We start from the raw sequence: 54,628 nt of genomic DNA, 5'->3' as shown, positions 1-54,628 counted from the left end.
GTGGGCGTCTCGTTCTGGATCAGAGTGATCTTGCCGAGGTCGCGGATGCGCGGGGATAGCAGCTTGCCCACCAGGTCGAACAGGGCAAAGTTGATCAGGGTGACGCCGTGGGTATCGGTCGCGTGTTCGAACAGGGGCAGATCGGTGGCGTTGCCTAGGAAGTCGTCCAGCACGAAGTGCGCCTCGCGGGCGCTCGGCACGATGATCTTGGTTCCGAAGGTGGAGTGCTGGTCGGACACGTGCGTGTAGGTGGACAGCACCTGGCCGCCGTGGATGGTCAGGTCCCGGGCGGTCGTGCTCTTGCCGCGGACCGGGAAACGCTGCCCGTCCGAGCTCGACATCGTGCCGCCGCGGAACACCTGTGACAGGTCCAGTCCGTGGTGATGGTTGACGATGCAGGTGTTGGCCTCGCGCAGCGTCTCCTCCCGCACATACCACTCCTGCGTCCAGCGCAGCACGTCGTAGGGGATGCCGCAGGCCTCCGCCATCCTGGACAACCCCAGATTCGTGGCGTTGGCAATGAGCACGCTGAGGATGTTGCGCTTGAGATCGACCGAGCGGGCCTGCTTGCGCCCGCCGGCGTGAGTGAAGCAGTCCAGGAAGTGCGTGCGCACGTCCAGCTCGATCAGCAGGGAGGCGATCGGCGCGAACGGCAGCATCCCGGCCAGCTCCGCCCTCAGCTCCTTGGCCTCGCCCGGCATGTCCTCGGCCGACAGCGGCGGGATGACGAGCTTGTCGTCGTCATCGAGCCGGACCGCGCCGGTGTCGTCCGGCAGCGCCTGGGCCAGCGTCTGGTCCAGCTGCACCAGCGCGGTGTGCAGCTCCTCCTTGCCCTGCTCGATCGCCTCGGCCGCATCAGCGGGCTTGCGCGCCCTGGAAGTCGATGGCCGCCAGCACCGACGGCGACAAGCTGATCGACTGGTGGCCGTCAACGTCGCACACGCTGAGCGGCAACCAGAGCGGGTGCGCGAGGAACTGCTCAAGCAGTGCCGGGCCGAGCGGATCGAGCCGCCCTCACCCGGCCAGGTCACCAGAATGGTCCGCTCGGCGCTGCACAACGCCGAACAGACCTGGTTCGCCCGGATCGCGGCACGACTGGACGCCGAGAAGACGGCCCGCCTCCTCGCCCTGGTCGCCTCCGAACAGGCCCAGGAGGCCGAGGAGCAAGAGCGCGAGGACGACCTGGACGAAGACCAAGGCTCGGTCTTGTCGCTGATCAAGGCGATCCCGGGCAACGTGAGCCTGGACTCCATGCTCACCGAGATCCGCAAGCTCAACGCCATCCGAGTCGTCGGCTTACCCGCCAGCCTGTTCGCCGACGTGGCACCGAAGGTGCTGGCCGGATGGCGGTTCCGGGCCGCGGTGGAATCGCCCTCGCACCTGCGCACGCGGGCCCGTACGATGCCGGAGGCCACCGTTACCCTGCTGGCGGCGCTGCTGGCCGAGCGGGAGCGCGAGGTCACCGACAACCTGGTCGACCTGCTGATCGCCACCGTGCACCGGGTAGGCGCCCGCGCCGAACGCAAGGTCACCGAGGAACTCGTCAACGCCTTCAAGCGGGTCTCAGGCAAGGAGAACCTCCTGTTCACCATCGCCGACGCCTCGTTGACCAGTCCGGACGGCACGGTGCGCGAGGTCGTCTTCCCCGCGGTGCGCGGCGGCGAACAGACGCTGCGCGAGCTGGTGCACGAGTTCAAGACCAAGGGCCCGGTCTACCGGCGCACCGTGCAGACCACATTGAAGGCCTCCTACACCAACCACTACCGGCGCGGCCTGATCGAGCTGCTGGAGGTCCTGGAGTTCCGCTCCAACAACACCGCCCACCAGCCCGTCATCGACGCGCTCAAGCTGGTCAAGCGCTACGCCAACGCCGGCAACACCACCTACTACCCGCTCGGCGAGACCACGCCCGAGCACAAGGGCACACTCAAGGACTGGGCCGACCTGGTCTACCGCACCGACACCCGCGGCCTACGCCGCGTGGCGCGCATGGTGTACGAGGTGGCCACCTTTCAGACCCTGCGGGAGCAACTGCGCTGCAAGGAGATCTGGGTCGTCGGCGCCGACCGGTGGCGCAACCCGGACGAGGACCTGCCCACCGACTTCGAGGCACGCTGCGCCGAGCACTACCGCGAGCTGCGCAAGCCCCTGGATGCGACAGAGTTCTGCGACACCCTTCGCGAGGAGATGACCACCGCCCTGACCGAGCTGAACGACGCGCTGCCCTCCCTAAAGTGGCTGGAGATCAGCGATCGCAAGGCTGGGGCGATCAAGCTGACGCCGATCGAGGCCGCCGACGAACCGCGGAACCTGCGCCGGATCAAGAACGAGGTGGCCCGCCAGTGGAGCGCGGTCCCGCTGATCGACATCCTCAAGGAGGCGATCCTGCGCACCGGCTGCCTGGCCAAGGTGACCGCAGCGACCGGCACCGGCCACATGAGCCCCGAGGTGCTCGCCGAACGGCTCATGCTGGTCATCTACGCCTACGGCACCAACTGCGGCATCCGACAGATGATCTCCGGCGTGCACGCCCACAGCGAGGAAGACCTGCGCTACGTCCGCCGCCGCTACCTGACCCCGGAGGTGGCCCGCACCATCGCGGTCGAGATCGCCAACGCCACCTTCGCCGCCCGCGACACCGGCCTGTGGGGGCAAGGCTCGACCGCGGTCGCCTCCGACTCCACCCACTTCCGCGCGTGGGACCAAAACCTGTTCACCGAGTGGCACTCCCGCTACGGCGGCCGCGGCATCTTGGTGTACTGGCACGTCGAACGCGGCTCGGTGGTTCGCGGATCCGGGCCAGCGCACCGACCTGCGCCGCCGCCTGGGATACCTCCCGCAGGCCCCAGGCTTCTACCCTCACTTCACGCTCTTCGAGCTGGTCGAGTACGTGGCGATCCTCAAGGAGCTGACGGATCGGCGCGAACGCCATCGGGAGGTGCGGCGGGTCCTCGCGGAGGTCGACCTGATCGACCGTGCCAGAACGAAGGTCCGCAAGCTGTCCGGTGGCATGAAGCAGCGTCTGGCCCTGGCCCAGGCGCTGCTCGGCGAGCCCGATCTGCTCATCCTGGACGAGCCCACGGTCGGCCTGGACCCCGAACAACGTATGCGGTTTCGGGCGCTGGTCTCCCGGCTCGGCGAGAGCTGTACCGTGCTGCTTTCCACCCACCAGACCGAGGACGTGGCCGCTCTGTGCGAGCGCGTGATCGTGATGAACGGCGGGCGCGCGGTGTTCCAGGGAACTCCGCGTGAGCTCGCCGCCGTCGCGTCCAGCCAAGTGTGGATCTCCGATGCGTCTCCCTCCGATTCCCGCTTGTTCTGGCGGACCGCGGATGGCCGCTACCGCACTCTGGGAGACCGTCCGCCGGGCGCGGCGCCTGCCACGCCGACGGTGGAGGACGGATACCTGCTGCTGCTTGGCGAGCCGGTCGGGGCGGAGGCATGATCTTTCGTTCATTGTTCCTGTTCGAGGCCCACAGGTTGCTGCGCAGCCCGATTCTGTGGGGTGCCGCCGTACTCTGCCTGGGGTTGCGGCTCATGGCGACCTGGCCGTGGCTGCCCGATATGAGTGTCGATCCGACGAGCACGTCGGGCGCGATGCTGCTTCTTGCGGTGGCGGTGATGACCACGACCAACCTCGCGACATCCCGGGACACCCGGAACGGCATCGCGGAGATGCTCGAAGCGCTTCCCGGCCGCGCTAAGGAGCGGACCAAGACCGCGACCTTGGCGGCCCTGGTCGTCGGTACCGGGATCGCGCTGCCCGTCATGCTCTGCTATCTGCTGGTGCGGCTGGCCATGGGCCCGGTCGCGGGCGTATTCGATCCCTTCGAAGCACTGGGTGGAGTGCTGGCCGTGCCCTTCGCTGCGGCCCTCGGCGCGATGCTCGGCAGGTGGACTCCCTGGTTGGTCGCCGTTCCCGTGACGGCCTTCCTGATCGGTGCTTTTACATGGCTGAACAGTCAGCAGAGCGGTTACGGGAGCTGGTTTCTGCCCGTGGTGCTCTTTCACGGACCCGACTGGCCGCAGCGCCCATCGGTGTTGCACGTCGTCTACCTCCTGGCCGCCATCGCGCTCTTCGCGGCCCTGGCCCTGCTCCGGCACGGGGCCAGGCCGGTGCGCCTGATCACAGTCCTCACCGCCGCGGCCGTGACGGTGCCGGCGGGGGCCACCGCGACCGCCGCCGCTCCAGGGGAGGAGATCAACCGCCGATTTATGCAGGGGACTCCAGCCGCGGTGCTCGGCGACATGGATCCCACGGTCCGGCAACGCTATTTCGGGCCAGACGCTCAGCGGTGCGAGAAGCACGATGCCATCACCTACTGCGCCTTCCACGACTACGCCACTTGGATCCCGTCGTGGGTGTCGGCCGTAAACCCCGTGGCCCAGGCGCTGCCCCCAGCGGAGCGTGACCGGCTACCAGTCGTCCGGCAAATGACCGACAGCTGGTTCAACGCGGACGGCGATGAGGAGCAGTCCATCCGCACATTCATGATGTGGGGACGAGCCGGAGCCGAAGACGACTATCGCGCCGTGCTCGCCTCCCAGATCATTCGCTCCGTGCTGGGACTGCGACCGCCGAGGACGGGCTGTGACATACGGGGTCAGAGCAGGGCACTCGTGGCGCTGTGGCTGCTCGGCCAGAGCATCGCGCCCGGTGCGCCCGAGGACCGGGAGATCCAGATAGCCTCCTCCAGCTTCATGCCAGAGCAGTCCCAGCTGGGCATGATCCGGTACGGCGCGGCCGAACTGGGATATGCCCGCAAGCTGCTCGCGATGCCGGATGCCCGGCAACGAATCTGGACACATTGGGACACCCTGCTCAAGTCCGAAACGACGGTCGAACAAGCGCTGCCCCTGCTCGGCCTGCGCCCGGAGTTCACCGCCGAGCCCGTGAAGGGGCAGCCATGCTCGTGATCCAGCTGATCAGGCCGATCGTGCGGGCGATCGACTGGATTCCCCTCGCGGTCACCGGAACGCTCGCCGTGGTCATGGCCTCAGTGATCGAGGCGGGTTCCACGTTAAGCGTCGGAACCGCTTTCACCCTGCTCAGGATGATGGGGGTGATGTTAGGCGCCGCCGCCGGATTCGCCGTGATCGACGAGATGACGGCAAGTACGGACGCGACCCCGGTGCCCCGCCAGTGGCTGCGCTGCGGCTTCGGGGGCCTTACCGCAGGACTGTTGTGGGGGATGGCGTGCGCCATCGCCGCAACCAGACTGCCCCAGGGTGGACAGCTCAGAGTGGCGGGGATGGCGGTGGAGGCTGCGGTGTGCATCGCGATCGGCCTACTGACGGCATCGATCGCCGGGCGCATGCACCAGGGCAAGGCGGCCGCCCTCGCGGGCATGGGCAGTCTGCTAGTGATCGTCTCGGTGAGCCTGGTTCTGCGCGGACCGTACTGGCCCTGGCTCTATCCGGACGAGGAGAACTGGGAGATCGTGCACTACGGGTGGTTGGCCGTGCTGCTGCCCGTGCTTGTCGCGCTGAACTGGGCGAGCCGGGATCTACGCTGAGGAGACGCGCATAGGGTACTTCAGCGGGCCTCGGGCGACTCGACCGCATTACCGGAGTCGCCCGGTCAGCTCCCTGCCGCATCTCTGCCACCCCATCCCGATGGCGTGCCGCGGCGAGGAACCGGGCTTGACCACAACGCCGATCCCAGCTCAGATGCGGTTTGGCGGCTCATCGCATGCTTCTTAACGGCACCCCAACAACCCCGCGGCCACACAAAGTGGCGACGATTACTCATCGTTACTTTGCGGCTGGTGACGCGGACCCGAGCGGGGGCCCACAGGGGCATCGACGGCACCGTACGGAAACTGAGCCCGCGACGACACGGCCTCGACCTCACCGTGCAGGCGAGCGAGATCCACGGCTTCCTCGGCCCCAACGGGGCAGGAAAAACAACCACATTACGGATCCTCCTCGGGCTGCTGCGCCCCGACTCCGGGCACGCCGAGCTCCTCGGCGGCCACCCCTGGCACGACGCGGTCGAGCTGCACCGCCGCCTGGCGTACGTGCCCGGCGACGTGGCACTGTGGCCGAACCTGTCCGGCGGGGAGATCATCGACCTGCTCGGCCGCCTGCGCGGCGGCCTCGGCCCGAGCCGCCGAGCCACTCTGCTGGAACGCTTCGACCTCGACCCCACCAAGCTTGCTGGGCATTGGTTCGCTACTCTGTGGTACCGTGTAGTGGTACTCGGTGCTACAGGGTACCAGGAGAACCGAAGAGGACCCACGATGGACGACCTGACGGAGATGCTGAAGGGCACGCTTGAGGGCTGCGTGCTTGAGATCATCGGCAGCGAGGAGACCTACGGGTACGCCATCACGCGCCGGCTGAACGAACTCGGCTTCGCCGATGTCGTCGAGGGGACGGTTTACACCATCCTGCTGCGGCTGGAGAGGAACGGGCTCGTCCAGGTGACGAAGCGACCGTCCGGGCTGGGCCCGCCGCGCAAGTTCTATGCGCTCAACGACGCGGGGCGCGAAGAACTCGCGAAGTTCTGGGCGAAATGGGAGTACGTCTCATCACGGATCGACAAGCTCAGGGAGGGCGGGAGATGAACTTCTGGGAGACCATGACAGGCAGCGATCTCACCAGGGAATGGAAGGCGTTCGAAGCTCGGGCCGGGGCATTGCCGGCCGACTACCGGGCGGCGTGGGAAGAGATCAAGGCCCACCTCTTCCCCTACGGGGACTTCACGGGTCGAAACCTGATGCCGATTCTCGACGGTGCTCTGGGGCTGCTCGAGGAGACAGCGTCCGATGGGCAGAGCATTCACGAGGTGCTGGGTGACGACATCGAGGGCTTCTGTGCGGCGCTGGCCGGCGGAGAAGGGGCTCGGTGCTATCGCGATCGGTGGCGCGAGCAGCTGAACAGGAACGTCGCAAGGAAATTGGGCCGGCTAGGAGGCTGACGTGGGCATCCAAGACATCATCGAGGGCAAGAAGCAGTGGCGGGCGCACATGGCGCGGGTCAAGGCGCTCCCGCCGGACTATCAGATCGTCTACAAGGAGATTCAGAGGTACCTCTTCAAGGTTGGACCGATCGACTTGCTTGACGGGCCCCTGCTCTCAGGGATCATCGATTTCTTCGAGGAGGGCGTCGCGGCCAACAGGGGAGTCCTGGAACTCATCGGCAACGATGTCGCTGCCTTCTGCGACGACCTGATCAAGGACTCGCGCACCTACGCGGACATCTATCAGGAGTCCATCAGCGGGAAACCCGGCACGGCCGAGAAGTAACACCCGTCGACCGGTGCTGGCGAAGTTCTTTGATGGGTGAGCCCATCACGTGGGACGAGCTCGCGCCGGTGCTGCGGGTCGGCGACCGCCGCGCCGCCCAGCGCCGCCACGCCCGCCTGCTGCAGGCCGCCCGCGACCGCCAGGCCCTCGACGCCGGCGAGGACCATTTGCGTGGCTTCTGCGAGTAGGCGCCGTCCACTTGGACGGGCCCCCGGGAGGGTGCTGGAACACCCCCTCCGAGGCCGCGCCCGCTACACCAGAGCGCGGCGAACGGAACCCGATCCACAGCCCCCAGCGTCATCTCCCGGTGCGGTACGCTCTCGCGGCCCACGGCCGGCGACGGCGTCCGCGAGGGCCGCAGCCAGGTCTCCGTTGTATGTAGTGTGCGGAAATGACAAGAAGCGAGCGACTCGCGGACCAGCTGGACCGGCACTGGCACAAGAACCTGCGGCCGCGGCTGCACGGTCTTGCCGATGAGGAGTACTTCTGGGAACCGGTGCGCGGCTGCTGGAGCATCCGCCCACGTGGCACGTCGGCCGCACCGATGTCGGCAGGTTCGGGGGAATGGACGATGGACTCCGCGTCCCCTGACCCGGTGCCGGCGCCGGTGGCCACGATTGCCTGGCGGCTGGCGCACATCATCGTCTCCTGCCTGGGCTATCGGGTCGGATGGCACTTCGGCGGCCAGGACGTCGACTCCCAGACATTCGCCTACGCGGGGACCGCTGACGAGGCGCTAAAACAGCTCGATGAGATGTATGGGAGATGGAACGCGGGGGTCCGCGAGCTCTCGGACGCTGACCTGGATAATCCGCCCACGGTGGGTCCCGAGCGGTTTCCCATGGAGGGCATCGTCCTGCACGTCAACAGGGAGCTGATCCATCACGGCGCCGAGATTTCCCTGCTGCGCGACCTCTACCGCTGGCAGGACGGAGCCGTACCGCGCCGAATATGACTTTCCGGTAACCGGCGATCGAGCTTCGGAAGCCTACGTGGACTCCGTGACGCTCCGTGGCTGCGAGCTTCAGTGAAGCTGCGCCCTCTTGAAGTAGCTGGTCAGGGTGGTGGCGTGAGGGTCGTTCGGGGTGGTCATGCTGGTGTTGGGCGGATGTCTCGGGTGTAGATCATCTGTCAGCGGGCTTCTTCGAGGTTCGTCAGGACGAACAGGCGCGCAGCAGGCCGGTCGCGCGGGCGGGATCGGTGCGGAGCTTGGTGAGGATCCGCCAGTTCTTGATTGGTTTTCGTCACACAATTCCAACAGCCGCCGGGGGCACCTTGGTTACGCCCTGCCGTCCGTGCGGCCGGTCACGGGCGGACGGTGAACTTCCCGTCGGGCCGTTTGTGCAGCCAGCCGCGGTCGGCCAGCTTCCCGCGTAGCGGCTCCAGCTTGCCCCGCACCCCGGTGCCCACGCCCAGCGCCTCGCCGATCTGCCGGGTAGCGACCGGACTGCCGGCCGCCCGCACGGCAGCCAGGATGCGCTGATACTCCGCCGGCAACGCGGACTCCAAAACTCCCGGCCCACGCTCCGGGACCACCCTCACTGCCCGACCCGCCACCTGAACCACCGGCGATCCGGCCTGGGCCCGCTCGTCGGCGAGCTGCTCACTCATCCGCTGCCACACCCGCTCGGCCACGGCAAGCTCATCCCGCTCGGCCCGCACCTCCGCCAGCTGCTTGACCAGCTGTTCTTTGAGTCCGTCCAGCTCCGCACGACGCGCGGCGATCCGTTCCTGTATCTCGGGGTCCATCATGCGCCGGAGCGTACGAGCGGCGCCGATCCCGACGGACGAGAACCCGCAGAACCAACCCTGCCAGGCGATCTACACCTCAGACTGCCGCCCAGCACCAGCACGAGCACCCCGAACGACCCTCACGCCACCACCCTGATCAGCTACTTCAAGATGGCGCAGCTTCCATGATCGGACGCCCTCTTCTGTCGATGGCAGGAAGTTGAGACATCGACGTTCGTGCCGGTCGGCCACGGTCGCATCTCCCAGGACCCGACGGCGCCAAGTCATCGTGGCCGTCGAGTGCCGAGGGGTTCGCCTCGGCTGGGTCAGATCCGCGCCTCAGCTCGTTTGGCACGTGCGGCCGGGACATCAGGGTAAAGAATTATTGACATCATGTCTGCGCTGCTTTACATTGGCAAATGTCAAAGTTTTTGTACATGGGAGTGGGACATGTCCTCCGAAGAGAAACGTTCGTGGATCTACGTCGTGTTCGGCGTCAGCGTCGCCGCCGTCTACTTCGTCACCGTCCTGTCGAAGGTGCCGGGCGCGGACGTCGCGCGGATCGCCTATGTGCGGCCGATGCTCATTGCCATCGGTGCCGGGATCGGCCTGGGCATCGTCGCCAGCATCGCAGCGGCCATCGCCTCGCCGAGGGAGGCCGGCCGGACCGACGAGCGCGACCGGCAGATCCACCGGCTGGGCGAGTACGTCGGGTTCTACGTCATGAGCATCGCCGCGATCGTCCCGCTCGCCCTGGCCATGGCGGAGGCCGCCCACTTCTGGATCGCCAACGCGCTGTACCTGGCGTTCGTCCTGGCCATGCTCGCCTCGTCGATCACGAAGATCGTCTTGTACCGCCGGGGCTTCTAGCCATGGTCAAACCCACGAAGGTCACGAACTCGATCCGAGCCCTGCGGTTCGCGAACGGCGAGATGACGCAGGCGGAGCTGGCCGACCGCGTCGGGGTAACCCGGCAGACCGTCATCGCCATCGAGCAGGGCCGCTACTCGCCGTCGCTGGAGATGGCCTTCCAGATAGCCCGCGTCTTCAACGTGACGCTCGACGACGTCTTCCAGTACCCCGACTCCGAGGACTAATCACCCACAACCGCACCCGGCGCGCGAGAGATCGCCTCGCGGGCCTGGCCCGTCACGCCCGAAATCAAGGAGCAAGCCGTGCACGCCCCTCAACGCCTCGCCCGTATCGCGGGACTGCTCTACCTCATCGTCGGCATCGGCGGCGCCTTCGCCGAGATCGTGCGCGTCACGGTGTACGAGGCCGGCGACGCCGCCACGACCGCGAAGAACGTCGCGACCCATGCCGGCCTCGTTCGGGCCAGCGTCGTGGCCGACCTCGTCACTACCGTGACCGGGTTGTTGACGGCCATGGCCCTGTACCTGCTGCTCAAACACGTGCACGCCAACGCCGCCCGGGCGATGGTGGCCTTCCTGGCGGTCGCTGCCGCCATGATGGCCCTCAACCTGGCTCACCAGTTCCAGGCGCTGCACGTGAGCGACGCCGCCTACACGAGCGCCTTCGGCGCGCAGGGATCCGACGCACTGGTGCTGCTCATGCTCGACCTGCACCACCACGGGTACCTGATGACGCAGATCTTCTTCGGCCTGTGGCTGCTGCCGATGGGATACCTCGTCTACCGGTCGGGCATGGTCCCGCGCGTGATCGGCGTACTGCTGATGGTTGGCTGCTTCGGCTACCTCGTCGACACGTTCGCCCGGTTGACCGCCCCCGACCTGGGCGCGGCGCTGAGCCCCTTTGTCGTCACCCCGGCCGCCATCGCGGAGGTATCGATGATCCTCTGGCTGCTCGTGAAGGGCGTCAAGGCCCCGCAGCGCGACCGTCCCGCCACCGTCGCTGCCGCGTAACCCTCACCGCGAAAGCGCCGCTGTGGCCGGGTGCGCCGCGCGGAGCCACACTCCGGTCGCGGCGAACAGCAGCGTGGTCATGACGGAGGCATGTCATGAGCGTCGCGGCGATCGGTCCCGCTCGGCCTGACCATGGCGGAGGCTGAGCAGTTCTGGATCGCCAACACGCTGTCCTGTCGTTCGTACCGGCCGCGTTCGTCTCGGCGGTCGTGAAGATCGTCGCCTACCGGCAGGGATTCTAGCGATGGCCAAGCCGACCAGGGTGACCAACTCGATCAGGGCGCTGCGGTTCCCCACGGCGAGATGACGCAGGCCGACCTGGCCGACCGCCTCGGCGTGACCCGCCAGACCGTCATCGCCACCGAACAGGGCCGCCACTCGCTGGAGGTGGCCTTCCAGATCGCCCGTGTCTTCAACGTGCCGCTCGACGACGTCTTCGGCTACCGCGACACCGACACACATCCCCAACCCGGCCCAGCGCGCGAGCCACCGCTTGGCGGGCCCGGACCGCCACACCCAAAACGACCCGCCACCCCACGAAACCGGCTCGTCCCCACCGCCGCCTGAGCCGGGCCCGGCCCCACCTCATCCGAGAGGACCACTCCCCATGACCAACCCGACGATCACTCCGGTCACCGTCCGGACGACCACCCGCACGAGCACCCCGACCAGGATCGAGACGACCATGACGAAGACGACGATGATCGCGATCACCCGCGACACCTACTGCGCACCGGCACAGCTCCAGCTGCGCGACATGGCCGTCCCGACCATCGGCGCCGACGACGTGCTCGTCCGCGTCGAGGCCGCCGGCGTCGACCAGGGTGTGTGGCACGTCATCACCGGCCTGCCCTACATGGTGCGCGCCGCCGGTTTCGGGCTACGCCGGCCCAAGAACCCCGTCCCGGGCATGGACGTTGCCGGCCGCGTCGCAGCCGTCGGCGCCAACGTCACTCGGTTCCGTCCCGGCGACGAGGTCTACGGCACCTGCGACGGTGCATACGCCGAGTACGCCCGCGCCCACCAGGACAAGCTCGCCCCCAAACCGGCCACCCTCACCTTTGCCCAGGCCGCCACCGTGCCCATCTCCGCCTGCGCCGCCCTCCAAGGACTGCGCGACGCCGGCCAGCTCACCGCCGGGCAGAGGGTCCTCGTCACCGGCGCCGGCGGCGGCGTGGGCAGCTTCGCCGTCCAGCTCGCCAAGGCCTACGACGCCCAAGTCACCGGCGTGTGCCGCACCGCGAAGACCGACCTGGTCCGCTCCCTCGGCGCCGACCACGTCATCGACCACACCCGCGAGGACTTCACCACCGGCACCGACCGGTACGACCTCATCCTCGACACGGCCGGCAACCGCCCCCTAACCCAGCTACGCCGCGCCCTCGCCCCCCGCGGCACGCTCGTCATCGTCGGCGGGCCCGGAGGCGGACGCGTGCTCCAGGGCGCCGACCGCCAAATCCGGGCGATGCTGCTGTCGCCCTTCGTCGGCCAGCGCCTGACCGGCCTCATGTCCACCGAGCCCGCCGCCGACCTGCATACCCTGGCCGACCTCATCGACTCCGGCGCCCTCACCCCGGTCCTCGACCGCACCTACCCCCTCGCCCAAACCCCCGACGCCATCGACTACCTCAAAACCGGCCAACCCGCCGGCAAAGTCGCCATCACCATCTGACCCCGGCCACCCACCCGCCCGGCCCCCGCGGCCCACCCACCGCGCGGGGCCGACCCACCACAACACCACAAACATCCGCTCGTGTTTACGAAACCGAGCTTGTCACCTGAAGTGGGTCTGTCCAGTGATCGGTGTATCTCGATCTTGACTTGATCTATCGGGTGGTCGGGGTCAGGCGGCCTTCGAAGGTGATGGCGAAGGCGTTCAGAGCGGCCTTCCAGCGGGTGATCCAGCGTTTGCGGCCCTTGCCGGTCGGGTCCAGGCTCATGATCGCCATGTAGACGCACTTGAGCGCGGCCTGCTCGTTCGGGAAGTGGCCGCGGGCCTTGACCGCCCTCCTGATACGGGCGTTGACCGACTCGATGGCGTTGGTCGAGCAGATCACCCGGCGGATCTCGGTGTCGAAGTTGAGGAAGGGCACGAACTCGGCCCAGGCGTCCTCCCACAACTTCACGATCGCCGGATACTTACCGCCCCAGACCTCGGCGAACTCATAGAACCGCTCGAGCGCCGCCGCCTCGGTCGGCGCGGTGTAGACCGGCTTGAGCGCCTTGGCGATGGCGTCCCAGTGCTGGCGGGCGGCATACCGGAACGAGGCACGCAGCAGGTGAACGACGCACGTTTGGACGACGGCCTGCGGCCAGACGGTCTCGATGGCCTGCGGCAGCCCCTTGAGCCCGTCGCAGACCACCATCAGCGCATCAGCGACGCCACGGTTCTTAATCTCGGTCAGCACGTGCAGCCAGAACTTGGCGCCCTCGCCGCCGTCGCCGGCCCACAAGCCGAGGATGTCGCGCTCGCCATCGACGGTGACCGCCATCGCCACGTAGACCGGCCGGTTGGCCACCTGGCCGTCCCGCAGCTTCACATGGATGGCATCGATGAAGATCACCGGGTAGACGGCGTCGAGCGGCCGGTTCTGCCACTCGGCCATGCCGTCCAGCACCTTGTCGGTGATGGTGGAGATGGTCTGCTTAGAGACTTCGGCGCCGTAGACCTCGGCCAGGTGCGCGGAGATCTCGCCGGTGGTCAGGCCCTTGGCGGCCAGCGAGATGACCATCTCATCGACGCCGGACAGGCGCCGCTGCCGCTTACGCACGATCTTCGGCTCGAAGCTGCCGTCCCGATCCCGCGGGACGGTGATCTCCACCGGGCCGACGTCGGTGATGACGGTCTTGGACCGGGTCCCGTTGCGCGAGTTGCCTGTCTCGCTGCCAGCGCGCTCGTGCTTGTCGTAGCCGAGATGGTCGGTGATCTCGCCTTCGAGAGCGGACTCCAGCACCAGCTTGGTCAGCCGGCCCAGCAGCCCGTTCTCACCGACCAGCTCCACCCCTTCGGCTCGCGCCTGGTCGACCAGCCTGGCCACCAGCTCCCGATCCGTCGAGCTCTCCGACTTCTTACGCGCCACCGCGGCGTCCTCCAGGTCGATCTCCGTCGATGCCTGGATCACAGTACTCATCAGGTGCGTTCTCCTTGATCAGGAGTTACACCGAAGACCGTACAGTCCCCCTGAAGTGTGTAAAGATCGTTTCTGGGTGATGGAGAACCCTCTTTACCTGATCCGTCCTGGATAGGCGAGGTCGAGTTCGTTGAGGGCTTCACGCCATCCCATGGTGCGCTGGCCTTCGATGAGGCGGGCGGGCTGGTCGGCGCGTTTGCCGGTCTTCTCCTTCCTGAGCGCGCGTTCGCGGGCGCGTTTGTCCTCGATGTTGATGATGGCCAGCCAGAGCAGTTTGATCACGGCGTCGTCGCCGGGGAAGTGCCCGCGGGCTTTGGTGACCTTGCGCAGCTGGTAGTTCAGGCTTTCGATGCCGTTGGTGGTGTAGAGCAGCTTGCGCACCGGGCCGGTGAAGGCGAAGAAGGGAGTGAAGCGGTCCCAGGCGCTCTCGAAAACGCGGACGGCTTGGGGGTATTTGCGGCCCCATTGGCCGTCGGCGAAGGCGGCCAGCGCGTCGAAGGCGGCTTCGGCGTTGGCCGCGGTGTAGATGGTGCGCAGTTCGGCGGCCACCGCGGCGGCATCCTTGCGGGCGACCGGGCGCAGTGCGTTGCGGATCAGATGGACGACGCAGGTCTGGACGGTGGTGTGCGGGAAGGCTTGGTGCACCGCGTCTTCGAAGCCGGCCAGGCCGTCGGTGCAGGCGATGAGGATGTCGCGCACGCCGTGGTTCTTCAGGTCGGTCATGACCGAGGCCCAAAACCGGGCGCCTTCGCCGGCGGTTGCGGCATCGAGCGGGGTCTTGGCCAGCCAGATGCCCAGCACGTGTTTTTCGCCGTCGGTGTCGATGCCGACCGCCAGATACGCGGGCTTGGCTTGCACGGTGTTGTTGTCGCGAACCTTGACCACGATCGCGTCCAGGAACACCACCGGGTAGACCGCCTCCAGCGGGCGTGACTGCCAGGCGCGGGCCTCGCTCAGCACCGCGTCGGTGATGTTGGAGATGGCCTCATGAGACAGTTCGGTGTCGTAGATCTGGCGCAGGTGGTGCTGGATGTCGCGCACGCTCATGCCGTGCGCGTACAGACTGATGATCATGTCGTCCAGGCCGCCGGAGACGCGCCCGGCCCGCTTGGGCACCAGCACCGGCTCGAAGCTGCCCTCCCGGTCCCGTGGCACGGCCAGCCGGACCGGCCCCACCCCGGTCTGCACGGTCTTGCCGATTTTGCCGTTGCGGGAGTTGCCCGAGCCATGGCCGGCCGGATCGTGCTTGCCATAGCCCAGATGCGCCGACAGTTCGGCCTCCAGCGCCCGCTCCAGCACCGCCTTGACCAGCTCGCCGAGCATCGAGCCCTGGCCGGTCAGCCGCAGCCCGCCCGCCCCGTCTCTCGAGCGCTCCAGCAGCAGGTCCAGCACCTCATCGCCGAGCAATTCCCGCAGCGGCACCTTCCCTTGGTGAAGGGGGGATTTTTCCCCGCCATGATGAGCAGCCCGTGCCAAGCCTCCCGCCCGTTCATGTTCCTGCGCGAAAGCAGTGGTCAGAGCCGATGTTCCTCGTGTGTTCGACATGATTGACGCTCCCCCGAAGCGTTAGATGATCTACCTTGATTCATCTACCCTTAGTGATCACTTCCACACTTAGAGTGATACCCCCACGAAACCGAGCGCTACAGAGCGTCACCGACATCGGCATTGATCGGCCCGTCCTGCCGATGAGCGCGCGACTGATCTTGTGGCGAGAGACCTGGGCAGCGACGTCTGGCGCCTTGTTGTTGTTATTCGGCCGTATAACAACAGTTAGGCGCCAGACGTTGGATCCCGCGGAGGACGCGGTCATGGTCGAGACCGCGGGGCAGGCCCAGGCGTGGAGGGCGGGGGCTGTGTCGCCGGTGACCCAATGGTCGGGCGGCAGGACCAGGCCGATCGGCGAGGGCCGTCGAGCGGTGCGGGATGCGGCGTATTGCTGCGCAGCGGCGCTGGCGTGGGCCACATCAGCGTGCACGTTGAGCGTCGAAGCGACCAGGGTGATGTGCAACAGGCGCAGGACGCGCGGTTGCACGGCGACCAGGTGCAGGTTCCGCCCGCCTCTTCCAGCCGGTCGCGGGTACGGATCAATTCCGCCACCCCGGATGCGCCCTGCAACCGCACGGGCCCGTTCGGAGTCCTGATCACGTGGCCGGGAAAGGATTGGACGGGGTGATGCTCGGGCTTGTAGCTTGCAGTTGACCGTGACACCGCCCGAGGAGGTGAGACCCATGAACGCTGTATCAATGTGGGTGCTCCTCCTTCCCATCACGGTCGGGCGATTGAGGTAGGTGTCGCCGGGAGCGCCTCGCCAACAAGGCACTCCCGAAGGGCAACACCTATGCACTCTCAGCAGGTCACCGCCGAGCCGCCGTCGAACGACAGGGTTGAGCGTGACTCCACGGTGGGCGACGTCCCCAGAGTTCTCTGGTCGCCGGCCTCCGGCGACGATCGCCCGCCCCTCATCTTCGATGTGATCATTGCCGGGTGCGGGCCGACCGGTGCGATGCTGGCCGCCGAACTGCGGCTGCACGATGTACGGGTACTCGTTCTGGAGAAGGAAACCGAGCCCGCGTCGGTCGTCCGCATAGTCGGTTTGCATATTCGCAGTCTCGAGCTGATGGCGATGCGCGGACTGCTGGATCGCATTCTCCAGCATGGAAGACAGCGTCCGGCCGGCGGTTTCTTCGCCGCCATCCCCAAACCCGCGCCCAAGGGCCTGGATTCCGCGTACGCCTACCTGCTGGGCATCCCGCAGCCGGTCATCGTTCATCTGCTCGAAGAACATGCGATCGAACTGGGTACGCAGGTCCGGCGCGGTTGCGCGGTCGCCGGTCTCGAGCAGGACGACGAGGGTGTGACCGTCGAGCTGGCCGACGGGCAACAGCTGCGTTCGCGCTACCTCGTCGGCTGTGACGGCGGGCGCAGTACGGTGCGCAAACTGCTCGGTGTCGGCTTCCCCGGCGAGCCCTCACGGACCGAGACGCTGATGGGCGAGATGGAAGTGGGCGTGCCGCAGGAGGAGATCGCCGCCAAGGTGACCGAAATCGGCGAGACCCATCAGCCATTCTGGCTCCGGCCCTTCGGCGAAGGGGTCTATAGCGTCGTAGTCCCCGCCGCGGGAGTCAGCGACCGCGCGGAACCGCCCACCCTCGAGGATTTCAAACAACAGTTGCGCACCATCGCCGGAACCGATTTCGGCGTGCACTCCCCGCGCTGGTTGTCCCGCTTCGGGGATGCCACCCGGCTTGCCGAACGTTATCGGGTCGGGCGGGTGCTGCTGGCCGGCGATGCGGCACACATCCATCCACCCACCGGCGGACAGGGCCTCAACCTGGGCGTTCAGGACGCATTCAACCTCGGCTGGAAACTGGCCGCACAGATCCGCGGCTGGGCGCCGGAAACACTGCTGGACACCTACCAGGCCGAACGTCATCCGGTCGCCGAGGACGTGCTGGACAACACCCGCGCCCAGATGGAACTGTCGTCCACCGAACCGGGCCCGCAGGCCGTGCGCAGGCTGCTCACCGAACTGATGGACTTCGACGAGGTGAACCGCTATCTGATCGAGAAGATCACCGCGATCGGCATCCGCTATGACTTCGGCGAAGGCCCCGACCTGCTCGGCCGCCGCCTGCGCGACATCGACGTGAAACAGGGCCACCTCTACGGTCTGCTGCATCGCGGCCGCGGCCTGCTGCTGGACCGCACCGAACGCCTGACCGCCGGCGGCTGGTCAGACCGGGTCGATTACCTCGCGGATCCCACTGCGGAACTGGATGTCCCGTGCGTCTTGCTACGCCCCGACGGCCACGTCGCCTGGATCGGCGACGATCAGCAGGACCTGGACGACCACCTCTCCCGCTGGTTCGGCAAGCCCGCCAACTGATTTCGCCTGAGCAACCGAAAGGCGCCCGTGAGAAGGATCGGAACGGCCAGTAGCGACTGACCATCGGAAGGCTGGAAGCAGCATCTGCCGTGGTGCTCTGGCGCCAGGGTCGGCCTGCTCGGAGCCGGAGACGTCGGTGCCTCCGCCCAGCTCAGGATCGACGCGCAGTCGCTGCTCATGGCGATCATCAACCACGAGTACCAGCACGACCGCTGGATCGGGAGGTTCGCACCCGCGACCTCGGCCACGCCCTGCCCGACGACCTCGTCTCCGATCGGATCATCACCATCGACGGATACCTGGTCGTATGCGGACGGAATCCCTGATCCCGTCTGTGCGCCGGTGACGATCATCCGGCTCACACCGCCTCCGCTCCGGCCAGACCACAGCCGCGACCTCGTCCGTTCCTGCCGCGGTAACGAGCTGCTCGCCCTAACCTCGCCGACGCCGTGCTCCGCGTCCTGCCTGACTCGGGCACCCACCGCCACACCGTCGACGTGGCCTACTGATCAGCGTGGGCGGCTGAGGGCGGCCTCGGCCAGATCCGTCCATTTCTCGGCCGAGGAGTGGGGCACGACCACCCAGTCCTTTATCGCCCTGCCCTGCCCCGAGGGGTCGAACAGGGACGCCCCGGCCAGCTGGAGCGCGGCTGTGTGTTCGGGGGTGTCCCTGACCAGCCGGAACACCATCGCGCCGTCGCGCTGCAGGCTCGCGAACACCTTCCCCGCCTGATCTTTGAGCGCGGGACTCCCCATCATCGTGGAGATCCGTACACCCAGGTCGGCCAGCTCGGCGCCGACCTGCTTGAAATCCTCTTCCGCGCTCATCGTCAGTCGGTCCCAAACTCCATGGCGGGGTGGTCGAGCAGCTCGTCGTGGTCGGGGCTCTTCCCGCGTGACGCGATCGCCTCGGCCCCGCCTTCCGGCAGAACGGCGATCAGGCTAGTCGTCCTGGCGGCACCGATCAAGGCCGGATGCGGGGTGCCGACCAGAGCGCCGGTCAGGATGGGCTTGGTTTGCCGCCGGACGCCCGGTCGGATAGGAAGCTTGCATGCTAAGAGGTAACAAGGTCGGGCTCAGGGCCCGGTACGAGGACGACATTCCGATCCTGCGGGCCGAGCTCTACGACGACGTGGTCAACTCCTCGCGGGCCGAAAGCCGGCCGTGGCGGCCGATCACACCCGGCTCGAAGGATCCGCGGCTCGTGGTGGACGACACGGAGCAAGGGCACGTGCCGTTCTCGGTCGTGGAGCTGGATGGCGGCACGCTGGTCGGCACCGCGACGCTGTGGGGGATCGACAACCATCACCGGTCCGCGCACATTGGGCTGGGGCTGCTGCCGTCGGCCCGCGGCAAGGGCTACGGCACCGACGTGGTCGCGGTGCTGTGCCACTACGGTTTCGTCGTGCGCGGCCTGCAGCGACTGCAGATCGAGACGCTGGCGGACAACGCCGCGATGTTGCGCTCCGCCGAGCGCAACGGCTTCGTCCGCGAGGGCGTGCTGCGCTCCTCGGCCTGGGTGATGGGCGAGTTCCTGGACGAGGTGCTGCTCGGGCTTCTCGTCCAGGAGTGGAAGCCTGCTTTGAAGGCCGACCTCTGATCTTCGTGTTGGGCTTGGTGGATATGCCGGCTGTGACTGGGTTTAGCTGGTCAGGTGGTGCGGCGCGGTTCGGTACCTGGAAGGTCGTCCGTGACCGGGCCTGGAGGGTTTGGGCACACGGGCAATCGGCGGCGTCTTGGTGCGCAGGTTCCGAAACCCCGCCGGACTCGGGCCGGGGTGAGTTCGGCCGCCTGCAGCGGCTTTTCCCAGGGGCGGCGTAGATCCTGGACCAGGCCGCGGGCGAGGCGGAGCCGGGTGTGGACGGCGAGGATGAGCAGGGTCCAGGTGGCGGCGGCGTGCGGGGCGCACAGGCCGGGGCTTGGTCCAGCCGAGGTGTGCTCCAGGTCGAATCTTCGCAGGAACGCCTGCCAGAGCCGGTCGACGTCGTGCTCGGTCGCGTCGGTGCCTGACCACGACAGCCACAGCGGCTTGGGGTCGCCGCCGGAGGGCAGGTGGTCGACCTGCAGCCGGATGGCCGTGCCCTCGATGAAGGGCAGGTCGCCGGGGAAGTCGTGCCAGGCGGCCCGGTGGGTCAGGATCGGGTGCAGCCGATCCCATGCCATCGCGGTCGCGCTGCCGTACCGGGTCGTGTCGGCGACCGTTGCGGTGTCGGGATCGCCCCAGGTAGTAGGGTCGCCGAACAAGAACTCGGCGCCATGCCTGGGCGGGCGACCCCCGTCGGGCGCGGAGCTGGTTGGCGGTGACGGCGGCGACGTTCGCGCCGGGCATCAGACGAACGGCGTCCAGCAGCGCGGTCCGCGAGGTACGGGCCCCCTCCAGCGCGGCGACGATGGAGAAAGGCCAGCCGGGGATCAGCTGATGCTTGGTCTTCGCGCTGCGACCGTAGGTGTGGCAGAAGGATCGGTCCGGGCTGGTGGCGGCGTCCGGCCGTAGCCAGGGACTGACGTCGGCGGCCAAGATTGGCGCTGCTGCCCTCGCGCTGGCCGCGGCCGCCGTCTTCGGCGCGCCGGCGTTTGTAGGCGCGCAGCGTGAGCCGGGCGGCCTCGGTGGCGGGCTGGCCCCTGGTGCCCGGAAGGAGCCACCTCACGGCCTCACGCTTTCGGGGAACCCGGTCCAGCGCAGGTCGGCCGGAAGGTGGCTCATGTCGTTGAACATCACGATCGCGGGCGGCAGGCCGGTGCGGTACTCGATGACCGTCAGCGCGGTGTTGGCGCTGTTCAGCCCGAGCCACCGGGACGGCGGCGCATCCAGCGCGTGCCGCATCAGCCACGCGATCGGGTAGGCGTGCGTCACCAGGACCTCGTGTGTGTCGGGACGGGTCCCTTCCGTGGTCGTGTCGGGGGCCTTCGCGAACCGGGCGACCAGAGCCTCGGCGAGCCTTTGGCCCGAGGCTGCCTCGGTGTCGTCGTAGCCGTCGAAGAAGCCGGCCCAGGACGGAGGTGTTTCGGCCGCGCTGGGGACGTAGGGCACGTGGTCGACGAGTTCGGCGGCCTCGGTCACGGGCACGTTCGGCAGATGCCGGGCGAGTTCGTGCGCGCTTGCCACGGCGCGCGGCAGCGGAGAGTGCCACACGGCGTCGACCGGTACGCCGGCGAGCCGTTCGCCCAGCAGGCCCGCCTGCCGGCGCCCGATGTCGGTGAGCTCCCCGAACGCGTCGGCCACGCCGTGGCGTGCCAGGTAGAGGTGTCGGGTTGCCATCAGCAGTTGGGGGGCGCGGTGCCCGTGCGGGACCGCTTCCCCCTCTCCTTTCGATCCGCAGGTGTGGGTTCGGCGGCGGGATGCTTGGGTGGGGCCGGCCGTTGGTCTGGCGGAGTCCGAGCAGACCGTGCGCGGCCGGGTGGCGCGATCGTCGTCGGCGAACGGGGCGGGGCGGGTGCCGTTGCGACTTGCCGACATTCTTGCTAGGTCGGCGGCGTGCGGCTTCTGGGAGTGACTCCCGGCCAGGGACGGAAGTGATCGGTCACGCGTTCGTCGCCGTGACGGTGCCGGTGGTGCCGTCGATGGTGATGAGGGTGTCGTCGTGGAGCCTGGTTGTCGCGTTCGGGATGCCGAGGACGGCGGGGATGGCGTGCTCGCGGGCGACGATCGCGGCGTGGGAGAGCACGCCTCCGGTTTCGGTGACGACGCCGGCGGCGATGCGCAGCAGCGGTGTCCAAGCGGGGTCGGTGAAGGGGCAGACGAGGATGTCGCCCGGGTGCACGCGCGCGAAGTCGCCCGGGCCCCGGACGATCCTCGCGGTGCCGGTCACGGTCCCGCGGCTGCCCGGTGTCCCGGTGAGTGTGGCCGGGGTGTGCGAGGCGCCGGAAGGCGATGGCGGCGGCGGGGGTGCGGCGGTCACCGGCCGTGCCTGCAGGACCCAGGTGCGGCCGTCAACGATCGCCCACTCGATGTCCTGCGGTCCGCCGAATACGGCGGCGATCTCCTTGCCCAGCTCGGCGAGCTGCGTGGCGGTCGCGTCGTCGATCGCCGGTCGGTCCCGGGCACGGGTGGGCACGTCGCTCATGACGAGCCGCTTGCCGCGCCGGTCAAGGCGGGTCCGTTTGTCCGCGACAGCGCGGGTGACCGCCCCGTCCGCGGCGACGCGGTAGGCGTCAGGAGTGACCGTGCCCCCGACGACGCTGGGTCCGAGGCCCCAGGACGCCTCGATCTCGGTCGCGTCTTTCGGGTCCGCGGGCGTGAACATGACCCCGGACACCTCGGCGTCCAGATGGCGTTGGACGATGACGGCCATCACAAGGTCGTCGGACGGCCGGTCGTCGCCGACGGCGGCACCCCGGTAGTGAACGGCACGTGGGGAGAACAGCGAGGCCCAGCAGGCACGTACGGCATCGGCGACCTCGCTGACCCCGTGCACGGCGAGAAAGCTCTCGTGCTGACCGGCCGCCGATGCCTGACCGGTGTCCTCGTTCGCCGCCGATGATCTCACCGCCACGGGCGGATCGCCGAGCTCGCCGAGTGCGCGTCCCAGCGCGTCGACCACGGTGGCGTGGACCGGGCGGGCCTCGATCGCCTGCCGCGCCGCGTCGAGATCGTCCGGCTCCCCGGCGAGCCGCCCGAGGTCCAGCTCGCGTACGGCGGCGAGGTAAGCGGCGAACGGGACGACGAAGCCATCAGGAACCGGCAGGCCCGCGCGCAGCAACGCGCCGAGCGCGGCGGCCTTGCCTCCGCAGGTGTCGGCGACAGCCTCCATGAGGGGTACGATCATCCGCCCTGCCTTTCAACAGATTGTTGACAACATTTTGTTGATTGTGCATCATGAGTCGCATGGCACGCAAGCAGGACATCACCGCTCACAGCGCGCACGCCGACCACGTCCAGGCCCAGCGTGAGCGGGACGCGCGTGAGCATCTTCTGGGCCTGGGCGCGGATGCGCTCGACGCCCGTCCGTGGCGACCCCCACCCGTCCCGCCGTCGGCGGTCGACCTTGTGCAGTTCGCCGTCTGGCGCAACGCCGACCTGGACCCGGAGGACATCCTGAGCGCGCTCGCCCTCCTGCCCGCCGCACGAGCCGAGGTCGAAGGACTCGAATCCGCTCTGCTGTTCATGGCCCGGAGCGCAGGTCTGACCTGGGCGCAGATGGCGCACGTGATGGGGTTCAACTCCCCGCAGGCGTGCCAGCAGCACTACACCCGCCTGACGGCACGACAGGACGCCGGCTCGTGACGCGCGACTCTCCGCCCGGCCTCCTGGTCCTGCACGCCGTTCGCATCACCGGGTTCGCGGACACCCCAGTGATCGCTCATCGGTACGGGCTCGACCCGGCCGAGACGAAAGAGCTGCTGCTCGACGCCGAGGCACGCGGCTGGGTCGAGCACACCGCCTTCGCCGGCACCGGAGGCTGGTCGCTGACCGAACGGGGCCGAGCCGAGAACGAGCGCCAGCTCGCGGCCGAGCTCGCACGCGTCGGCGGCGCCGACGAGGTCCACGACGTCTACCGCGAGTTCCTCCCGCTGAACGCCCTCCTGCTACGAGCCTGCACCGACTGGCAACTCCGGCCCACCGCCGGCGATCGGCTCGCCGTCAACGACCACTCCGATTACGCCTGGGACGCCCGAGTCCTCTTCGAGCTCGCCGGCATCGACCGCGCACTCACGCCACTCGCGGACCGGCTCAGGAGCGTCCTCACACGGTTCCGCGGATACGACACACGATTCACCACAGCCCTGGCGCGCGCCCGAGCCGGGGAGAGCACCTGGGTCGACCGCACCGACGTCGACTCCTGCCATCGTGTCTGGTTCGAGCTTCACGAAGACCTCATCGCCACGCTCGGCCTCGACCGGCACGCGGAAGCCTGACCCCACGCTCCGCCGCCTCCGCATCCACGATGGCCCTCCGTTCACCGAACACCGCCACCGGCCCCTCGGCGTGTGTCCGGGCCCGGCCGTGCACGAAGGTGCGGAACGGGCGCGTCAGCTGCCGCCCTGCTGGCCGTCTCGGTCGTCAGTCCACCACCGGCCAGGTCACCGCCAGCGGGTCCTCCAGGAACAGACCCTTGTACCGGACGGTGTCCGTTCGTTCCCAACCCCGAGACCCGCGCGTAGGCGACGGTGCCGCTCAATGGGTCCTCGTGGTGCCGTGGGGCAGGGGGCAGGGCGCCTGGAGGTATACGTCGGGAGGTTGTCCGGCGGGGTCTGGCCGACGACCTCTACGTTCTCGGACGCCGTGGCATCCAGCACTGACATCCTCCAGAAACCTCGCACCTCAGACCGGGGTCACCGATCTTCTTGATCGAGGTTGCCGTGGGCTTCCGCCGAAAGGTCCTGCCAGTCGGCCCAGGTCTTGAGCCGGTCGGCGTAAACCTGCTGGATCATCGGGTAGAAGCCCTGGCCGAAGAGCACCCGCAGGGGTGGGTTGTCGGAGTCGACGAGCTTGAGGAGTGCCTGGGCCGCGGCGGCCGGGTCGCCGGCGGGCTGCTTTCCGGCGACCGCGCCGAGGCGGCGGCGGAGGCCGTCGTAGGCCGGGTCGGTCTGGGCCATGTGGCCGTTGGCGAGCGGATCCGGGTTCTTGCCGGACCTGGTGGCGAAGCCGCCGGGCTCGATGATGGTCACCTTGACGCCGAAGTCGGCGACCTCGCCGGCGAGAGCTTCATTCAAGCCCTCGAGGGCCCACTTGGAGGCGTGGTATGCGCCGCCGAGCGGCATGGCGATGACCCCGGCCGCCGAGGACAGCTGGATGATGTGCCCCGAGCGCTGCTCACGCAGGTAGGGCAGCGCGGCCTGGATGACCCATACCGCACCGAACAGGTTGGTCTCCAGCTGGTCGCGCAGTTCCCGCTCGGTCAGCTCCTCGACCGCGCCGATCTGGGCGTAGCCGGCGTTGTTCACGATGACGTCGAGATGGCCGAAGTGCTCCTTGGCCCGCTTCACGCCCTCGAAGACGGCGGCCTTGTCGGCCACGTCCAGCTCAAGCGGGAGCACCGCGTCGCCATAGGTGGAAACCAGCTCATCAAGGCTTCCGGTGTTCCGGGCGGTCGCGGCCACCTTGTCACCGCGCGACAGGGCGGCCTCGACGAAGTTGCGGCCCAAGCCGCGCGACGAACCGGTGACGAACCAGACCTTGCTCATGATGTCTTCCCGTTCTTTCTGCGGTGGCGGATTTCCATGGTGGACACCACTGGTGGAGGCGTGTGCCTCGCCGATCGTTCGCGCGGCGTCCTGACGGCATGGAGACGCCGGCGACCCAACCCCTGTGACGGCGCGGCTGTGTGACATACACCACCGGCCGCGGGGTGTCACAAAGCGGTGGAGACTGGCGTCTTGTGCGTGTAGCACAGTCGAGAGCGAACAGGCGGGAGCCAGGCATGAGCGAGCGCAGCGAGCGGACAACGGACGCAGCGGAGCCGCCTGCTCGTGGCGCCCGCATGGACTCCGCCACCGAGGCGTTCGTCGCCCACCGCAACCTGCTGTTCACCGTCGCCTACGAGATGCTCGGCTCGGCCGCCGACGCCGAAGACGTCCTGCAGGAGACCTGGTTGCGGTGGGCGGGCGTCGACCTCGACACCGTGCTCGACCAGCGTGCCTACCTGGTCCGGATCACCACCCGCCAGGCGCTGGACCGGCTGCGCATGCTCGGCCGGCGCAAGGAGTCCTACGTCGGTCCCTGGCTGCCCGAGCCGCTGCTCACCGCGCCCGACGTGGCCGAGGACGTCGAGCTCGCCGAGAGTGTGTCGATGGCGTTGATGCTGGTCCTGGAGACGCTGTCGCCGACCGAGCGCGCCGTCTTCGTGCTGCGCGAGGTCTTCGATGTCGGCTACGACGAGATCGCGGCTGCCGTCGCCAAGAGCCCCGCGGCCGTCCGCCAGATCGCGCACCGCGCCCGCCGGCACGTCGATGCCCGCCGCCCTCGCGAGGTGGTCTCCCCGAGCCAGGCCCGGGCGGCTCTGGAGTCGTTCCAGCGCGCGCTCGAAACGAGGGACCTGCAGGGCCTGCTTGACGTGCTCGCCCCTGAGGTCGTCCTGGTGAGCGACGGCGGCGGCATCAAGCAGGCCGCGCCGCGGCCGATCATCGGTGCCGGCAAGGTGGTCCGCTTCATCGTCGGCGGCCTCGGCAAGGCCCAAGTCACGCTCACCAGCGAGCCCACCGTGGTCAACGGCAACCCGGCACTCCTCCTCCGCGTGGACGGCGAGCTCGACGGCGTCATTGCGATCCGTGTCGAGGACGCCCGCATCTCCGGCCTCTACTACGTCCGCAACCCTGAAAAGCTGACCCGCATCGAATCCGAGACCCCGCTCACCCTGCGATGAACACCGGTGGCGGAACAGCCGCGGCTGACCAGGCACCCCGTCTGGCATCACCCCCGGACGAGCCCCGGCAAGGGGCTCTGGAGCCCGCGGCCGGCGTAAGGGCTTCTCACGCTCCCGAGGTCGCCGACAAGCGGAAACAAACTCAGCCCGATCTCTTGCTGGGAGGTCATTCATGACGAGGAGTGTTGCCGACGAACTCGCCGTCCTGGAGCTGCCGGTCAAGCGGGGCACCAGGACCTTGACCCTTGTTCGGGGTACTGGCGTTACCTTCTTTGCTCCCGCCACCTTGCATACCCTGGGGTAATGGGCCAGATCGACCACCGTGCCGAGGTCCGCGAGTTCCTCAGCTCGCGGCGGGCGCGCATCACCCCCGAGCAGGCGGGACTACCCGCCTACGGAGGCAACCGCCGCGTCAAAGGACTGCGGCGGGAGGAGGTCGCGATGCTCGCCGGTGTCTCCATCGACTATTACGTCCGCATGGAGCGGGGGAACCTCGCCGGTGCCTCCGACAGCGTGCTGGACGCCCTGGCCGGGGCCCTGCGGTTGGACGAGGCCGAGCGGGAGCACCTGTTCTCGCTGGCCCGGGCCGTCAGCCCGGGTCCTCGCCGCCGCCGTACGCCGCCGGCCACTGTGCGGCCCGCGATCCAGCAGGTGCTCGACGCCATCACCGACGCACCGGCCTGGGTGCGCAACGGCCGCCACGACATCGTCGCCATGAACCGCCTCGCCCGCGCGCTCTACGCTCCCGTCCTGGCCGATCCTCGCCGCCCGGCGAACACCACCCGGTTCGTCTACCTCGACCCGGCCGCGCGGGAGTTCTTCGTCGACTGGGACCGGGTCGCCAATGACGCCGCCGCCATGCTGCGACTGGAGGCGGGTCGCGACCCGCACGACCGGGCGCTGATCGAGCTGGTCGGTGAGCTTTCGACGCAGAGCGAGGTCTTCCGGCAGCGCTGGGCCTCCCATGACGTGCAGTTTCACCGCAGCGGTCAGAAACGGCTGCGCCACCCGGTCGTCGGCCAGCTCGACCTGAACTTCGAATCGATGGAGCTGCCGTCTGAGCCCGGCCTGACCCTCATCGTCTACACCGCCACCCCCGGCAGCCCTGCCGCCGACGGACTCAAGATGCTCGCCAGCTGGGCGGCCACCCAGGACCTCGCCGAGGCGCAGCAGGCGTCCCCAGACCAGACGTGATCCGCGGGCCGGTGAACCCCGCTGGGGGGTTCTGCCATTACCTGTAACAGCAGGCCCTGCCGCGCGTCCGAGCATGCGCGTTGAATAGGGGTTGACCAGGGAGAACCTCGACCCCCACGGCGGCCGGAACGTCCGCCGCCAAGCCGTTGCGGCGGCAGGGCGGATCCACCCGTAACGGACCCTCACCAGGCGTGCCGGTCAACCGGCCGCGGGTGGGTCCGGCGATCGAATACGAGATGCGGAAACTCTGATGCGAGCCACTTTCATGTATGGCGCCGGTGACGTGCGCGTGGAGAACGCGCCCGACCCGGCCATCCAGCAGCCCACCGACGCGATCGTGCGCATTGTGCGCTCGTGCATCTGCGGCAGCGACCTGCACCCGTACCACTCCCTGCCTGCTTCGGAGCGGGGAACCCCGATGGGGCACGAGTTCCTCGGCGTGATCGAGGACCTCGGCTCGCAGGTGTCCGGGCTCAGGCGCGGCGATGTGGTGGTGGCGCCGTTCGCCTACTCCGACAACACCTGCGCTTTCTGCCGCGAGGGCCTGCACACCTCGTGCCTCAGCGGCGGCTTCTGGGCATCCGGCGGGGTGGGCGGCGGTCAGGCCGAGGCGATCCGCGTCCCGCAGGCGCAGGGCACGCTGGTCAAGCTGCCCGTCGGCGAGGACAGCGAGCTGCTGTCGTCGCTGCTGACCCTGGCGGATGTGTACGGCACCGGCTACCACGCCGCCAAGCAGGCCCACGTCAATCCAGGCACCACGGTGGCGGTGATCGGCGACGGCGCGGTCGGGCTGATGGCGGTGCTGTCGGCCAAGCGGCTCGGCGCCGAGCAGATCATCCTGATGGGCCGCCACGACGCCCGTACCAAGCTCGGCATCGACTTCGGCGCCACCGACGTCGTGCCCGAGCGCGGGGCCGAAGGCGTCGAGAAGGTGCGGGAGCTGACCGGCGGCCAGGGCGTCCACGCGGTGCTGGAGGCGGTGGGCTACATGAACGCCTACGAGACGGCGGTCGGCGTGGTCCGTCCCGGCGGCGTGATCAGCCGCGTCGGCGTGCCGCAGTACGAGGACGCCGCGATCGGGTTCGCCAGCCTGTTCGGCCCCAACATCACGCTGACCGGCGGCCCGGCCCCGGTGCGCGCCTACATCGACCAACTGCTGCCCGACGTGCTGGAGGGCCGGGTCGAGCCCGGCCGGGTGTTCGACCAGGCGATCGTCCTGGAGCAGGTGCCCGACGGCTACCGCGCGATGGACGAGCGTACGGCGCTCAAGGTGCTCATCCAGCCCTGACCACCCGGCGGGGCGGATTTGCCGACAACGGACCCGCACCAGGCGTGTCGGTCACCGACCTTCGACCGGCCGCGGGTAGGCCCTACAAGTCCCGGCCGGCCACCGAGCAGGGCGAGCGCATTCGGCGCGGCGGCCTGCGGGCCGTCCTCATCCAGCCCGGACCCGAAGGAGAACGATGACCGCCTGGACCGACGACGAACTCACCGCGATCGGCGAGACGGACGAACTGGACCTCGCCTCCCGCCGCGACGACGGCACGCTGCGGCGGCCCGTGACGATGTGGGTTGTCCGCGTCGGCGACGACCTGTACGTCCGTTGCATGAACGGCCGCTCCGGCGCCTGGTACCGCGGCGCCCAGACCCGCCGCCAAGGCCGCATCTCGGCCGGCGGCGTGCAGGCGGACGTCACGTTCGAAGACGCCGACCATGCCCTCGACGACGAGATCGACGAGGTCTACCGCACCAAGTACCGCCGTTACGGCGCCAACGTCATCGGCGGCGTCGTGAACCCTGAGTCGCGAGCCGCGACGATCAAGCTCGTTCCCGAGAGGTGACCATGAAGCACACCACGCTGAGAGATCTGGACGTCTCGCGCATCGGCCTGGGCACGGTGGGCATGTCCTTCGGCTGCACCGGCGCGTGAGCGACGACGCCGAGTCCATCCGCACCATCCACCGGGCGCTGGAGCCGGGCGTCACATTCCTTGACACCGCCGGGATCTACGGCCCGTACGTCAACGAGGAGCTGGTCGGCAGGGCGCTGAAGGGCCACAGGGACCAGGTCGTGCTGGCGACGAAGTTCGGCTTCGTCTCGCACTCGCGCGGGGGCCCGGGCCGGCTCGACAGCAGCCCGGCCAACATCCGTACCGCCGTCGAGGGCTCGCTCGAGCGGCTCGGCACCGACCACATCGGCCTGTACTACCAGCACCGGGTCGACCCGAACACGCCGATCGAGGAGAGGAGTACTCGCTGTGGACGCGGGATGTGGAGGAGAACATCGCCGCCGACGGCATCCAGCTGACGGCCGAGCAGATCGCCAAGCTCGACAACCTCCCGCCGGCCGCCGGTGAGCACCACAACGAGGAGCACATGCAAATGATCGAGCGCTGACCGCCGCCTCCCTCTACAAACCGCACCGTCGAGATGCCGATCCTCGGTAAGGAATCGCGTATGGAAGTCCTGAAAAAACGCCCCACCAGTAAGGGCCCGGCCGAATGGTTCACCGGTGACGTGTGGTTCGACGTCATCTACGCCGGCGCCGAGCCTTCGCGGATGCGGGTCAACATCGTGCGCTTCGCGCCCTGCTCGCGTACCGCCTGGCACCGCCACGCCACCGGGCAGACCCTGCACGTCACCGAGGGCATCGGCCTGGCGCAGTCCCGCGGCGGCCAGATCGTCGTCATGCGGCCCGGCGACACCGTCCGCACCCCGCCCGGCGAGTGGCACTGGCACGGAGCCGCCCCCGACCACTTCATGGCCCACCTGGCCATGTGGGAGGGCACCGGCGATGCGGGCGTACCCGAAACCGAGTGGGGTGAGCAGGTCACTGATGAGGAGTACCGCGCCCACCCCACGATCGGCTGACATCGCGGGCCGGCGGGCAGGACGCCCGCGTCTCAGAGGGCCCTGAGCGCGGCGGTGACGACGTTCGCGAGGGGAGTTGGCTGGTCGGCCGATGAGCTGCTGCAGGTCGGTGCTGTCGGTGTGCCAGTCACCGCGGGCGATGGCACCGACGCCGAAGTGGCAGATCCCTTCATCGAAGAGTCGCCACGAACTTCCCAAGCCGGGCGATCCCTTCGTGGAGATCGTCGGTTGACACCGCGTACGACAGACGGACGTGTGTCTCCGCAGTGTGTGTGCCGAAATCTCTCCCCGGGGTGAGGGCCACGTGTGCCTCGTGCAGCGCTCGCTCGCAGAACTGCCAGGAGGTGAGCCCGGTGTGACTGACGTCGAAGTACGCGTAGAACGCGCCGTCGGGCGGGACGGGCACCGGCAGCCCGATCCGCGACAGCCCCTCGAGGACGAGCGCGCGCCGCTTGGCGAACTCGACGCGGCGTTCCTCGCAGACCGCCAGGGAGTCGGGGGTGAAGCAGGCCAGAGCCGCGTGCTGGGCGGGCGCGGACGCGCACAGGAAGTAGTTCTGGGCCAGGCGCTCCATCGCCGGCACGAGGATCTCCGGAACGACGCACCATCCGAGTCGCCAGCCGGTCATGCCGAAGTACTTCGAGAAGCTGTTGATGACGACGGCGTCGGGATCGAACGACAGCACGCTCTGCGGTGGCCGGCCCTGGTTGTCGTGGTCGCTCAGGTTGAGGTAGATCTCGTCGACGATGCGCCACGCATCACGCTCGCGTGCGAGTTCGCAGATCATTGCCAGCTCGTCGGCCGGAACCGAGGTGCCCGTCGGGTTCGACGGGGTGGCGATCATGATCCCGCGGGTCCTGTCCGTCCAGTTCGACTTCACCGATGCCGCGTCCAGTTGGAAGCGGGTCTCGGCTGTGGCGGGGATGAGCGTGACGTGGGCGCCGAAGCTTTCGACGATCTGCCGGTTGCAGGGGTACGACGGGTCTGCGATCAGCACCTCGTCACCGGTGTTGACGAGTGCCGCGGTGGCCAGCACCAAGGCGGCCGAGGCTCCTGCCGTCACGACGACCCGTGAAGGGTCGACCTCGACGTCGTGCTCGTTCAGGTAGAACCGCGCGATCGCCTGCCTGAGTTCGGGCAGCCCGAGTGCCGCGGTGTAGGGCATGGGCCTGCCGTCCATGGCCTCGCGCATCGCGTTCAGGACGGCCGGGGGTGCGCCGAAGTCCGGTTCGCCGATGTTGAGCTTGATGACGTGGTGACCCTGGGACTCCAGCGTTGCGGCGTGTTTGCCGAACTCCATCGCGAAGAACGGGGCGACAGCCTGCGCGCGGTGCGAAATCCTCACGCCACGGCCTCCGGTGCGATCGCAGCCAAGGGCTCGAGGGCGGAGTGGTCGGCTGGAGCCGTGCGCGCGCCCGCACCTTTGGCCGCTAGGTGTCGCTCGCTGGCGAGTGGGTTCATGTCGTCTTTCTGGTTGCTGGTCAGTGGGGGAGTGCATCGGGCCAGCCGTTTCCCCCGGAACGTCGGCATCAGGCTAGGGCTTATGGGCGATTCTCCCCAATTGCGGCCCTGTTGGCAGCAGACGTGCTGATCCGGGATGCCCACGGCTACCAGGTGGAGTAGCGGGCGGGGTTGTCCACCTCAGCACCCATGCTCCACCCGGCCACTGCCGCGGAACCGGAGGGCCGGAGCTCGGGCTCACGACACCGGTCCGGCCGTTTTGCGCATTGAGTGCGTCAAGGAGGACTCCGCCCCGGCTCCATCGGCATCGCGCCCTCCAGGAGATAACCGACTACTCGACGAGCTTTCCGGCGGTCGAGACCTCGCGCATGAGCGCCGCGATCTCGGCGGGAATCGGAGGGATGGCCTCCTTCTGCACCGATCCGGGACCGGCCCACACGAGGTTGACCTGCAGGGCGGGGTCGAGATCGGGGTAGTCGGAACGGTTGTGGCAGCCGCGGGTCTCGCGACGCTCAAGTGCCGTCTCCATCGTCGCGCGTGCGGCGAGCGCCGCGGACTTCAGGTCGAAGGCGTGAGCCAGGTCCTGGAAGCCGGCGATGTCCGGGTGTACGCCGACATCGGCGATGCGCGCCTCGACCGCGGTGAGTTCGGCGAGGCCTTTGAGCAGTCCGCTCTCGTCGCGCACCACGCCGGCATGCTCCGTCATGATGTTGCGGAGGGCTCGCTGCAGTGCACGCACGTTCTCGGGGCCGTCTGCGGCGAGGAGTTCGTCCACCTCTGCCCGTGCCGCGTCGAGCGCCTCGGCCGAGCGGCGCTGGGCCTCGAGGCCCGCGGAATACTCGGCCGCCGCCTGCCCGACGATGCGGCCGAAGACAAGAAGCTCGATGAGTGAGTTGCCGCCGAGGCGGTTGGCGCCGTGCAGGCCGCTGGCCGCCTCCCCGATCGCGTACAGGCCGTCGACGCCCGTGCCGTGGTCCTCGGGACGTACCCACACTCCGCCCATCGAGTAGTGCGCGGTCGGCGCGATCTCGATCGGATCCTTGGTGATGTCGAGCATCTGCAGTTCCAGGAGCGTCTGGTAGACGCGAGGCAACCGCGTCATGATCGTCTGTCTCGGCAGGTGCGACACATCCAGCCAGACGCCGCCATCCGGGGTCCCACGGCCTTCTTTGATCTCTGTGTACGCCGCCAGTGCGACGCGGTCGCGCGTGGACAACTCCATCCGGTCCGGGTCGTACCGGGACATGAACCGCTCACCCAACTGGTTACGCAGGATTCCGCCCTCGCCCCGTGCCGCTTCGGAGACCAGAGTGCCGGCCGCGTTCTCGGGTGCGATGAGACCGGATGGGTGGAACTGCACCAGCTCCGGGTCGCGGATGCGGCAGCCGGCGAGGACGGCGAGGCGGAAGGAATCGCCGGTGTTCTCGTCCCTCCGTGAGGAGGTGCGCCGCCAGATCCGGGTGTGGCCGCCGGCGGCCAGGATCACCGCATCGGCATGAATGACGTAGCGGGTGCCATCGGTCAGGTCGAATCCGTACGCGCCGAAGACCGCATTGTCGCGGACGAGGATGCGGGTGATGTACACGGTGTCGAGGATGGGGACATCGAGCTGCGCCGCACGGTTGATCAGGGTGCGTTGGATCTCAAGCCCGGTGTAATCGCCGGCGTAGGCGGTGCGCCGGTAGGTATGGGCGCCGAAGAAGCGCTGCGAGATTCGCCCGTCCTGTTCGCGGGCGAACGGCATGCCGTAGCGCTCGAGGTCCTCGATGCCGCGCGCGGCACCCCCGGTGACGATCTGCACCGTCTGCGGGTTGGCGAGGAGGTAGCTCTCTTTGAGGGTGTCCGCCGCGTGTTGCTGCCAGCTGTCCTCGGGGTCCATCGTCGCGAGCGCCGCATTGATACCGCCCGCCGCGAGCGAGGTGTGCGCGTCCGCCTTCGGCCGCTTGCCCACCGCGAGGACGCTGACCCCGCGCTCGGCGAGTTCGATGGCCGCCCGCAGCCCGGCGCCTCCTGTGCCGATGACCAGGACAGTCGTGGCGATCCGGTTCTCTGGCGAGTGCATGGTGCTCCTTTGGCCGCATCGGACGATAGCCATTACAGAAGCAAGACCGAGTAGCGGCGTGATTTGTGACATCCACTCCACTGCGTGACCCCGTGACTGCGCGGTGCTGGACCAGTCGAAGGTGTGGCCGGCGCCGAACGACGACAGCCACACCAGGCGGGAGACCCCCCGTCACGCCACGTGCGACGGCAGTGCTGAACCTTCGACGAACGTGACCGTCTCGTCGAGCGGCGCCCGGCCCGTACGGATGTAACGCACCGTGGCGTCCTCGAACCCGATGGACATGCCACAGAAGAGGATGAGCCCGTCCGGCGGTGACAGGACCTCCGCGACGGTCTTGCGATAGACCGACCACGCCATCTGCGGGCAGCTGTGCAGCCCTTCGGCGCGCAGCAGCAGCATGACGGTCTGCAGATACATGCCGAGGTCGGCCCATTGGGGCCGGCCCATGTCGCGGTCGATGTAGCAGAACAGGGCGGCGGGCGCGCCGAAACACTGCCAGTTGTCGGCAGCGGCCCTCTGGCGCGCTTCCCAGTCCTCACGTGCAACACCGAGTGCGCTGTAGCGCTCCCTGCCGAACGCGGATCGGCGCTCATGGTAGGGGGACTTCAGCGCGGACGGGTACATCTCGTACTCCCGCTCGTCCCAAGGATCGCCTGCGGCCACGCGCTTGCCAGCGCGCCTTTTGAGCTCCGCCAGCGGCTCACCGGTCAGCACGTAGATGTGCCAGGGTTGCAGGTTCGATCCGGACGGCGCCCAGGCCGCGGCGGACAGCACCCGCTCCAGCACCTCCCGCGGGACAGGCCGGTCGGTGAATCCGCGCACCGCCCGACGGCTCGTGACCGCCTGATAAATGTCCAAGATCCCTACCTCCCCGTCCTGCTCAACGTGCCTATCTAATTGACAATAGGACATAGGGAAATGTGACAAGGTGCTGTCAATGGTGCGCCAGTCACACCGGGACGGCCTCGCTGCAGTCCTCGCGAAATTTCCAAATCCTGCCACGGATCGTCGGTGCGCACCGCTGTCATCGGCTCGAGCGTCGTCGCCGGCCCGATCTCCTCGGACGCCAGGACCGCGGCCGCTCGTGGTCAAGGGGCGGCATCAGCCCCCAGCGGCCGTCCGCTCACCAGGTCACCTGCAGTGAGTTCACGCCGTACACGACGCTGAAGACCCGGAAGTCGACCTGCTCGTCCGGGTCGGCCAGGGCGAGGCCGGGGAAGCGCCGCAGCAGGGCCGGGAGGGCGATGCGCATCTCCATCCGCACCAGCGGTGAGACCTTCTCTGCGCCACCGGTCAAGGAAAAGCGCCTGACCGTCACCCTGGCCATGCACGCCGCGATCCCGCACCTGCTGGCCGACGGCCCTCACACCCTGGCGGCCGCGGGCCTGGACGATCCCGGCCGCTTCGCCCGCGATTTGCTGGACGCGGTCTACGGTCGTGCCGAGGAGCAGAGCGAGGAGGGCGCTCATGGCCACCAACCGGTTCCCGCGCGGCCGTGCTGAGGCCCCGCATCGCACGATGCTCTTCGGGCGGGTCCTGCGGGACGTCGCATCGGCTTCCAGCAGGTGATCGTGGCGATCGTGGTCTGGGTCCGGCTGTGCCAGGCCTGGCCGTTCTTCGCCACGGCCGCTGTGGTGGCGGCCGAAACGGTGCGACACCTGGCCTGGGTGGACGGCGCGCTGTGGCTGCACATCCCGCTGTGGGTGGCGCTCGCCGGCGGTATTCCTCCTCGTCGATCTCATCGCGGATGAGCATGACGAGCAGCTGTCGTTCTCCTCCCCGTCGGTGAGTGAGCATGCCCGCCCCGTGGCGTGTCCATCTCAGTGCCGCAGGGGCAGCGCGCTGGCCTGGGTGTGCACCGAGGTCAGCGCCATCGGCGCCGGCGGCGACGACGAAGGCTCACTCTCGGGGTGGTCTACAGGGCCGGGACGTCGTGCGTTTAGCGCCGTCGTCGGCTGATCCAACTATCCCGGCAGCCTCCGGGAGTGCCGTGGCCTGGAAATTCATTGGTCCGAGAGCCAGGTCTGGAGTTGGGGGAGTCGAAGTTGGTCATCTCTCCAGTCCGTCTATCGGGATGATTCGTTGATGTGGGCACCTGTCACCCATGGCTCAGGTACGGGAGGTGTCAGCCGAGGCCCGATCGGGCGATGACGTTGCTGATGCTGATGCGAACTGCGGTGAAGCCTTCTTGTACGAATGATTCAGCGACGTCCTCTGCGGATTGATCGGGGTAGTAGCGGTCGGCGATGCCCGCGGCGATGCGTTTGATCTGGTCTGGCTCGGCAGAGGTTCGTGCATGTCCTTCGATGGTCACGAAGCTGAAGGGTTGCCGCTCATCGCTGACGCAGACTGCGATGCGCTGGTCACGGGCCAGGCTCTTGCCTTTGACGCTCCCGGGCGAAAGGACGAAGGCGAGTTCATCGCCGTCGAGGATGAAGCAGACCGGGGTGACATGGGGTCGCCCGTCGGCGCGGGTGAGGGCTATGTGGGCAAGCCTTGTTCCCGCTGTGACGAAGGATCGCCATTCGTTGGCGGTCATTGTTGTCATTGGTGTGCTTCCTTTCGTTCGATCTTGCGATTCCCACGAGTGGGCGGAGCTCGCGACAGTCACGACCGTTCCGCCGCGGGCCCGCACGCGTAGCACCAGTCGTCGGCGGCTACGGGGTGCGAGGCCAAGTGCGGTCGGAGCATCTAGAAGCGCCAGCGGGTGGCGCTGAACCCTTCCTCCTTGCCGAATGCGAACACCTGTGCCGGCTCAACCGCGTAGACGTGCCGAGGATCATTGAGGCCGGTGTCGGCCGGATCGTAGAACTCGCCATCTCTGACGAACGGATGCCACCACGGATACTTGGCCGGAAACAGGTCCGCAACTTTCTGTAGTCGGGCGGCGTTCCGCATGAGACGGGCGGCGCCTTCGAGAACCAAGTCGACATCATGACCGGGCACGGTGACCGCGCAGCCGTTGTTCCGCGCGAGGTTGCGGGCCTTGCGAGCCTGCCGGAAGGTGACGAAACAGACCGTTCCTTCGAGCCATACACCCAGCACCGGCACCACGTGCGGCCGCCCATCCGGGTCGGTGGTTGCGAGCAGGAAGTCGTCCGCCTCGGCCACGCGCGTCTGTACGTCCGCCCAGCTGAGCGCTGTCAGGGGTGTGCCGCGCGGGCTGGACAGTGGCTCGGGAGTCGGCTCGAACTCTGCCATGTACTGCTCCTTAGTGAGTAGGGGCTCAGAGAGATTTGGCACGGAATCCGGCGTGAACGCGGTTCCGGGGTCTGGCCGGTATTCCTGCGAAATTGAACGCTAAGGATTGATCAGCAGATCAGGCCTGTGGCCCCACTCGGGTTCGTGCCACGGGTGATCAGTCTGTGGGGTTGGTGCCGGTTCGGTCGGCGAAGATGGCGATCAGAAGGCAGACGGGCGGTTCTGCCTCGGCGGGCGATCGGCGCGCCGTCGCCTTCGCGCTTCTGCGGCGGCCCTGACATCCCGATGCTGCACAGCTGTGACAGGTCGGCGTTGCCTCGGATGATCGCCGACGCGGCATCGCTGTCGCCGTTGTCATGGCTGACCGTCTGCTTGCGCTGCGGTTCGGCGGCGGAGCGCCGGACCGAGCGCTTGCTGGCCGGCGAAGAGAGCGACCCCGGTGATCGCACACACCGCTCCCAGGGCCTCTCGTCCGGCATGGTCGAGCAGTACGGTGCCGACCAGCGGGCCGAACACGGCACCGACACTCCATGTGGCGGAGGCGACGCCCATGTACCTGCCGCGCAGGTCTGCCGGTGCGAGGTCGGCGAAGGTGGCGCCGAACATGACGGCGATGCCGATCTGGCCGAGAGTCCAGACCAGGACCGATCCCGCATAGCCGGCACCATTCTCTACGAGGGCGGTCAAACCGGCGCCGGCACCGACCATGAGCATGGAAACAGCCAGCACCGCGCTGGGATCGCGACCAGCGAGCAGCCGTACCGCCAGTGGTTGGCCTACCACGATGAGGATCCCGTTCAGGGCCAGCACCGCGCCGTACGTCGCAGGGCCGTGACCATCTGCCGTCATGACCAGCGGTAGCGTCGCGAACGTCTGCAGGAACAGGGTGAAGTAGGCGACGTAGAGCAACACCATGGCGATCATCGGTCGGTCGCGCAGGAGCACTGGCAGCAGCGCTCGCCGGGTCTGTTTCGGTGTCGGCGGCCGGGTCTCGGGAATCCGGCGCCAGACGATCAGCGCCGCGATGATCGCGGCCGTGGCGTTGATCCAGAACAAGAGTCCGTACCCATGCTGGGCCAGGACCCCGGCGGTGACCGTGGCGACGGAGAAGCCGAGGTTGGCCGCCCAGAACAGCAACCCGAAGGCCCGGACCCGCTGCCTGGGATGGAGGTCGGCCACCACAGCAGACCCAACCGGGCGGAACAGGTCCGCCATCAGCCCGACACCGAGTGCCGCCGCCCAGATCGCCGGCACCGTATCGGCCGAGCCGAGCGCAATAAGCGTCACAGCGGTTCCCAAGAACCCCACCAGCATGGTGTGGCGTCGGCCGATCCGGTCGCCCAGCCAGCCGCCGAGCATCTGGGATCCGATGCCCCCGGCTCCGACCGCCGCGACCACCGCACCCGCGGTCGTCGGCGCCAGCTGCTGCTCCTGGGTCAGATAGAGCACGAGGAACGACTGCGCGACTCCGCCGGCTCGACTCACGAAATGAGTCGCCGCCAGGGCCCAGACCAGGTCGGGCAGGTCCAGCCGCAGGCGGGATGGTCGCTTGCCGAGCGCTGTCGCGTCCGGAAGGGATGTGCTGCAGGTCGTCATGTCAACGACCCTAGAATCGCCGTGCACATCAAGAAAAGCGATTACTTCCGATCAAGTCGATCGCTATTGGCTATGCTTGACGTCATGGCTGACCTCGAGCTGCGCCACCTGAGGACCATGGCCGCCATCGCCGAGGAAGGAACGTTCGGGCAAGCGGCGAGCCGGCTTGGCTACACCCAATCGTCGGTGAGCCAGCAGATCGCCGCGCTGGAGAAGGCCGTCGGTGGCGCCGTCTTTGACCGGCCCGGCGGTCCTAGGCCGGTACGGATCACTCCCCTTGGCGAGGTGGTCTTGGCCCACGGGCGCGATCTGCTCACGAAGGCGGAGGCGCTGGCCGACGCCGTCGATCGCTTCAAGGCGGGTAACGGCCGGATCGACATCGGCACCTTCCAGGGCGCGACCAGGCTCATCCTGCCGGCCGTCGTGCGCCGGCTGCTAGATGAGCACCCCGGGTGCGACATCAGGCTGTCCGAGGTGGAACCGGAGGATCCGCAGATCGGAGAGCTTGACCTGTTGTTCCACTACGGCCGGATCGAAGGCGACGTCGAGCACGTCGAGCTGCTCGACGAGCCGTACCTTCTGGTGGCCGGAACCGGCGCATTCCCCGATGGCCCGGTACGGGTCAAGCTGCTCGACGATGCTCCCATGGTCGCCTGGCCTCCCACCCATCACCAAAAATGGTTGGAGCGGGCGCTCGCCAGCCACGGCGCGCGGCCACGGATCGTGTTTCGAACCGCCGGCCACGAAACCATCTTGTCGATGGTGCGGGCGGGCATAGGCTCGGCGGTGCTGCCATGGCTGGCCCTCCACGGATCCGATGCCTGGTCCGACGACCGGCTCACCATCCACCAACTGCGACCATCGCCCGCCTCCACGTGGTACCTGTACTGGCCCGCCGGACGCACCCAATCGCCACTCGCGACCCGAGCCGTCGACATCGCCGTCGAAGCGGCCAACGAGCTGGCCAACCAGGCCCTCCGCTCGGGTCCGTGTCACCAGCCGCATAGTAGCTGAGAGTAACCGCAAGTTCGCGGACGGCTTGACATAAGGGCCATTGGCCAACAACGCGACCTGCGGAAGCGAGCCGCCGTCGTTATCGGGGCGGCGAGCGCCGGGCCCATCCCCGAACGCCCGGGCCGAAACCCTGCGTTGGGCATCGCAGCCGTCACCCGCTGCGGCCTGCGGCGACGCCCTACTTTGCCGTGGTGTTCCTCGGCGCCAAGACCTCCTCGGGCCTCATGCCGGACAGGCACGCGCAGCAGATCAGCGCGGCGGTGGACAGGTGCAGCACCAGGGCATCGACCTCGTCGAAGCCGATCGCCGCCCTCCAGAGCGCATCGCCGATCCGGCCGCAGACCCGGGGCCGAGGAACCCAGGAACAGCCGTTGGCGCTGAGAATGGTCAACCGCAGACCGCGACCTGACTGGCCGGACCCCCACCACACTCAGGCGCGACCCTCGAGAGCGGCTGAACGCGGCCACGGCCTCCCGCAGGCGGATCGCCTCGGCAGCGCGGTGTCAGATCGGGTAGACCCTCGGGCAGGCGGAACGCGAGGCCGCAATGCGGTGGACATGCCCCGACGCGCTCCTGCGGCGCGCGGGCCCACCTGTGGTCCGTACGCCACCATCGCGCAAGACCGACTCACCGTGCGAGCACGGATTCCGTGTCGCATTTCAGCAGGGCCTCACGTGCGCAGGAGCTGTTGTCCGGGACTCAGAGATGCCAGTCCTGCCGCGTGGCCCATTCGCGCAGGGTCGTCGTCCCGGTCGCGATCACCGCTGGGTCCGGCGCCGGAGGCGGCGGTGTTCCCGGCGGGGGCGGGGTATAGGCGGCGGCGATGCCCGCGGCTGTCTCGGCACCGGTGAACGGGGCCAGCATCCGCTCATACTCCTCCGGCTCGACCGTCCGCCACCGCACCTCGCGGCCCAGCGCCGCGGCGAGTTCCGCGGCGACCTGGTGGCCGGTCAGGGACTGGGGGCCGGCTGCGATCCGCACCGGCGGTGGGGCGGGGTCGGTGACGAGCCCGGCGACGACGTCGGCCAGGTCGTCGAGCGCCAGCCAGGGCACCGGAAGCTCTGCCGGCAGCGGGTAGGCGGCCTCACCTGCGGCCACGCGTGGGAGCGACCAGGGGGCCGCCAGATTCTCCATGTACGTGAACGCCGGCGCGAGGACGGTTGCCGTGTCCACGACGCCCGGCAGCTCGGTGGCCAGCAGGACCCGGGCGTCCACGAAGGGCACGCCGGTGGGCGCGCTGGGCGTCGGGCCGCCGGTGTTGAGCACCGCTCTGGGCACCGCACCGCCCTTGAGCGCGGCGAGTACCGCCTCGGCCTGCGGCACGGCCGCATCGGCGGCGAAGACCAGCGGCAGTTGCACGATGACCGCATCGGCCCCGGCGTAGGCGTGTGTCAGGGACTCGGGCACGGACAGGTCGGCGAAGACGGGTTCGGCGCCCGTGGGCAGGTCAGCCGTGGAGGTGTCGCGGACCGCGGCGCGGACGCGGTGGCCCGCGGAGAGCAGCCGCCGGACGACGGGGGCTCCCTGGGTGCCGGTCGCTCCATGGACGACAACGATGGATGTGTTCATGAACCGGCACATTAGTTTCAACAGGAAAGTAGTACCTACAACGGAATATAGTTTCCCAATGGGAACTAACGGGGTGGACATCGCCGCCCGCCTGGCCACGGCGTCCCTGCGCGGGTGCGGCGTCGAGCGGACGCTCAAGGTCCTCGACGGCAAGTGGTCCACGCTGATCATCCGTGAGTTGCTGACCGGCTCCAAGCGGTTCGGCGAACTGCGCTCGGCACTGGGCGACCCCAGCGCCAAGACGCTCACCGAGCGGCTACGGATGCTGGAGAACCAGCAGATCCTCACTCGCACCGTGTACGCGGAGGTGCCGCCCCGAGTCGTCTACGAGCTCACAGAACAGGGCCAGAGCCTCAGCGGCATCCTGTACGCCATGCTGGTGTGGGGTGAGGAGCATCCCCTCATCGAGGAGTCCCAGGAACAGAGCGGTCCCAGACGTGCGACATCCTGATCGGATCACCGGCGCGCCTGTAGGGGGCAGGCCCGCGATGACCTGGCCGAGATGCAGTGCAACGGCCCAGCAGCGCAGTGCAGGACTACCGAGGTGGCCTGACCTCGCGATGCCGCACGGCCGGGGCACCGCCCAGCTCGTCCAGCAACTCCGCGAGCAGCGCCCGGCACTCCTCCAGCCGCCGCTTCCCGCCGCGCCCGGCCAGCCGCGCCTCTAGCGCCTCCCGTGCCCGCCGCGCCGCCGCCACGGCCTCCTGGCCCCGCCGCGTCAGGTGCGCCCGCCGGATCCGGGCATCACCCGGGTCGGCGTGGCGTTCCACGTAGCCGAGGCGTTCGAGCTCGGCGACGGCCTTCGACGCGGCCTGCTGGGTGACGCCCAGTTTGGGGGCCAGCTCGCCCACCGTGGGGCCGTCGCCGCCGACGAGGTGCTGGAAGACGTACCCGTGCGCGAACCGCAGCCCTGCGAAGCCCTGGTCGGCCAGGCTCTGCTGCACGACCTCGGCGGCCGCGAAGCCCACGAACAGGGCGAGCGTCCCGGTGTCCAGATCACCGGTCAGGACAGGCTGCATGTGCCCATTCTGCACTTAACAACCATGGTTGTGCAATCGTTGTTGTACAACTATGGTTGTCGACATGGCGAACCTCCAGCAGCACCCCAACGTGGACCTCGCCGTCCGCTACCACGAGGCGGTCTCCAAGAGCGAGAGCGCCGACCGGTTCCTCCATGAGGACGTCGTGCACCACGAGCTCCCCAACGCGCTGTTCCCGGACGGCGTCGTGCGAGACCTCGACGGCCTGCGCGCTGCGGCGGCACGCGGCCGAACGACGATCCGCGACCAGCGCTTCCAGGTGCTCAACGCGGTCGCGGCCGGCGACCAGGTCGCCCTCGAGGTCCTCTGGACCGGCACCCTGGCCGTCCCGCTGGGCGACCTGCCGGCCGGCCATACCCTGCGCGCCCATATCGGCACGTTCCTCCGCTTCCGCGACGGCAAGATCATCGCCCAGCGCAACTACGACTGCTACGAACCCGCGAGCCGACCCTGACCCGCCCGCCAAGGTGGCGCGGGGTGCACGCCGACACCCACGGCCATGTTGTTACATCGACATCTCACGTCCCAACGGCTTCACTGGCAACAGAATTCAGCCAGTTCAGCCCTCAGATGGGACGTCGACCGCGGAGGGTGCGGACCAAGTACGGGAGAAAGGGACGGTCACGTCTCTGACCACGGCTATCACGTTGCCCCGGGCAACGTGGGGCGCCACGATGGCGTGCTCCGCCGCGCTGCCCGTCGCCGGCATCACCGCCCGCCGGGACCTCGACCTGCTCAACGTCGCCGCCGGAGACACCCTGCTCATCCACGGCGCGGCGGGCGCCGTCGGCACCGTCGCGGTCCAACTGGCCGTCGCCCGCGGCGCCACAGTCATCGGCACGGCATCGAGCGCCAACCACGACTACCTGCGCTCGCTCGGCGCCATCCCCGTCACCTACGGCGACGGCCTCGTCGACCGCGTCCGCAGCCTCGCACCCCAGGGTATCGACGCGGTCTACGACATCGCCGGCCAAGGCGCGCTGCCCGACTCCATCACGCTGCGCGGCGGCACCGCCGACCGCATCCTCACCATCGCCGATGCTGCCGGCCCCAGCCTGGGAATCCCGCTGTCGACGACCTTCCTGCCCGACGCCGCCCGGATCCTCACCGAACAGGCCGAACAAATCGTGGACGGCACCCTACGGATCACCATCGCGACCGCGCTGCCCCTCGCGGACGCCGCCAAAGCCATGCAACACACGAAACCGGTCACGTCCAAGGAAAAATCGTCCTGCACGGTAAGCCGGCCTGAGCGCACCGGCCTCCTGCACTCGACGGCCGGGGACGGAGGAAGGGCCTTCGGTACGTGCAAGGCGACCAGGCCGGCACGACCGAAGGCCCCACCGCCAATCACGGACTGGCCGCGATTGCCGGCGTTGACGATGCAACGTTCGGCGTTTCGGAGAACACCCGCACACAGCCTGGTGGGCCACAGTAGCGACGCACCGCTCGATCCACGTCGTCCCCGGCCGTCCCTCGCCTCGATCCCGGCGTCCAGACGCCGAATACCGTAGCGGTGATCAACCCTGCCGAATGGCCGTGTTCATCAAGCCGCAACCAAACCCAAGCGGAAGGTCGCATCGTCCGACAAACAAACCCTCTGAGCAGCGCCTCAACACCCCACTGTCCCGTTCTCCCGTACTTGGTCTGCCCCCCTCCATAGCTGTCGCGGTCTCAAGTCCTTACTCCCGAGGCGGGCGTGGAAGCATTCTGTCGGCCTTCGCGTAGACACTGTCTACTCGGCCTTGGTAGACAGTGTCTATGCATGAGGAGGACGCCGGGCTGCGTGCCCGCCTGATAGAGGTCGGCGTGGAATTGGTGACCCGCGAGGGGACACAGGCGCTGTCACTGCGTGAGATCGCCCGGCGGGCCGGAGTCTCGCACGGCGCACCCCGCCGATACTTCCCCACCCACCTGGAACTGCTCTCCGCCATCGCCCGCGAGGGCTTCGCGGCCCTGGGCGCGGAGGTCGCCCAGGCGCTGGGCGACGGCCGGACGGATCCGCGCGCGCAGTTGACGACGCTGGGCCGGGCATATCTCGGCTTCGCGCTGGCCAACCGCGGCATGTACGAGCTGATGTTCCGGCACGACCTGCTCGAGAGCAACCATCTCGGCCTGCGGGAGGCCAGCCTGCCGCTGTTCCAAGTCGTGATGGATCTGCTGACCCGGGCAGGCCTTCGGCCGGGCGTGGACCCGCGAATCGCCGCGGGCGTGCTGTGGGCGAACGCGCACGGCATCGCCCAGCTGTGGGCCTGGGGCAGCCTGCAAGTGACCACCGGATCGGCCGAGCTCGAACCGCTGCTGCGGGCCGCCCTGGAGGCGCACCTCGGGCCGGAACCGCGGTGAGGCCGGGACGCCACCGCCACCTCACGCTGGCCGCCAGCGTCACGGGGGCGGTCATCGTCGCCCTCGACGGAACTGTGCTCACCATCGCCCAGCCCGCTCTGCAACGGGACCTGCACGCCTCGTTCGCGCAGGTCCAGTGGACCAGCACCGGCTACCTCATCGCCGTGGCCGCCCTGCTCGTTCTCTCAGGCAGGCTCGGCGACCGCTACGGCCACCGGGAGGTCTTCGTCGCCGGGACCCTGGGCTTCGCCGCCACCTCGGCGGCGATCGCGCTGGCGCCCGGCATCGGCTGGGTCATCGGCCTGCGCGTCGCCCAAGGACTTTTCGGCGCGTTGCTGCAACCGGCCACCCTCGGGATGCTCCGCGCCGCGTTCCCGACCGACCGGCTCCCGACGGCCATCGCGGTGCGCAGCAGCGCCATCGGCCTGGCGGCCGCCGCCGGCCCGCTCGTCGGCGGCGCGCTGACCGCCCACTTCGGCTGGCGCTCGGTGTTCCTCCTGAACGTCGTCCCCGCGCTCGCGATCGGCGTGGCCGCTCTGGCCGTCCGCGTGCCGGCACCGCGCGACACCTGCGCGGGCGTCGACACCGACGCGGGCGTCGGCTCGGGAGCCAAGGCCGGGGCCGGGGCCGGTGGCCGCATCACCCGGTCCGGCCTGACCGGCGCCTGCCTGCTGGCCGCGGCCCTGGCGTGCCTCGTCCACACCCTGGTGGAGGTACCGCGCATGGGATGGACGGAGGGCACCGTGCTCGGACTGACCGGGGCCGTCGCGGCGGGCGGCGCGTTCGCCTGGCACCAGCGGGTCGCCACCCACCCGCTGATACCCCCGCATGTGCTCGCGTCGAGGACGCTGACCGCAGCACTGGCCGTCCTGCTCGCGGCCTCCGCGGCGATGTTCGGGGCGCTGTTCGTCGGCAGCTACTTCCTGCAGGAGGTCCTGGCCCTGGATCCGCTGCAGAGCGGGCTGCACGTGCTGCCGCTGGCGGTGATGATGGTGGCGGGCGCGCCGGTCGCCGTCGTGCTACTGCGCCGGCAGGGCCCCCGCCGGACGGCCCTGGCGGCGATGGCCCTGGTCAGCTCGGGAATGCTGCTGCTGGCCGGCGTGGACCGGTCGGCGGCCTCACCGGCGCTGGCGGGGGCGTTCCTCATGCTGGGCGCCGGCTTCGGCACGGTGATGGTCACGGCGACGGCCGTCGTCGTGCAGCAGGCGTCCGCCGACGACGCGGGGGTGTCCGGCGGGCTGAAGCAGACCATCATGAACATCGGCCCGGCGCTGGGCATTGCCCTGGCCACCACGTCGATCACGCTCATCGCGCCAGGCCTGGCCGCCGGACAGGCCGGGAACGGGGGATCGCGGTGGACGGCCGCGGCCTTCGGCGGCGCGATGGGGCCCACGCTGCTGCTTCTAGCGGGCGTTGCCGCGCTCGGCGTCCCGGCGGCCCTCAGGCTGCCCTCGCGCGCCGCCGCCGACCCGGTATCGCGCCGAGCATGACCGTCTCGATGCGGCGGCGAAACAGCAGCCGCCGGTGTTGAGCGCGATCAGGCCGGCCGGCGACGTCCTCTCGCGACGGCGCGAACAGTTCGTCGGCCGCCTCGTAGCGGACCTCCACCTTGTCCCCGTGCCCGGCCAGCCGGTAGCCGGAGCGATCCCGGCTGTTTCCGGCTCGCCCTCCTGGTCGTATATGCGCAGCTGTCGACGCACACCCCGACCTGTCAGCACGACTGACACTTCGTGGCGGGGGAGTCCATCCGGCGGCAAAACCCACTGACACTCCTATGGCACTTGGCAGCCCGCTGGGCCAGGCCTTAGCGCCGGACGATCAAGAACGGCGTTCGTTTGTTACACAACAAGCGTCCTGGTCAGGAGGACCGTCCACGGGACAGCCCTCGGTGAGGAATGGAACGATCAGCGGCGGTTGCGTGTGCAGTATTCTGCACGCCATATGGCGGCCGGTGACATGATCCTTAGCGTGGATCGGAGACGAGCTACGGGCGAAGGTACGGCGGGAGCGACGGCTGCGGCGCCGGGTGCGCCGGGCGGCGTGGCGGTTGCGCCAGGCTGAGCTCGAGCAACGAGTGGGCCATCGCCTCGGCCCGTGCCGAGGGCCTGCCGGTGCGGGCGGTGGCGGCCGAGGCGGGACGTTCGCCCTCGCGTATCGAGCAGATCGCCACGGCGGCCGCGCCGCTGCCGGAGCTGGAGGCGGCGCTGGCGCAGCTGCGTCAGATCGGGTGGCCGGCCCCAGAGGATCCCGCTGGTAGCGACGATGAGGAGCTGGACGGTCGCGACAGCATCGCCGAGCGCCTGGTCGATGAGGTGCGTTGGATGCCGGAGTGCGCCGACTGGGTCGACCGGCTCGTCGGCGACGGGTTTCCCCCGGTGGTGAACCTGCGTCCGGCCGATGATGAGGACGCTTACCACGTCGGGGTGGACCTGGCCCGAGTGGCTGCGGTGCTGCGCCGCATCGCCTACGACATCGACGAGCTGGTCGACGTCGACTGATCCCCGGCCATTATCACGATCAGGATCAACCGCCATATGCGGTGAGGCTGAGTCGTGAAATCCGCGCCCAGGCAGATGCGGCACCGTATCGCCGACCTTCACCGACGAGCCGGTGATCCGGCGGAGCGGCCCGCTCGGCGGTCACCATCTCGGCGGAGCTGAATGGCTGGCCGACCGGTGTGATGGCCCTCGCCCTGGCCGCCGTCCTCGCCCTGGCCGCCGTCCTCGCCCTGGCCGCCGTCCGCGCGCTGAGGGGCCGGTGGAGCGCGATCGCGGCGTGGGCGGGGGCCGGGCTGTTCCTCGTGGGCGCGGTGGTGTTCTCGATCCCGTAGGCGATCGAGATAGTCGCGGCCGGATACCAGGAGACGATACGGTTCGCCCCCTGGGACGCCGTCTGGTTCGGCCCCTTCCTGAACTACGTGACGGGGGCCGCGTTGATCCTGAGCAGCGCCGCCTTCGCCCGCGAGCTCCGCCTGTCGTACGGCCGCCCTTCGGCCGTATCCGCATCTATCCCCTGACGCGGGGCTGGGAGAGGTGCAGCCGGTCGGCGGTACGGCCGATGCGATCATTGATCAGTGGATGACTGTATCTTCTGCAAGATCGTCTCCGGGCAAGCTCCCGGGTATCGCGTCCTACAGGACGAGGCAACCGTAGCGTTCCTGGACAGAGCCCCAGCCACCCCGGGACACACCCTCGTCGTTCCGCGCAACCATGCCCGCGACGTCTGGGACCTGCCCGAAGACGAGCACGTTCACGTCGCCAGGATGGTGCACCGCGTCGCCCTGCTGCTGAGGACGGCGCTGACCCCTGATGGTCTCAGCATCACCCATGCCACGGGCGCGGCGGCCGGCCAGGACGTTTTCCACTTCCACACGCATGTGATTCCGCGCTGGCCGGGCGACGGGCTGCGTCCCAAGTGGGTCTCCCAGCGAGCCACCGAGGAAGATCTCGCGGCAATCCAGGCGCGCATTCAGGCGGCACGCTGAACCACACACCCTGTTGTGTTACCGGAAGTCATCAAGCCGTGTGCGCGTCCGCTGACCGGGAGCCCTTGATCTCAACCGCGGTTGAGGTTGCAGGATGAGCCACCAGGGCCTGCCCTGCAGTGGACAAGGAGCATGTACCCCTACCTAGGACGTTCATGAAGGTCGAGATTTATGCCGATGTGCTGTGCCCGTGGTGCTACATCGGTAAGAGACGAATGAGTGCGGCACTGGAACAGGTCAACGACCGGGACAAGGTACAGATCGTCTGGCGCAGTTTCCAACTCGCCCCGGAAGAAGGCCACGTCCCCGGCCCCACGGCCGCCGAGGCCATGGCCGGCTGGTGGGGCGATCAGGCGCCGGCCCGCATCGCCCGGGTTCAGGCGCTGGGCGCTGCCGAGGGACTGGAGCTCAACCTGCATCTGGCCCGGCCGGTCAACACCTTCGACGCGCACCGGCTGTGCCATCTGGCCGCTGCCCGTGGCCTCGCCGACCAGATGATGGAGCGGCTGCTGCGCGCCTATCACACCGAAGGGCTCAACGTGGCCGACCCACGGGTCCTGCGGCGCCTGGCCGGCGCGGCCGGGCTGGCCGACGCCGAGGTAGACGCTCTCCTCGCCGGCGACGACTACTCCGAGGAGGTCCGCGCCGACCGGCGCCGCGCCGCCGAGTACGGGATCACCGGCGTCCCCTCACTCGTGATCGACGGCGGGCCCCCGGTGTCGGGCGTCCAGCCCCCCGCCGAGCTGCGCCGGCTGCTGGAGCATGGCCTGACCACCGGCGTACCACACCAGTCCTGACCGGCCGGCCCGGTCGGCGCCAGCATGACCCCTGGTCGAGGCCGGCCAGAAGCGGGCGCAGCGCCGTCGACAGGCGCTGCGCCCGACGTGCGGGTGCGGCAAGTGAGCATGTGGCGTTGCCGGCGGTCAGCCGCGCCGGTGCCGCGGCAGCAGCACGCTCACCACCGCGATGGCCAGGCCGAGCCCGGCCGCCATGAGGAAGACCAGGTCGTAGCCGGCGGCGAGGGCGTCGACGGGGGAACTCCCGTCGACCTCCGACGCGGCTCTGGTGCCGGCGGCCGTCGCGAGCACCGCCAGGCCGATCGACCCGCCTACCTGACTGGCGGTGTTGGCCAGGCCGCCGACGATCCCCGCGTCGCTCTCGGGAACGTCAGCCGTTGCCGCGGCCATGAGGGTGGGGAAGGTCAAGCCGATGCCGGCCGCGATGAGCAGCGTAGGCCCGAGCACGCCGGTGACGTAGCCGCTGCCGGCGTGGGCCAGGGAGAGCCAGCCGAAACCGGCCAGGAAAAGGGCGCTGCCGGCCAGCACCAGGGGGCGCACACCGGTTCGGGGCAGCAGGGCGGCGGCCCATCGCGCGATCACCACGAACGTCACCGCCGCGGGTGTCTGCCCGAGCCCGGCTTGAAGCGCACTGAAACCGAGAACGTTCTGCAGGAAGAGCGACGTGAAATACCACGTCGCGATGGCAATTCCGCCGAACAGCAGCAGCATGCCGTTGCCGACGGCCACCCCCCGGATTCTGAACAGCCGCAGGGGCACCATCGGCCGGCTGGCGAATCGCGCCTCCACCAGGGTGAAGACGACGAGCAGGAGCAGGCCCGCCACTACCGGCCCGAGGACGAGCCCGGACGACCAGCCGTGATCGGCGCTCTGCATGACCCCGTAGACCAGCGCGGCCAGCCCCGCCGTCCCCGTGACCGCGCCAGTGAGGTCGAGCGGTTCCCGCCGGACGGTTCGCGTACCGGCCAGCGACATCATGGCCACGACGATCAGCACCGCGCCGATCGGCACGTTGATGAGGAAGACCCACCGCCACGACAGGCCGGTGGTGATGGCACCGCCCGCGACCGCGCCGGCCATCCCGCCCACACCGCCTGCGGCAGACCATGCGCCGAACGCCTTGGCACGCGCGTTCGGTGCGGTGAAGGAGGTGTTGATCACGGCTAGTGTCGCCGGGGCCATCATGGCGGCTCCGATGCCCTGCGCGACGCGGGCCGCCACCAGGACCTCCGGAGCGGTTGCCAGGCCTCCGGCCAGACTCGAGGCGGAGAACAAGAACAGCCCGGCGACCAGCATCCGGCGCGGGCCGAACAGGTCAGCGGCGCGGCCACCCAGCAGCATGAAGCCGGCGAAGGTCAGCAGGTAGCCGTTCACCACCCAGGCCAGGCCGGTGGGTGTGAAGCCGAGGTCCTCGCGGACTGAGGGCAGGGCGACATTAACGATGGACGCGTCCAGGATCACCATGAACTGGCAGGCACACGCCAGTAACAGGACCAACCAGGCGGGGCCGGCGTGCGGCCGGGACCGCTGCGTTGCGGTGCTGGTGCTTGTCATGACTTCCTTCTCGCTGATCCGCCGCTCACGCGGTCTGGGAGGTGGTGCCGGCCCTGGTGTCGCGGGAGCTCCCGTCGCTCGCGGCGGCATCGGTGACGCGGCCGCCTTCCAGCAGCCGGATCGTGATCTGGGCCAGCCGCCGTCCCTGGTACCTGGCCGCTTCCAGCGCCGCGGCGTCTGCGCCGTCCCCGGTCGGGCCTGTGACAAGCGACGTGCCGTACGGGTTGCCGCCGGCGGCGTACACGACCGGATCGGTGAATCCGGGCGGGACGATCAGCGCTCCCCAGTGGTAGAAGACGTTGCCCAGCGACAAGATCGTGGCCTCGCTGCCGCCGTGCCGGTTGAACGCCGAGGTGAAGGCCGTCACCGGTTTGTCGGCCAGCCTCCCTTCCTGCCACAGCCCGCCGGCCTGGTCGATGAACTGCTTGAGCTGCGCGGCCGGCGCGCCGAACCGGGTCGGCGTCCCGAACGCGAACGCATCGGCCCATGCCAGGTCCTCAACCGAGGCCTGGACGATCGAGGTGGCGGCGTCGGCGTGCTGCCGCCACAGCGGGTTCTGGTCAATCGCGCTGTCGGGGGCGAGCTCGGCGACCCGCCGCAGCCGCACCCCGGCCCCAGTCGAGGCGGCGCCCTCGGCGACGGCCTGTGCGAGCGCGTGCACAGTGCCAGTCGCGCTGTAGTAGATGACGGCGACCTTCACGGTCATGCCCGGCTCCTCGATGTCGTGTAGATTTAGTTATGCGGATAATAGTTATGCGCATAACTAATCTGTCAAGGAGAGCCCGTGGACTTCGAGCAAGCTGATGCCCTCAACCAGGCCATCCGCCTCCTGAGCCTGCGCCACCGGGCCAGGGCCGCGGCGCTGCTGGCCCCGCTCGGCCTGCACCCCGGGCAGGAGGCGCTCTTGCTCGAACTCGCCAGGACCGGCCCGACGATCCAGGCCCAGCTCAGCGAGGCGCTCGGCTGCGAGCCGCCCAGCGTGACGCTCATGACCCGCAAGCTCGAAGCCAGCGGCCACATCCGCCGCAAACCCGCCCCCTCCGACAAGCGCGCCAGCATCGTTGAACTCACCGACAGCGGCAAAGCTCTGGCCGACCAGGTCAAGCAGCTATGGTGCGCTCTGGCAGAGGAGACCGTGACCGGCCTGCCCGCCGAAACGGTGGCGGCACTGCCCGGCATCCTCAGAACCTTGACCAGCAACGTGGACACCAGGGGCCCTCGCCCCGCACACGACCGCCGGCACGCTCTGGTCGCGGAATCGCAACGGACCGAGGGGCGTTGATCAGGCCATGACGTTGACTGATGATTACGAACCGAGCGCGTCGGCGTGGGTCCGCGAGCAGGTCGAGCAAATCCTGCGCACCGGCACGACCGACGGCGTCACGATCAAGGGCCTGCCCATCGTGCTGATGACCTACCGGGGCGCCAAGACCGGCAAGGTTCGCAAGACGCCGGTGATGCGTGTCGAGCACGAGGGGCACTACGCGGCTGTCGCGTCCCTGGGCGGCGCGCCGACCAACCCGCAGTGGTACGCCAGCCTGGTCGCCGAGCCGGTCATCGAGCTTCAGGACGGCACGGTGACCCGGGAATACCGGGCGCGCGAGGTGTTCGGGGACGAGAAGGCCGTCTGGTGGCGCCGGGCGGTGGACGCGTACCCGGACTATGCCGACTACCAGCGCAAGACCGACCGCCAGATCCCTGTCTTCGCCCTCGAACCGGTCAACGGGGACAAGCCGGCCGGTGACGGCACCGAGGGCTAGAGCACCTACGCATCCACGGCGAAGGCATGGCCGCCGCCGCGTTCAACGTTGCTCGACGGCCCCGTAGCGCCCCCGCGGGGCCGTCTCGTTTCCGTTTGCCGGAGGCGCAGATCAAACCGGCCGTGAGACCGAGCCGCCGAGCCTGCTGAGGCTGGCCCGCCTGGCCGTTGGCGTGCGCGTCGGCCAGGATGCGGGGGAGTTGACTGCGCGATGTGATGTCCAGCTTGGCGAAGATCTTGCGCGCACGGGCCTCGATCCCGAGAGCCCAGTCGGTCGGGCCGGCGTGCGCGGTCTTCGCGATGCAGCCCTTCCTTCGTATCCGGAACGAGGGAGGCGACCAGCACCGTCGCCTCGGTGGGTCAGGGGCCCGGCGCGGGCGGGCCCCTGACGCCGCGAACGATCGGCCGCGTTCAGAGTGCCGGGACGTTCGCGCGGGGGGACGGCGTCAGCCGATCCGCAGGTCGATGCAGGAGTAGAAGGCGTTGGCCGTGTCACCGATGTTCCAGATCGCCAGCACCTTCTGCCTGCCGGAGAAGCCCCCGAAGTTGACGGTGTGAGAGACCCCCGACATAGGCGGTGGCTGGTTGTTTCCGCTGAAGGAGGCCACCCTGGTGTTGCCGATGTAGTACTCGTAGTTGCTGGTCCGATGCGGGGCGGTGAACGTCCACCTGAAGGTCACCGTCCTGCCGACCGACGTGACCGGCCAGGGCTTGCTCTCGTCGCTGAGCTGCGCGAATCGCGAGAGGTTCGCGTGGCAGCTACGCAGGCCCTTCGGGCCTTCCACGCTCTGCGGCTCGTAGATGATCGGGCCGCAGTTGGGCACCTTGCCCTGGTGGCAGTTGGCCTGCCTGCTGGGTGGCGAGAGGACGTAGCCGTGGGCCCACGCCGGAGTGGTGTTGAAGACCGTGGTGGCGATGGCGATCACCGCCATGGCGAGTAACGTGAGCGTTCTTCTCATGAAGTGGCTCCTTACATGGGGGGATACCTCGAATCTAAAGGAAAGTTTCCTAATGGTAAATGATAGGTTGACGATTCTTCAGGGATGTAGTCAGCCCGTCACGATGAAGTTTCTCGCGGGCCGCCACGGCGCTGACTCACTCCCGCCTGTAATTACGTGGTCGTGGTGGACGCGGTCGGGTCGGAGACGATCCTCAACTGATCACGCCATGGTGCCTTTGGCGACACGTTGCCCTGCATGTCGCACACCCGACGCCTCGGGTCCAACGCTTCCTCGACGCATCTTGTCTACGTGGCGGCAGAGGGAATAGGCTCGAATTAGTCAATGTTATGACTGTCAAAGACAGTTACTATAGAGCCGGGCGGGCATCCACCCCCTCAGACAGGAGACGCTCATGAGCGAGAACAGCACCGGCATCAGCCGCTTCCTGGAGCCGCTGACCCGAGACAACGCGGCCTTGCTGCTGATCGACCACCAGGTCGGCCTCTTCACCGGAGTGCGGGACATCGAAGTCGCCACGCTCAAGCACAACGTGGCCGCTCTCGCCAAGGCCGCCCAGGTACTGGGCGTGCCCACCGTGGTGACCACCACCGGGGCCGACGGCCTGTGGGGGCCGCTCGTGCCCGAACTGGCCGAGGTTCTCCCTGCGGACCTTGAGGTGATCGACCGCAGCACCGTCAATGCCTGGCACGACTCTCGTGTCCGCGCGGCAGTGGAGGCGACCGGCCGCAAGAAGCTGATCGTCGCGGGAATCTCCATCGAGGTCTGCCTGGCCTTCCCGGCACTGTCGGCGACTGCCGCAGGCTATGACGCGTACGCGGCCATCGACGCCTCGGGCACGTTCAGCGAGACGAAGCGGACGGCCGGTCTGCTGCGGATGCAGCAGGCGGGGGTCATCATCACCGACTACGCCACCACGATGGTCGAGATCCTCGCCGACAACGCCGACCCGAAGGCGTACGAGGTGTACTCGGCGCTGGACATGCCGTTCGCGACCCTGGTCGGTCAGCTGTCCGCCGCCTACACCAAGAACGGCTGACCTGCTCCGATCGTCGAGCCGCTCCCGCGGGCGCCGATGCTCCCGCGCGAGCTTCCGGACGTCGCCCATGCTTCAGCCGCCCGGAGGCAGATACGCGTGGGGGCCGTGTGCCTCGCAGACCGACCGTCACACCAGAGGACAGCCATGCAATCTCTGCAGTTCGGATTCTCTCTCGATCCCACCACGGACCACTCGGCGCACCGGGAACTCGTGCGCGCGGCTGAAGACGGAGGGCTTGACCTGGTCGGAGTCCAGGACCATCCCTACAGCGCAGAATATGTCGACACGTTCGCCCTGATCGCCACGCTGCTGGAGGCCACGGAGCGGCTGCGGTTCTTCCCGGACGTGGCCAACCTGCCCCTGCGCCACCCGTCGATGCTCGCGAAATCGGCGGCGTCACTCGACCTCCTCTCGGGCGGGAGGTTCGAGCTCGGGCTGGGTGGCGGCGGATACTGGTCCGCCATCGCCAAGATGGGCATGACAGCCCAGCTGAG

At 68.7% G+C, this 54,628-nt stretch carries 61 protein-coding genes and 5 pseudogenes (2 of these 66 running past the window's edge); 42 read left to right on the top strand and 24 right to left on the bottom strand.

Translation table 11 applies throughout. The features are described 5' to 3' along the window. Positions 1 to 659 (bottom strand): annotated as a pseudogene (locus EDD27_RS57780) (Tn3 family transposase); its annotated part reaches 31 nt to the left of the window's first position; the annotation flags it as partial. A 40-nt stretch (positions 660 to 699) separates the two neighbouring features. Here EDD27_RS57780 and EDD27_RS58315 point away from each other — a divergent pair. The 10 genes and pseudogenes from EDD27_RS58315 to EDD27_RS17205 all read left to right on the top strand — a co-directional run. After that, positions 700 to 2,772 (top strand): annotated as a pseudogene (locus tag EDD27_RS58315) (Tn3 family transposase); the annotation flags it as partial. Between the two features lie 40 nt (positions 2,773 to 2,812). Beyond that, positions 2,813 to 3,115 (top strand): annotated as a pseudogene (locus EDD27_RS17245) (ATP-binding cassette domain-containing protein); the annotation flags it as partial. Between the two features lie 198 nt (positions 3,116 to 3,313). After that, positions 3,314 to 3,445 carry a hypothetical protein gene (locus tag EDD27_RS57775; protein ID WP_277750723.1) on the top strand — a complete coding sequence of 44 codons (132 nt, stop codon included), beginning with the start codon at positions 3,314 to 3,316 and terminating at the stop codon, positions 3,443 to 3,445. Next, on the top strand, positions 3,442 to 4,917 hold the full coding sequence (locus tag EDD27_RS17240; RefSeq protein WP_127933343.1) for a hypothetical protein: 1,476 nt from the start codon (positions 3,442 to 3,444) through the stop codon (positions 4,915 to 4,917). The genes EDD27_RS57775 and EDD27_RS17240 overlap by 4 nt, the downstream gene beginning before the upstream one ends. Next, complete coding sequence (locus tag EDD27_RS17235) at positions 4,914 to 5,516, top strand: hypothetical protein (RefSeq protein ID WP_127933342.1); 603 nt, start codon at positions 4,914 to 4,916, stop codon at positions 5,514 to 5,516. Before EDD27_RS17240 ends, EDD27_RS17235 begins: the two co-directional genes overlap by 4 nt. 306 nt (positions 5,517 to 5,822) lie before the next feature. Next, positions 5,823 to 6,569 carry a helix-turn-helix transcriptional regulator gene (locus EDD27_RS57770; RefSeq protein WP_421917289.1) on the top strand — a complete coding sequence of 249 codons (747 nt, stop codon included), beginning with the start codon at positions 5,823 to 5,825 and terminating at the stop codon, positions 6,567 to 6,569. Then, positions 6,566 to 6,922 (top strand): DUF1048 domain-containing protein, encoded by a 357-nt coding sequence (locus EDD27_RS17220; RefSeq protein WP_127933341.1) that lies wholly within the window; start codon positions 6,566 to 6,568, stop codon positions 6,920 to 6,922. Before EDD27_RS57770 ends, EDD27_RS17220 begins: the two co-directional genes overlap by 4 nt. Position 6,923: 1 nt before the next feature. Then, the gene (locus EDD27_RS17215; RefSeq protein WP_127933340.1) at positions 6,924 to 7,250 is read left to right on the top strand and encodes a DUF1048 domain-containing protein; all 327 of its coding nucleotides are present in this window, start codon (positions 6,924 to 6,926) and stop codon (positions 7,248 to 7,250) included. A 32-nt stretch (positions 7,251 to 7,282) separates the two neighbouring features. Further along, a complete protein-coding gene (locus EDD27_RS54245; RefSeq protein WP_164903646.1) occupies positions 7,283 to 7,438 on the top strand; it encodes a hypothetical protein in 156 nt (51 codons plus the stop codon). Positions 7,439 to 7,641: 203 nt separating this feature from the next. Further along, the gene (locus tag EDD27_RS17205) at positions 7,642 to 8,205 is read left to right on the top strand and encodes a DinB family protein (RefSeq protein WP_127933338.1); all 564 of its coding nucleotides are present in this window, start codon (positions 7,642 to 7,644) and stop codon (positions 8,203 to 8,205) included. 350 nt (positions 8,206 to 8,555) lie between these two features. Here the strand turns inward: EDD27_RS17205 and EDD27_RS17195 are convergent, their stop codons facing one another. Further along, entirely contained in the window at positions 8,556 to 9,002 is a 447-nt protein-coding gene (locus EDD27_RS17195) for a hypothetical protein (RefSeq protein ID WP_206641465.1), read from the bottom strand. Between the two features lie 429 nt (positions 9,003 to 9,431). Here EDD27_RS17195 and EDD27_RS17190 point away from each other — a divergent pair, with 429 nt between their 5' ends. From EDD27_RS17190 to EDD27_RS17170, 5 genes are all read left to right on the top strand, one after another. Then, positions 9,432 to 9,851: a hypothetical protein gene (locus EDD27_RS17190; protein ID WP_127933337.1), complete on the top strand. Its 420-nt coding sequence runs from the start codon at positions 9,432 to 9,434 to the stop codon at positions 9,849 to 9,851. A 2-nt stretch (positions 9,852 to 9,853) separates the two neighbouring features. Then, on the top strand, positions 9,854 to 10,078 hold the full coding sequence (locus EDD27_RS17185; RefSeq protein WP_127933336.1) for a helix-turn-helix transcriptional regulator: 225 nt from the start codon (positions 9,854 to 9,856) through the stop codon (positions 10,076 to 10,078). Positions 10,079 to 10,156: 78 nt separating this feature from the next. Beyond that, positions 10,157 to 10,864: a DUF4386 domain-containing protein gene (locus tag EDD27_RS17180; protein ID WP_127933335.1), complete on the top strand. Its 708-nt coding sequence runs from the start codon at positions 10,157 to 10,159 to the stop codon at positions 10,862 to 10,864. Positions 10,865 to 11,167: 303 nt separating this feature from the next. Then, the gene (locus EDD27_RS58655) at positions 11,168 to 11,431 is read left to right on the top strand and encodes a helix-turn-helix transcriptional regulator (protein WP_206641464.1); all 264 of its coding nucleotides are present in this window, start codon (positions 11,168 to 11,170) and stop codon (positions 11,429 to 11,431) included. Between the two features lie 40 nt (positions 11,432 to 11,471). Beyond that, positions 11,472 to 12,536: an NAD(P)-dependent alcohol dehydrogenase gene (locus EDD27_RS17170; RefSeq protein ID WP_241564088.1), complete on the top strand. Its 1,065-nt coding sequence runs from the start codon at positions 11,472 to 11,474 to the stop codon at positions 12,534 to 12,536. A 154-nt stretch (positions 12,537 to 12,690) separates the two neighbouring features. Here EDD27_RS17170 and EDD27_RS17165 read toward each other — a convergent pair whose 3' ends face one another. Both EDD27_RS17165 and EDD27_RS17160 read right to left on the bottom strand, forming a co-directional pair. Further along, on the bottom strand, positions 12,691 to 13,995 hold the full coding sequence (locus tag EDD27_RS17165; protein ID WP_127932211.1) for an IS256 family transposase: 1,305 nt from the start codon (positions 13,993 to 13,995) through the stop codon (positions 12,691 to 12,693). A gap of 93 nt (positions 13,996 to 14,088) precedes the next feature. Beyond that, positions 14,089 to 15,411 (bottom strand): IS256 family transposase, encoded by a 1,323-nt coding sequence (locus tag EDD27_RS17160; RefSeq protein WP_421917287.1) that lies wholly within the window; start codon positions 15,409 to 15,411, stop codon positions 14,089 to 14,091. Positions 15,412 to 16,459: 1,048 nt separating this feature from the next. Between EDD27_RS17160 and rox the strand changes: the two genes are divergently transcribed. After that, positions 16,460 to 17,884 (top strand): rifampin monooxygenase, encoded by a 1,425-nt coding sequence (gene rox, locus EDD27_RS17155; protein WP_206642152.1) that lies wholly within the window; start codon positions 16,460 to 16,462, stop codon positions 17,882 to 17,884. Between the two features lie 509 nt (positions 17,885 to 18,393). Here rox and EDD27_RS17145 read toward each other — a convergent pair. After that, positions 18,394 to 18,711 (bottom strand): hypothetical protein, encoded by a 318-nt coding sequence (locus EDD27_RS17145; RefSeq protein ID WP_127933332.1) that lies wholly within the window; start codon positions 18,709 to 18,711, stop codon positions 18,394 to 18,396. Positions 18,712 to 18,713: 2 nt separating this feature from the next. Next, positions 18,714 to 18,875, bottom strand: a pseudogene (locus EDD27_RS58305) (argininosuccinate synthase); the annotation flags it as partial. A gap of 59 nt (positions 18,876 to 18,934) precedes the next feature. On the opposite strand from EDD27_RS58305, the gene EDD27_RS17140 reads away from it, so the two are divergent. Beyond that, complete coding sequence (locus EDD27_RS17140) at positions 18,935 to 19,483, top strand: GNAT family N-acetyltransferase (protein WP_127933331.1); 549 nt, start codon at positions 18,935 to 18,937, stop codon at positions 19,481 to 19,483. Between the two features lie 50 nt (positions 19,484 to 19,533). On the opposite strand, the gene EDD27_RS17135 is transcribed toward EDD27_RS17140, so the two are convergent. The 4 genes and pseudogenes from EDD27_RS17135 to EDD27_RS17125 form a co-directional block, all read right to left on the bottom strand. Continuing rightward, positions 19,534 to 20,127 (bottom strand): hypothetical protein, encoded by a 594-nt coding sequence (locus EDD27_RS17135; protein ID WP_206641463.1) that lies wholly within the window; start codon positions 20,125 to 20,127, stop codon positions 19,534 to 19,536. A 52-nt stretch (positions 20,128 to 20,179) separates the two neighbouring features. After that, positions 20,180 to 20,416: pseudogene (locus EDD27_RS58300) on the bottom strand (transposase); the annotation flags it as partial. Positions 20,417 to 20,527: 111 nt separating this feature from the next. Continuing rightward, on the bottom strand, positions 20,528 to 21,142 hold the full coding sequence (locus tag EDD27_RS17130; RefSeq protein WP_127933330.1) for a histidine phosphatase family protein: 615 nt from the start codon (positions 21,140 to 21,142) through the stop codon (positions 20,528 to 20,530). 262 nt (positions 21,143 to 21,404) lie between these two features. After that, positions 21,405 to 22,649 carry a PEP/pyruvate-binding domain-containing protein gene (locus tag EDD27_RS17125; protein WP_127933329.1) on the bottom strand — a complete coding sequence of 415 codons (1,245 nt, stop codon included), beginning with the start codon at positions 22,647 to 22,649 and terminating at the stop codon, positions 21,405 to 21,407. 59 nt (positions 22,650 to 22,708) lie between these two features. On the opposite strand from EDD27_RS17125, the gene EDD27_RS17120 reads away from it, so the two are divergent. After that, on the top strand, positions 22,709 to 23,107 hold the full coding sequence (locus EDD27_RS17120) for a DNA-binding protein (RefSeq protein ID WP_127933328.1): 399 nt from the start codon (positions 22,709 to 22,711) through the stop codon (positions 23,105 to 23,107). Then, positions 23,104 to 23,739 carry a transcriptional regulator gene (locus EDD27_RS17115; RefSeq protein WP_127933327.1) on the top strand — a complete coding sequence of 212 codons (636 nt, stop codon included), beginning with the start codon at positions 23,104 to 23,106 and terminating at the stop codon, positions 23,737 to 23,739. The genes EDD27_RS17120 and EDD27_RS17115 overlap by 4 nt, the downstream gene beginning before the upstream one ends. Positions 23,740 to 24,156: 417 nt before the next feature. Here EDD27_RS17115 and EDD27_RS17110 read toward each other — a convergent pair whose 3' ends face one another. Next, positions 24,157 to 25,008 (bottom strand): SDR family NAD(P)-dependent oxidoreductase, encoded by an 852-nt coding sequence (locus tag EDD27_RS17110; RefSeq protein ID WP_127933326.1) that lies wholly within the window; start codon positions 25,006 to 25,008, stop codon positions 24,157 to 24,159. Between the two features lie 236 nt (positions 25,009 to 25,244). Between EDD27_RS17110 and EDD27_RS17105 the strand changes: the two genes are divergently transcribed. The 7 genes from EDD27_RS17105 (at position 25,245) to EDD27_RS17080 (ending at position 30,250) form a co-directional block, all read left to right on the top strand. Then, the gene (locus tag EDD27_RS17105; RefSeq protein ID WP_206641461.1) at positions 25,245 to 26,186 is read left to right on the top strand and encodes an RNA polymerase sigma-70 factor; all 942 of its coding nucleotides are present in this window, start codon (positions 25,245 to 25,247) and stop codon (positions 26,184 to 26,186) included. Positions 26,187 to 26,498: 312 nt separating this feature from the next. Beyond that, positions 26,499 to 27,380 (top strand): helix-turn-helix transcriptional regulator, encoded by an 882-nt coding sequence (locus EDD27_RS17100; RefSeq protein ID WP_206642151.1) that lies wholly within the window; start codon positions 26,499 to 26,501, stop codon positions 27,378 to 27,380. Between the two features lie 250 nt (positions 27,381 to 27,630). Then, positions 27,631 to 28,668, top strand: coding sequence for a zinc-binding dehydrogenase (locus EDD27_RS17095; RefSeq protein ID WP_127933324.1), 1,038 nt, complete (start codon positions 27,631 to 27,633; stop codon positions 28,666 to 28,668). Between the two features lie 175 nt (positions 28,669 to 28,843). Then, positions 28,844 to 29,221 (top strand): DUF2255 family protein, encoded by a 378-nt coding sequence (locus tag EDD27_RS17090; protein WP_127933323.1) that lies wholly within the window; start codon positions 28,844 to 28,846, stop codon positions 29,219 to 29,221. An 85-nt stretch (positions 29,222 to 29,306) separates the two neighbouring features. Beyond that, complete coding sequence (locus EDD27_RS17085; RefSeq protein WP_241564087.1) at positions 29,307 to 29,687, top strand: aldo/keto reductase; 381 nt, start codon at positions 29,307 to 29,309, stop codon at positions 29,685 to 29,687. After that, on the top strand, positions 29,651 to 29,776 hold the full coding sequence (locus EDD27_RS57765) for a hypothetical protein (RefSeq protein ID WP_277750722.1): 126 nt from the start codon (positions 29,651 to 29,653) through the stop codon (positions 29,774 to 29,776). Before EDD27_RS17085 ends, EDD27_RS57765 begins: the two co-directional genes overlap by 37 nt. A 60-nt stretch (positions 29,777 to 29,836) precedes the next feature. After that, positions 29,837 to 30,250 (top strand): (R)-mandelonitrile lyase, encoded by a 414-nt coding sequence (locus EDD27_RS17080; RefSeq protein WP_127933322.1) that lies wholly within the window; start codon positions 29,837 to 29,839, stop codon positions 30,248 to 30,250. 169 nt (positions 30,251 to 30,419) lie between these two features. On the opposite strand, the gene EDD27_RS17075 is transcribed toward EDD27_RS17080, so the two are convergent. From EDD27_RS17075 to EDD27_RS57760, 4 genes are all read right to left on the bottom strand, one after another. Next, on the bottom strand, positions 30,420 to 31,595 hold the full coding sequence (locus tag EDD27_RS17075) for a pyridoxal phosphate-dependent aminotransferase (RefSeq protein ID WP_206641460.1): 1,176 nt from the start codon (positions 31,593 to 31,595) through the stop codon (positions 30,420 to 30,422). Between the two features lie 447 nt (positions 31,596 to 32,042). Beyond that, positions 32,043 to 33,926 (bottom strand): L-aspartate oxidase, encoded by a 1,884-nt coding sequence (locus EDD27_RS17070; RefSeq protein ID WP_206641459.1) that lies wholly within the window; start codon positions 33,924 to 33,926, stop codon positions 32,043 to 32,045. Positions 33,927 to 33,944: 18 nt separating this feature from the next. Continuing rightward, positions 33,945 to 34,634: a nitroreductase gene (locus tag EDD27_RS17065; protein ID WP_127933320.1), complete on the bottom strand. Its 690-nt coding sequence runs from the start codon at positions 34,632 to 34,634 to the stop codon at positions 33,945 to 33,947. 265 nt (positions 34,635 to 34,899) lie between these two features. Next, entirely contained in the window at positions 34,900 to 35,028 is a 129-nt protein-coding gene (locus tag EDD27_RS57760) for a hypothetical protein (protein WP_277750721.1), read from the bottom strand. Here EDD27_RS57760 and EDD27_RS17055 point away from each other — a divergent pair. Next, positions 35,021 to 35,278: a hypothetical protein gene (locus EDD27_RS17055; protein WP_206641458.1), complete on the top strand. Its 258-nt coding sequence runs from the start codon at positions 35,021 to 35,023 to the stop codon at positions 35,276 to 35,278. The genes EDD27_RS57760 and EDD27_RS17055 overlap by 8 nt on opposite strands. Before the next feature lie 69 nt (positions 35,279 to 35,347). Then, positions 35,348 to 35,527, top strand: a complete 180-nt coding sequence (locus EDD27_RS17050; RefSeq protein ID WP_127933319.1) for a hypothetical protein — start codon at positions 35,348 to 35,350, stop codon at positions 35,525 to 35,527. A gap of 374 nt (positions 35,528 to 35,901) precedes the next feature. On the opposite strand, the gene EDD27_RS17045 is transcribed toward EDD27_RS17050, so the two are convergent. The 3 genes from EDD27_RS17045 to EDD27_RS17035 all read right to left on the bottom strand — a co-directional run bounded on the left by EDD27_RS17045 (position 35,902) and on the right by EDD27_RS17035 (position 38,573). After that, a complete protein-coding gene (locus EDD27_RS17045; RefSeq protein WP_206641457.1) occupies positions 35,902 to 36,324 on the bottom strand; it encodes a PPOX class F420-dependent oxidoreductase in 423 nt (140 codons plus the stop codon). Positions 36,325 to 36,467: 143 nt separating this feature from the next. Next, complete coding sequence (locus EDD27_RS17040) at positions 36,468 to 36,977, bottom strand: pyridoxamine 5'-phosphate oxidase family protein (protein ID WP_127933318.1); 510 nt, start codon at positions 36,975 to 36,977, stop codon at positions 36,468 to 36,470. A gap of 354 nt (positions 36,978 to 37,331) precedes the next feature. Continuing rightward, positions 37,332 to 38,573, bottom strand: a complete 1,242-nt coding sequence (locus EDD27_RS17035) for an MFS transporter (RefSeq protein ID WP_127933317.1) — start codon at positions 38,571 to 38,573, stop codon at positions 37,332 to 37,334. A gap of 84 nt (positions 38,574 to 38,657) precedes the next feature. Between EDD27_RS17035 and EDD27_RS17030 the strand changes: the two genes are divergently transcribed. Next, positions 38,658 to 39,587 carry a LysR family transcriptional regulator gene (locus EDD27_RS17030; protein ID WP_127933316.1) on the top strand — a complete coding sequence of 310 codons (930 nt, stop codon included), beginning with the start codon at positions 38,658 to 38,660 and terminating at the stop codon, positions 39,585 to 39,587. A gap of 178 nt (positions 39,588 to 39,765) precedes the next feature. On the opposite strand, the gene EDD27_RS17025 is transcribed toward EDD27_RS17030, so the two are convergent. Further along, positions 39,766 to 39,978 carry a hypothetical protein gene (locus EDD27_RS17025; RefSeq protein ID WP_127933315.1) on the bottom strand — a complete coding sequence of 71 codons (213 nt, stop codon included), beginning with the start codon at positions 39,976 to 39,978 and terminating at the stop codon, positions 39,766 to 39,768. 308 nt (positions 39,979 to 40,286) lie between these two features. Next, on the bottom strand, positions 40,287 to 41,156 hold the full coding sequence (locus EDD27_RS17020; protein WP_164903644.1) for an NmrA family NAD(P)-binding protein: 870 nt from the start codon (positions 41,154 to 41,156) through the stop codon (positions 40,287 to 40,289). Positions 41,157 to 41,214: 58 nt separating this feature from the next. On the opposite strand from EDD27_RS17020, the gene EDD27_RS17015 reads away from it, so the two are divergent. Further along, the gene (locus tag EDD27_RS17015) at positions 41,215 to 41,607 is read left to right on the top strand and encodes a winged helix-turn-helix transcriptional regulator (protein WP_127933313.1); all 393 of its coding nucleotides are present in this window, start codon (positions 41,215 to 41,217) and stop codon (positions 41,605 to 41,607) included. Between the two features lie 85 nt (positions 41,608 to 41,692). On the opposite strand, the gene EDD27_RS17010 is transcribed toward EDD27_RS17015, so the two are convergent. Beyond that, positions 41,693 to 42,175 carry a MarR family winged helix-turn-helix transcriptional regulator gene (locus EDD27_RS17010; RefSeq protein WP_127933312.1) on the bottom strand — a complete coding sequence of 161 codons (483 nt, stop codon included), beginning with the start codon at positions 42,173 to 42,175 and terminating at the stop codon, positions 41,693 to 41,695. A gap of 64 nt (positions 42,176 to 42,239) precedes the next feature. Between EDD27_RS17010 and EDD27_RS17005 the strand changes: the two genes are divergently transcribed. From EDD27_RS17005 to EDD27_RS16975, 8 genes are all read left to right on the top strand, one after another. Beyond that, positions 42,240 to 42,650: a nuclear transport factor 2 family protein gene (locus EDD27_RS17005; protein WP_241564085.1), complete on the top strand. Its 411-nt coding sequence runs from the start codon at positions 42,240 to 42,242 to the stop codon at positions 42,648 to 42,650. Between the two features lie 220 nt (positions 42,651 to 42,870). After that, positions 42,871 to 43,710: a zinc-binding dehydrogenase gene (locus EDD27_RS17000; protein ID WP_127933310.1), complete on the top strand. Its 840-nt coding sequence runs from the start codon at positions 42,871 to 42,873 to the stop codon at positions 43,708 to 43,710. A 247-nt stretch (positions 43,711 to 43,957) separates the two neighbouring features. Continuing rightward, positions 43,958 to 44,542, top strand: coding sequence for a TetR/AcrR family transcriptional regulator (locus EDD27_RS16995; RefSeq protein ID WP_127933309.1), 585 nt, complete (start codon positions 43,958 to 43,960; stop codon positions 44,540 to 44,542). Then, on the top strand, positions 44,539 to 46,032 hold the full coding sequence (locus tag EDD27_RS16990) for an MFS transporter (protein WP_127933308.1): 1,494 nt from the start codon (positions 44,539 to 44,541) through the stop codon (positions 46,030 to 46,032). The genes EDD27_RS16995 and EDD27_RS16990 overlap by 4 nt, the downstream gene beginning before the upstream one ends. 621 nt (positions 46,033 to 46,653) lie before the next feature. Beyond that, positions 46,654 to 47,040, top strand: a complete 387-nt coding sequence (locus EDD27_RS16985) for a hypothetical protein (RefSeq protein ID WP_127933307.1) — start codon at positions 46,654 to 46,656, stop codon at positions 47,038 to 47,040. A 182-nt stretch (positions 47,041 to 47,222) separates the two neighbouring features. Then, positions 47,223 to 47,372 (top strand): hypothetical protein, encoded by a 150-nt coding sequence (locus EDD27_RS54240; protein WP_164903643.1) that lies wholly within the window; start codon positions 47,223 to 47,225, stop codon positions 47,370 to 47,372. A 243-nt stretch (positions 47,373 to 47,615) separates the two neighbouring features. Further along, positions 47,616 to 48,026, top strand: coding sequence for an HIT family protein (locus EDD27_RS16980; RefSeq protein ID WP_127933306.1), 411 nt, complete (start codon positions 47,616 to 47,618; stop codon positions 48,024 to 48,026). A 215-nt stretch (positions 48,027 to 48,241) separates the two neighbouring features. Beyond that, complete coding sequence (locus EDD27_RS16975; RefSeq protein WP_241564084.1) at positions 48,242 to 48,823, top strand: DsbA family oxidoreductase; 582 nt, start codon at positions 48,242 to 48,244, stop codon at positions 48,821 to 48,823. 126 nt (positions 48,824 to 48,949) lie between these two features. Here the strand turns inward: EDD27_RS16975 and EDD27_RS16970 are convergent, their stop codons facing one another. Further along, positions 48,950 to 50,377 (bottom strand): MFS transporter, encoded by a 1,428-nt coding sequence (locus tag EDD27_RS16970; RefSeq protein ID WP_127933304.1) that lies wholly within the window; start codon positions 50,375 to 50,377, stop codon positions 48,950 to 48,952. Positions 50,378 to 50,402: 25 nt separating this feature from the next. Continuing rightward, positions 50,403 to 51,083, bottom strand: coding sequence for an NAD(P)H:quinone oxidoreductase (gene wrbA, locus EDD27_RS16965; protein ID WP_127933303.1), 681 nt, complete (start codon positions 51,081 to 51,083; stop codon positions 50,403 to 50,405). Between the two features lie 78 nt (positions 51,084 to 51,161). On the opposite strand from wrbA, the gene EDD27_RS16960 reads away from it, so the two are divergent. Continuing rightward, on the top strand, positions 51,162 to 51,659 hold the full coding sequence (locus EDD27_RS16960; protein WP_127933302.1) for a MarR family winged helix-turn-helix transcriptional regulator: 498 nt from the start codon (positions 51,162 to 51,164) through the stop codon (positions 51,657 to 51,659). A 7-nt stretch (positions 51,660 to 51,666) separates the two neighbouring features. Beyond that, a complete protein-coding gene (locus EDD27_RS16955) occupies positions 51,667 to 52,137 on the top strand; it encodes a nitroreductase family deazaflavin-dependent oxidoreductase (protein ID WP_127933301.1) in 471 nt (156 codons plus the stop codon). Positions 52,138 to 52,582: 445 nt separating this feature from the next. Here the strand turns inward: EDD27_RS16955 and EDD27_RS16950 are convergent, their stop codons facing one another. After that, the gene (locus tag EDD27_RS16950; RefSeq protein WP_127933300.1) at positions 52,583 to 53,095 is read right to left on the bottom strand and encodes a lytic polysaccharide monooxygenase auxiliary activity family 9 protein; all 513 of its coding nucleotides are present in this window, start codon (positions 53,093 to 53,095) and stop codon (positions 52,583 to 52,585) included. A 394-nt stretch (positions 53,096 to 53,489) separates the two neighbouring features. Here EDD27_RS16950 and EDD27_RS16945 point away from each other — a divergent pair, with 394 nt between their 5' ends. Both EDD27_RS16945 and EDD27_RS16940 read left to right on the top strand, forming a co-directional pair. After that, complete coding sequence (locus EDD27_RS16945) at positions 53,490 to 54,134, top strand: isochorismatase family protein (protein ID WP_127933299.1); 645 nt, start codon at positions 53,490 to 53,492, stop codon at positions 54,132 to 54,134. 144 nt (positions 54,135 to 54,278) lie between these two features. Beyond that, a protein-coding gene (locus EDD27_RS16940; RefSeq protein WP_127933298.1) for an LLM class flavin-dependent oxidoreductase crosses the window boundary here: on the top strand, positions 54,279 to 54,628 show its beginning. It continues 556 nt past the right edge of the window; only the first 350 of its 906 coding nucleotides appear in the window; its start codon is at positions 54,279 to 54,281; its stop codon lies beyond the right edge, outside the window.

The organism is Nonomuraea polychroma (assembly GCF_004011505.1).
In the GTDB taxonomy this organism is placed as follows: Bacteria; Actinomycetota; Actinomycetes; order Streptosporangiales; family Streptosporangiaceae; genus Nonomuraea; species Nonomuraea polychroma.
This window is presented reverse-complemented; position numbering and strand designations above follow the sequence as displayed.

Coding starts and splice junctions, on each gene's coding strand:
- EDD27_RS17120 (WP_127933328.1), top strand. CDS start 22,709: ATGGCACGCAAGCAGGACATCACCGCTCACAGCGCGCACGCCGACCAC.
- EDD27_RS57760 (WP_277750721.1), bottom strand. CDS start 35,028: ATGCGCATCGCCCTCCCGGCCCTGCTGCGGCGCTTCCCCGGCCTCGCC.
- EDD27_RS17140 (WP_127933331.1), top strand. CDS start 18,935: ATGCTAAGAGGTAACAAGGTCGGGCTCAGGGCCCGGTACGAGGACGAC.
- EDD27_RS17195 (WP_206641465.1), bottom strand. CDS start 9,002: ATGATGGACCCCGAGATACAGGAACGGATCGCCGCGCGTCGTGCGGAG.
- EDD27_RS16945 (WP_127933299.1), top strand. CDS start 53,490: ATGAGCGAGAACAGCACCGGCATCAGCCGCTTCCTGGAGCCGCTGACC.
- EDD27_RS17190 (WP_127933337.1), top strand. CDS start 9,432: ATGTCCTCCGAAGAGAAACGTTCGTGGATCTACGTCGTGTTCGGCGTC.
- EDD27_RS17010 (WP_127933312.1), bottom strand. CDS start 42,175: ATGCAGCCTGTCCTGACCGGTGATCTGGACACCGGGACGCTCGCCCTG.
- EDD27_RS17035 (WP_127933317.1), bottom strand. CDS start 38,573: ATGACGACCTGCAGCACATCCCTTCCGGACGCGACAGCGCTCGGCAAG.
- EDD27_RS17240 (WP_127933343.1), top strand. CDS start 3,442: ATGATCTTTCGTTCATTGTTCCTGTTCGAGGCCCACAGGTTGCTGCGC.
- EDD27_RS17110 (WP_127933326.1), bottom strand. CDS start 25,008: ATGAGCAAGGTCTGGTTCGTCACCGGTTCGTCGCGCGGCTTGGGCCGC.
- EDD27_RS17005 (WP_241564085.1), top strand. CDS start 42,240: ATGGCGAACCTCCAGCAGCACCCCAACGTGGACCTCGCCGTCCGCTAC.
- EDD27_RS17205 (WP_127933338.1), top strand. CDS start 7,642: ATGACAAGAAGCGAGCGACTCGCGGACCAGCTGGACCGGCACTGGCAC.
- EDD27_RS17170 (WP_241564088.1), top strand. CDS start 11,472: ATGACCAACCCGACGATCACTCCGGTCACCGTCCGGACGACCACCCGC.
- EDD27_RS17090 (WP_127933323.1), top strand. CDS start 28,844: ATGACCGCCTGGACCGACGACGAACTCACCGCGATCGGCGAGACGGAC.
- EDD27_RS54245 (WP_164903646.1), top strand. CDS start 7,283: ATGGGTGAGCCCATCACGTGGGACGAGCTCGCGCCGGTGCTGCGGGTC.
- EDD27_RS17020 (WP_164903644.1), bottom strand. CDS start 41,156: ATGAACACATCCATCGTTGTCGTCCATGGAGCGACCGGCACCCAGGGA.
- EDD27_RS16950 (WP_127933300.1), bottom strand. CDS start 53,095: ATGAGAAGAACGCTCACGTTACTCGCCATGGCGGTGATCGCCATCGCC.
- EDD27_RS16955 (WP_127933301.1), top strand. CDS start 51,667: ATGACGTTGACTGATGATTACGAACCGAGCGCGTCGGCGTGGGTCCGC.
- EDD27_RS17105 (WP_206641461.1), top strand. CDS start 25,245: ATGAGCGAGCGCAGCGAGCGGACAACGGACGCAGCGGAGCCGCCTGCT.
- EDD27_RS17040 (WP_127933318.1), bottom strand. CDS start 36,977: ATGGCAGAGTTCGAGCCGACTCCCGAGCCACTGTCCAGCCCGCGCGGC.
- EDD27_RS17145 (WP_127933332.1), bottom strand. CDS start 18,711: ATGAGCGCGGAAGAGGATTTCAAGCAGGTCGGCGCCGAGCTGGCCGAC.
- EDD27_RS17220 (WP_127933341.1), top strand. CDS start 6,566: ATGAACTTCTGGGAGACCATGACAGGCAGCGATCTCACCAGGGAATGG.
- EDD27_RS54240 (WP_164903643.1), top strand. CDS start 47,223: ATGGCCCTCGCCCTGGCCGCCGTCCTCGCCCTGGCCGCCGTCCTCGCC.
- EDD27_RS17045 (WP_206641457.1), bottom strand. CDS start 36,324: ATGACAACAATGACCGCCAACGAATGGCGATCCTTCGTCACAGCGGGA.
- EDD27_RS17130 (WP_127933330.1), bottom strand. CDS start 21,142: ATGGCAACCCGACACCTCTACCTGGCACGCCACGGCGTGGCCGACGCG.
- EDD27_RS16975 (WP_241564084.1), top strand. CDS start 48,242: ATGAGTGCGGCACTGGAACAGGTCAACGACCGGGACAAGGTACAGATC.
- EDD27_RS17185 (WP_127933336.1), top strand. CDS start 9,854: ATGGTCAAACCCACGAAGGTCACGAACTCGATCCGAGCCCTGCGGTTC.
- wrbA (WP_127933303.1), bottom strand. CDS start 51,083: ATGACCGTGAAGGTCGCCGTCATCTACTACAGCGCGACTGGCACTGTG.
- EDD27_RS17165 (WP_127932211.1), bottom strand. CDS start 13,995: ATGAGTACTGTGATCCAGGCATCGACGGAGATCGACCTGGAGGACGCC.
- EDD27_RS17080 (WP_127933322.1), top strand. CDS start 29,837: ATGGAAGTCCTGAAAAAACGCCCCACCAGTAAGGGCCCGGCCGAATGG.
- EDD27_RS17125 (WP_127933329.1), bottom strand. CDS start 22,649: ATGATCGTACCCCTCATGGAGGCTGTCGCCGACACCTGCGGAGGCAAG.
- EDD27_RS17055 (WP_206641458.1), top strand. CDS start 35,021: ATGCGCATCTCCATCCGCACCAGCGGTGAGACCTTCTCTGCGCCACCG.
- EDD27_RS58655 (WP_206641464.1), top strand. CDS start 11,168: ATGACGCAGGCCGACCTGGCCGACCGCCTCGGCGTGACCCGCCAGACC.
- EDD27_RS17015 (WP_127933313.1), top strand. CDS start 41,215: ATGGGAACTAACGGGGTGGACATCGCCGCCCGCCTGGCCACGGCGTCC.
- EDD27_RS17095 (WP_127933324.1), top strand. CDS start 27,631: ATGCGAGCCACTTTCATGTATGGCGCCGGTGACGTGCGCGTGGAGAAC.
- EDD27_RS17000 (WP_127933310.1), top strand. CDS start 42,871: ATGGCGTGCTCCGCCGCGCTGCCCGTCGCCGGCATCACCGCCCGCCGG.
- EDD27_RS16970 (WP_127933304.1), bottom strand. CDS start 50,377: ATGACAAGCACCAGCACCGCAACGCAGCGGTCCCGGCCGCACGCCGGC.
- EDD27_RS17030 (WP_127933316.1), top strand. CDS start 38,658: ATGGCTGACCTCGAGCTGCGCCACCTGAGGACCATGGCCGCCATCGCC.
- EDD27_RS16995 (WP_127933309.1), top strand. CDS start 43,958: ATGCATGAGGAGGACGCCGGGCTGCGTGCCCGCCTGATAGAGGTCGGC.